A 57,059-nucleotide genomic window follows, 5' to 3' on the forward strand; every position below is an offset into this window, starting at 1 on the left:
GGTGGCGCCCGCCCTCCGGGACGGGCGAGGATCGCAACCCGCGCGGCGTGCTGCACGCGTCCGCGCGTCAGTAGTGGCGCCCGCCCCCCGGGGCAGGCGAGGATCGCAACTGGAAGATCTACGACGGGCTCACCCTCGTCGTCTTGGACGGGTCACCCCGGCTGGTCCTCAGCGACTACGACTACCCCCGCGACGACGCCACCGCCCGCGCCTTCGAACTCCGCGCCGCCGCCAAGGCCAAACAAACCGGCGCCACCCGCTGGGCCCTGGCCGTTCCCATGGTTTGGCTCATCGCTGAACACTCCATCGCCACCCGCCAGGTCTCCAACCACGCGCTGCGCGAAGGCGAACAGGAAGTCATCGCCTGGACTACCGGCGACCTGTCCGAAGGCGTCGACTACGGCCGAGTTCCCTACACTCGCCGCCCCGACGGCACCCCCGTCTTCGGCGACCCAGAGATCGCCACCGTTGCTCTCCGCCCCGCCGAGTTCGCCATCGGGTTCACGATGCTCAGGATGCTCACTGATGAGCAGCCTGAATGACGTCTTGGGCGGGTTTGCGCGATCTTGGACTCCTGCTCTGACAACGGAATCTGCCACACCCCGCCGTCCTGAGCACAAGAGCGACTCACTCCAGGCAAAACGATCCAAGGGTGTGCGGGGGGCACGGAACGATCCTCGCTGACACCCCGCCCGTTCATCGTCATCCCCCGGGGTTTCGGGCAGGGCTGAAAGGGCGTGGAACCCCGGACGGTCCGCCACCGACCATCGTGGGACACGGCTTCGACCGGAGTCGTGACGTCACCCCGCAGAGAAGGGAGCTCCCATGTCGAGCACACTGCGCATGATGGCGGTCACCGGTGCGATGGCGGCCGGGACGATCACGCCGCTGCTGGCGGTCGCCTCCGCCCACGCGGAGAGCGCGCCCGTTCCGCAGCCGCGCGTGAGCGCCGCGTCCGTCGCCGACGGCACGGCCCTGGCCGGGGCCGACGCCCGCACCGTCGGTGCGAAGGCGCTCCGGTGCGTCTCCACGACCGGATCCATCGCCTGCTTCGAGCCGAGCGGCGACAAGGTCTACGTCAAGGACACCAAGAAGGACCACTACTCCGCCGTCGCCATCTGGAAGACCAGTTACGGCCGTAAGGGCGGGTGCCGCAACGCGCTCGGCTACGGCAAGTGGGCGGTCTGCGACTACAACATGAAGGAGGGCAGGAGGATCCACTGGCAGGCGCTGCGCTACGACGGGAACACGCACCGGTACATCCGGCCGGTGTCCCGGATGGGGACCGCCAACATCTGATCCGGGCACGTTCGTGAGCGGGCACCTCGCCGCGCCGGCGAGGTGCCCTTCCGTTGGGATCCGGTGGCGCGGCGTCCTGTCTCAGGACGTGCGCAGTACGGCGTGGCCCGGATGGCGGAGGGTGTGGATGACGCTGCCGCCGCGACGGATCGAGGCGATCAGGCCGGCCTCCCGAAGGACTGTGGCGTGCTGGCTGGCCGAGGCCAGGGACACGCCGGCGTGCTGGGCCAGGCGGCTGGTGGTGCAGCCGCCCTCGGCCGCGATGGCGGCCAGCACCTTCGCGCGCGTCCGGCCGAGCAGGGCGTGCAGTGACTGTTCCGAGGGCCGGTGTTCGCCGAGCCAGCCCAGTTCGTGCTCGATGGGATAGGCCAGCGCGGGGAACGGATCGAGATCGCACAGCGCGAACGGGGTTCCCCAGCAGAAGAAGGACGGGATGAGCCGCAGGCCCCGGCCGTCCAGCCGGAGGTCCCGGTCGGCGGGGTAGGGCAGCTCGAGCACGGGAGCCGACCAGCGGGCCCGTGGATGCAGGGAGGCCAGGACCCGGGCCGTCCCGCCGCGGCGCAGTTCGTCCCGGCGGACGGCGAGGTCGGTCAGCACATGGCTGCGGACGTGGTCCCAGTACGGGGCCAGGGCGACGGCGTGGTAGTCGCGCAACGCCTGTCCCAGCCACCTGAGCCCGCCGAGCTGCCCGCCCGCGAGTTCGGCGGCCGGACCGCCCGGACGGCGCCCCGGCGCGAGCCGTGCGAGGTCGCGCCGGAGGTGTTCGCGCGGGGTGGACAGCACCTGGTCCAGGCCCGCGTCCAGGCAACCCGCCTCGGCGCCCGGTGTGAGGAAGTCGGGGGAGTAACCCGAAGGCGGTGCGAGTAGCGGTAGGTCACGTGACCAGGCGGACGGCCGGGAGCGGACGCGGCGTCGCCACCCGTCGAAGACCGGCCGCCCTTGACCGTCGGTGAGCTTGTGCAGGCTGAGCAGGATCTCCCACAGTGGTTCCGGCCCCTCGGCCAGCCTCGTCCGGCGCAGGTCCTCCGGCGTGAAGTGGATGCGCAGCATGAATCGCGGCCCCCGTCCCCGTTGTCGAACGCGCGTGTCCGCGACTCCGCCCCGGTCGTGTCCCCGTACGTCCGACCGGGGGCCGTGCGCCTGCGGGCCCTCGTTCCCGCCAAGCGCATCGGACGCCGCCGACACTGCAGTCTCAGCGGACGAACATGCCGGGCACGAGTGCCGATTGCGCCATCCACAGCCGGTTTTCGGACAACCTGCAGGTCAGCTCTCTGGGCAACGCCGTCCGAACATCTGACGGTAGGCGTTCGGCGCGACCCCGACCACGCGACGGAAATGCGGCCGCAGCGCCGCCGCCGAGGAGAAGCCGCAGCGGCGGGCGATCTCGTCCACCGGCAGGTCCCCCGACTCCAGCAGCTGCTGGGCGCGGATGACCCGCTGGTGGGTCAGCCAGGCGGCGGGCGCCGACCCGGTGATCTCCCGGAACCTGCGGTCGTAGTTGCGCCTGCTCATGTGGGCTCGCCGCGCCAGGACGCCCACCGGCAGCGCGGTGTCCAGCCGCGCGCACGCCCACTCGATGGATTCGGCCACCGGGTCGGCGGCGTCCACCTCGGGCATCGGCGACTCGATGAACTGCGCCTGCCCACCTGGCCGGTGCGGCGGCAGGACCATGGCCTTGGCCAGCAGGTTCGCGGTCGCGGCGCCGACCGTCGCGCGCAGGATGTGCAGGCCGAGGTCCATCCCGGCAGCGGCGCCGCCCGCGGTGAGGACGTCCCCGTCGTCGATGTACAGCACGCTGGCGTCGACCTCCACCCGCGGGTACAGCTCGCGGAGCCGCGCCGCCACCGCCCAGTGCGTCGTCGCGGGACGACCGTCCAGCAGCCCGGTGGCCGCCAGCACGAACGCCCCGTTGCACAACCCCGCCAGCCGGGCGCCGCGCGCGTGCGCGTCGCGCAGCGCCGCCAGCACCGGCTCCGGCGGCGCCTCGGCCGTCGTCTGCGGCAGCGTCGGGACGATGACCAGGTCGCCGCCGCGGATCGCGTCCAGGTCATAGGGCACGTCCAGGGTCAGCCCGCCGCCGCCGATCGAGGTGCCCGGCGCACCGGCGACGAGCGTCGGCGCCAGTCCGGGCAGCCACCCGTAGGCCGCCGCGACGTCGAACACCCCGAACGCGAACGACATGCTCCCCAGGGAGACACCGTCGAACACGACCACGACCACCCGCAGCGAGATGCCGGTGTCGGTCCGGTCGGCGCCGGCGGCCCTGGTGAAGATCTCGAACCCGGTGCCGGTCATTCCCCTCCGAACCTCGCGCCGCCCAAGAACACGACCGTAAACCGGTAATCGGATGATTAACGCCCGGTTAACATGACCGGCTCCGGCCAGACGCCTGGACGTGAGCCCGCCCGTGCTGCGGACCGAGCAACACCAGGGGGCCAGGGCGGCGCGGCGGTCCGAGCCGCGCGAGCGCGGCGAGTCCACGCCGAACCGGGCCCCGGCCGAGCGCCTGGCCCGGGAGTCCTCAAGGTAGGCAGGCCGCTGGGTGACCGCTATCCGAAGGGAAGCCGATGACAGCACCTCCCGAGGCGGGCAGGCGGTCGGCGACGCCGGACTCGTCGCAACGTTCGTGCGGGAAGCCGAGGGGTTCGCGCTTGTGCAGGACTCGGCGAGCCTGGAGTGCTGTGATAGCCGCTACCTGGCCTCACGCGCTGGGCGACGGCTCCGGCGTATTGGCGCTCGTAGTAGGAGTTGCCAGCCCAGCGGGTGACTTCGACGGTGCGGATCAGATCCGCTGGGGTGTCACACCCGGTGGCATAGTCCAGTTCAGCGGGTCTCAGCGCTCGGCGCTTTCCAGATCTTCTCGGGCGCTTGAGGCGCTGGCCAGATCTGAATCAGGTGCCGTTCGGCATGGCGAGGGGTGTTGGGGGGCCGGTCCGCGAGTTCGTGAGGGGTGTGGCGGCCCTTCACTGAGACTCGGACACGGTAGGTCCGCGACTGCCCGTCCTCTGCCGGGAGGTATTCGTATCCCGGGGGAGCGGACTCGTTCAGGAAGTTGCAGCCGAAGTCGGGGCCGGTGAAGACCATGCTCACCTCGGCGACCTCCTCCCAGTCGTCGAGTTCGAGGTCGGGTGCTGCGGCGAGGATGTCCTTCTGGACCTCGACGATGCTGGCGGGTTCTCCGGTGAAGATCGCTGCCATGTGGCCGTCTGGTTCGGGGAGGATGACGCCGTTCCCGCGGCCGGTGACGTTGGCGGCTTGCCGGCCGGTGGTGTGGTCGCTGATCCAGTACTGGCTGTTGGAGGTCTCGACGTAGAAGTCGGTTCTGGGTTGGTCGGGGTCTGGTTCCCAGGTCGGCCGGGGGTGTTCTTTGAGCCATTGCAGCGGGGCTGAGGGCGCGGGCCAGATCTGGAGCATGTGTTTCTCGACGGGGTCGTCCCCGTGGTCGATCGAGATGTGCTGTCGCTCTTCTCCCTGCTGGCGGCCCACGGCGTGCAGGCGGATCCGGTAGCTGCCCGGGGCGGGCAGGTCGAAGTCCAGGCCGTCCTCGTTGAGGATGGATTCGACGTGAGCGCCCGGCTTGAGCAGCAGACTGAACTCGATCGCTTCGTCCCAGTCGTCCAGGACCGGTTCGGGGCGGCTCTTGCGGACTTGGATGGTCAGGGGCAGGTCGAAGCCGTACATCCCGGTGTAGATGCTCGCCATGCGGCGGCTCTCGTCGATCGCCACGAGTGGGGACGGGCCGGGGTCGCTGTTTTCGCCGAGCGTGTCGACGTTGGGCTCGACCTCGTCACGCAGCCAGTACTGATGATGTCCGATCTTCACTACCCCGCTGTAGTCGGATGCGTCCTCGGGGTGGTCGCTGGATGAGCCCATGGGTGAACCTCCAAGAGAGACGATGGAACAAAGGGCGACGGCGATGCGGTGGCCCTGCCCGGCGGGCCACCGCTTCGCTGGAGCCCCGCCCTCAGACGGCGACTCTGAAGGCATATCCCTTGGTCTTGGCCGACGTGGCGTCCAGCACCCGGTACTGGTAATAGAAGTTCTTCAGTTTGGCACCTTGACTGTTGTTCTCGCCCCTCGGAACCCAGTCGTAGCCTTTTGCCGGGCTTCGCGCCGCCCTCAAAGGGTCAGTGGTCACAATATTGGGCTGTGAGTGCGTCACTGAAATGAGCCGCTGTCCGCTGTGATCGTTGAGGGCGGCAGCGCGGGGCGTTGGAGTTTGGGGTGGTCGTCCCGCTTCTTCTGGCTCCGCTGTCGCGGGCAGTGATTTGAGGCGGAGATGGGTTGGGCGTCGGGTTCTGTTTGATTATGTTGGCGATCAGGCAGGGAGAGTGCTCGTCGCTGCGTGGTGTGCCCGGGAGGATTGCCTTGGTGGGGGCGCCGGCGCGGCGGCGATATTGCTCGGATTCGTGTCGGGGCGCTTGGGGCGCGGGCGCGGCGGGCTGCTGAGCGTCTGGAGCTGCTGAGTTCGACCACGCTTTCAGGACCGGGGCCGAGAGCGTCGTCGTAGGTGCGGATCGTGATGACCGGGGCCTGTGAATAGGGCGGGTCCTGCTCGCGCAGGACCGGCATCCACCTGGCGCTGGGTGGGGGCCGCGGCGGAGCTGCCACCCACACCGCCGAGCCTTGGTGACCAGAGGTCTGTAGCTCTGTGTGACGGCAGTGGCGTTTCGTGCTGTTCCGGATGGCTGATCAGGGCGGGACGCATGTGGCGTGGCTGGCAAGGGCGCGCGGCCGATCAGTAAGAGGTCTGCCACCCGGGTGCCTACGCTGAGTGTCCATTAGTGCGTGCGAGGGAGGGAAGGGTGACTGGTGACAGATACCCACTGTCCGTCGCTTGACATGCAGAGGCAGAAGGAGAAGGAGGTTCGTGCGCGATGCGTACGATCAAGGTCGCCGCTAGGCGCATTACTCGTTGTGACCGCAACAGTGCACATTGGGCAGAGGTCTACAACTCCGGGCGACTCCAACCGAGGCGCTGACGGGTCCGGAAGGCCACTCGTGATCGGGCGAGAGCCGATGCGTCCTGCGTGCTCGGCTCCCGTCCGCACGTCTCTGCGTCACCGTCGTTCCGTGATGAGGGAGAGGGTGTTTCGTGCGTCTTCGCCGTCGCCGCTGCCTAGTCTGTTACTGGCATGAGGGAGAGTTCGTCGCCCACCCCTACCCCGACGGTGCTCCCGTTGCGCTGCATCCGGCGACCGCCGAGGTCCTGACCGCCTTCGAGGACTGGACCACGCTGAAGCAGGCGACCGCCGCGCTCGACCATCTCACCGAGGCCACCGTCGGGGAAGCAGCCTCCGTCCTGCGTGAACACCGGTTGCTGATCGCCGAGGACACTCACGAAGCCGATCTCGACGCCCAGATCGCCCACGCCTGGCGTTCCTGGGAACCGGAAGCGCCGTTCTTCCACTACGCCACCCAGGACACCGTGACCGCCGAAACACGCGCCCAGGCCGCGCGCGAACCCCACGGCTCGGACGAGGTCCCGGTGGTCCTGGACGGCCCCCTCCCAGCGATCTTCACCGCCTACCCCGACGTCGACCGGATCATGTTGCCCCGCCGCCCCGATCCCCGCCTGAACACCGGGCTCGGCAATGCGCTCTACGGACGGCGCACCCATCGCGACTTCACCACCGAACCGGTGGACCTGCCCACCCTTGCCACGCTGCTGGCCACCTGCTTCGCGCCCGTCGACTACATCGACGCCGGACCCTTGGGCGCCCTGATCCGCCGCACCAGCCCGGCCGGCGGCGCACGACAGGAACTCGACGCCTACCTCGCCATCACCAACGTCAAGGGCGTCCCCGCGGGGATCTACCACTACAACAGCCGCGAACACAGCCTGGAGTCGCTGGCCGAAGGCTTCACCGGTGAAGAGGCCGCCTACCTGTGCGCCGGGCAGGACTGGGCCGAAGGCGCCGCGTTCCTGGTCGTCCTGGTCGCGGTCGTCGAACGCATGCGCGTCAAGTACCGCATGCCGCGCTGCTACCGGGTCAGCCTCCTCAACGCCGGACACCTGGGCCAGACCTTCGCCCTGACCGCCACCGCCCTCGGCCTGGGCCCCGCACAGACCGGCGCGTTCGGCGACACCGCCATCGCGCGACGCCTCGGCATCGACAACACCGCCCGGATTCCCGTGTACGTGCTGGCCGCCGGTCACCCCCACCCCGAACCCGGCAACGCCCCACCACCTGCCGATCTCGACACCTTCCGCACCCACCGCGCCACCCTCACCACAACCAGCACTCGCAGCGTTCACGTTCCGGCCCCCTTCGCGAAGGCATGAACGACCGCGTGTCGCTGCGGCCGGTGCAGGAAGCGGATCTGGCGACGATCGTGCAGCTCACCCAGGACGCTGAGATGGCCGGGGAGTACGCCTGGTGCGGTTGGAGCGACCCGCGAGTGTTCCCCCGGCGCTGGGAAGACGACCGTCTCCTCGGCAAAGACGGCGGAGTGCTGATGGCCGTCGTCGGCGACCAGACGGTCGGAGCCCTGAACTGGGGGCGGCGCCCCATCACCCCGTTCTCCTCCTGCTGGCGACTGGGGCGAACCATGCTGCCGGAGGCACGCGGTCGGGGGTACGGCACCCAGGCCGCCCGCCTGATCGCGGCGTACCTGTTCGCCCACACACAGCTGAACCGCATCGAGGCGACCACCGAGATCGGCAACCTCGCCGCGCAAAAATCCCTGACCAACGCCGGATACACCCGGGAAGGCACACTCCGCGGCTTCATCTGGCGCGACGGCGCCTGGCACGACAGCGCCCAGTTCAGCATCCTGCGTACCGACCCGCCCACGCCCCAACGTGTGCGCGTTGAGAGCTCCTCGTAGGCGGTCCCCTCCCGAACCTGATCCCCAAGTATGGCGACCGCCCATGTCGGCCCGCGAAGAGGAACGCCACTGCCCGCCTGGAGTGGACGCTCATCGGCCGGGTCGCTGCCGTCAGCAACGTGGTCGGCACTGGGGAGCGAATTCTGACTCGCTCAGGGCGAAGTGCTGCCCAACCGTGGGTTCAGGCTGGCTCGGCTGCCGAGGCGTAGGAGGGTGAGCGAGGCGATCAGTGGGATGGTGAACAGCAAGGTGGTCAGGAGGACGAGCCAGCTGGCCTTGCTGTGTCGGTGGGAGGCGGCGGGCAGGGGGTGGGCCGTGCCGGTGGCGCGGAGTGGCTGGGCGGGTGTGGTGATCGGGGTCACAGCAGGGGTAGGGCTGGGTGTCCGCTCTTTCGGGAGGGCCCCGGAGTAGTCCGTGCACACGTAGGGCGGACTGCCGTTGGCGAGCCTTCCCAGGGGAATGTGAGGCCGCGGTCGGCGCTTGTCGCAACTGGCGCAGGCTGTTCCATTGTGTTGAGCGCGTGAAGGGCCCGCTCCGGAGAAGACGCGTTTGTGGCCCTGTAGTCATCGGAAGAAGTCCGACGGTGCCGTTGCGCAGCTCGCCCATGGCCTGAACGTAGGGCGCGTGACCGCCAGGCCGTCCGAGTTGGGGGCAGTCGCCGCTTGCTGGGGGGAGACACCCCGCCCGACCAGGTGATCCGTCAGGAGCGGCTGCGCGATGGCGGGGCGAGGACGCGGATGGCCCGCGTCGCGGGGCCGGTGTGGGCTACCGGTTCCGCGGCGCGGGCCGCTGGGGAGGGGTGTCAGGAGATGGTGATGCCGCTGTAGTAGTGGGTGAGGATGGACTGGTAGCTCCAGCCCGAGTTCGCGTAGTCACGCGAGCCGTACTGGGACATCCAGTCGCCGTCCACCCAGGCGCCGCAGGCGGTCGACGTCGAGCAGTAGTGGGCCGCGAAGATGCTGCCGCTGCGGCTCATCCGCGTCGACCACGTCCGCTGGACGGCGGAGGTCGTCGAGGACAGGGCCGAGCCCGGCCGGTAGACCTGGTCGCCGGTGTCGTCCCGGACGTCGTAGCACGCCCCGCTCGGGGTCTTCCGGGTCGAGTGCAGCGCCCAGTACCAGGCGTAGGTCTTGACAGCCATCGCCCCGGCGTCCAGCGAGGCGCTCGGCCAGCTCGAGATCCACTCGTTCGGGAGGACGTTCTCGACATAGGTCTGGAAACCGACCCGGTCGACCCGCCCCAGACCGACGCGGTACACCAGGATCGTGCTGGGCAGCGTGGTGTTGCTGCCGTCGGTCTGGCATCCCGTCGGCCCGCCCGACAGCAGCTGGTGCGAGGCGTTGTTGTTCTTCAGCGTGGGGTTCAGGTTGCCCTTCGCCCCGGACGCGAAGTCCTGGCTCGACCCGCCGTAGTTGCTGTTGTAGTAGACCCGGACGGTCGATCCCGTGCGGTTCCACACCGACGCCGCGTTGTTCTTCACGCAGACGCCCTGACCGGCGCCCGCGCTCTTGAAGTCGTAGCAGGTCGGCTGGGTCGTCCCGTAGTCGGCAAGCGATCCGCTGAAGTCGGAGAGCGAACCTGCCTCGTCGCTGTTGTAGTAGTAGCAGAATTCTCCGCTGTCGCAGACCCCGTCCCGGGCCGCCGCGGAAGCCGGGGCGGACACCGCGACGATTCCCGTGAGCGTCGATCCGGCGACGGCGAGAATGGCGAGGGCTTTCTTGAGGAAGGTCATCACAGGCCGCCTTAGAAGTGGATCATCCACTGGAACTCGTTGTCGGCGGAGCTCACGTGCATGTGTGAGCGCGTGCCGTACGCGAGGGGGTTGTTCCAGTTGTATTCCTCGACGTCGAACGATCCGTCGGAGTAGACCCGGTTCACGTAGGCGACGTGGCCGACCTTGTGGACGTCGTTGACGGCGATCGCGCCGACCGACGGCGTCGTGTTGACCGTCACGCCGACCCGGCGCGCCGCGTCGTCCCAGGTGCCGGCGTTACCCCAGGTCGTCCCGCCCCAGAAGTTGTTGAAGCTCGGGACGCCGAGGCGGCTCGCGATCCGGTAGGCGGCGAACGCCGTGCAGTTGTTCTGCGCGAAGCCGCGCGCGTTTCCGTCGTAGTCGTTGCGCGGGGTCTCTCCGCCCGATCCGCCGAGGAACTGGTGCGAGGCGTTGTTGTTCTTCAGCGTGGTGTTGAGATTGCCGCTCGTGCCGGGCCCGAAGTCCTGGCTCGCGCCGCCGTAGTTGCTGTTGTAGTAGACCCGGACGGTCGATCCCGTGCGGTTCCAGACCGATGCCGCGTTGTTCTTGATGCAGATTCCCTGACCGGCGCCGGCGCTCTTGAAGTCGTAGCAGGTCGGCTGGGTCGTCCCGTAGTCGCCGAGCGATCCGGTGAAGTCGGAGAGCGAACCGGCGAGGTTGCTGTTGTAGTAGTAGCAGAACTCACCGCTTTCGCAGACCCCGTTCCGGCCCGTCGCGGAGGCGTGCGAGGCGGTGGCCACAAGGGGGACGGTGAGTGAGAGCGCGGCGCCGGCGACGGCGAGCGTCCTGCGGACGAAGGACATTTTTCCCTCTTTCGCGGAGTGATCGATCTCTCGCGGGGGCGATCGACGATCGGGGGGTTGGTGTCGAAGGGACGGTCTCGAAGGGGGACGGTCTCGGAGGGGCGGTGGCGCTCTCGGCGCCTGGTCAGGGCGTGGGGATCGGACGCCCGGCCGGGGTCAGTGCGTGCGCAGGTACTCCTCCCAGGGTTGGATCGGGCTGATCCGGGGCCCGTCGTCCGGGCCGCGGTTCGCGAGGCCGTTCATGCCGAGGTAGTAGTCGCCGATCTGGTGCTGGGCCGCGCTGGACAGGTCGGTGTCGCTGATCGCCGCGGCGTGGATGTGCCAGGGCCAGTTCCCCTGGGTGGGGTTGCGGACCCAGGCGGCGAAGCCGACCTGGCGCAGGACGCGGGCGACGTTGGTGCGGGTGGTGGCGGTCATGCCGTCCACGTTGATGTCGACGACGCCGCCGCCGTCGTGGGTCCCGGCGGACGTCGGGTCGCCGCCGGGGTTGTAGGAGCCCTGGTCCAGCTTGAGGGTGAACCCGAGCAGGCGCTCGGCCTCGGTGAGCATCGCCTGGGTGCGCGAGTTGACGGTGTACCCGTCGCGCTGGACCTTCGCGCCCACGGTGAGCACGCGCGTGACGGTGAACTGGTTCTGCCCGAGCGTGGTCAGCGACGTCTTGCCGGGCAGCCCGTTGGCGTCCAGGCCGCTGTACCCGAGCGAGCGCTGGTAGGCCGCGTACGCCGAGGTGGTCGAGGTCCCGAAGTAGCCGTCGACCCACTGGGCGGCCAGCAGGCCCTTGGCCTGGAGCGCCTTCTCGACGGCGAGGACGGAGTCCTTCGCGCCCGGGGTGAGCGTGCTGTCGGCGCGCCGGGGGTCGATCTGGGCGGCCAGGACGGTGGCCTCCATGTCGACGACCGGCAGCACGGTGGCCTGGGGGGCCGTCGGCTTCGGGGACGCGGCCGACGCCTGCACGGCGCTCGTCGCGAGACCGCCCGAGACCGCGACGGTCGCGAGCAGCGCCGTGAGGGCGGTCCGGGTCCTGATCATCTTCATTGCGGGGTGATTCCTTCCGTTGGGGCGAGAATGTGCCGTGACCGGCACGTCAGCAGCGGACGTCGGTGGCGGCGTTGGCCCGGTCGGGGTACCAGCCGACGGCGACGGTGCACTGGCTGAGCGTGTCCGCGCCGGACGACCAGGCCTCGACGACCTTGCCCGGGCACCTGAGGTCGATGAGGTGACGGCCCGCCGAGTCGACGGTCGCGATGGAGACGCAGACGTCCCAGGTGCTGTGCGAGGAGCGGTAGCCCTCCCACACGTACATGTAGGCGTAGTTCTTTCCGCAGCCCTTGAACTGCTTGACCGACGCGAAGGTCTGGCCGTCCAGGTACACGTAGGCGGTCGAGCCGATCTGGACGGTGCTCGAGCATCCGGGCGCCTGCTCGGCGTGCGCCGCCGGGCTGAAGAAGCCGAGCGCCAGAGGTGCCGTCGCGGCGCCCAGTGCCGCGCGGGTGAGCAGTTTCATGACGGGGTTCCCTTCGGGTGAGGGGCAGTCGCGCAGCGGCCGGTTCGGCCATCGGGCAGCGCGCTCTCCCTTTCGGAGGCCGGGCTCTCCAAGAGTCCTGGAGAGGGGTTCCGAAAACCTTCCATCGCGCTTCCCCTCGGCTACCGCTGCGCGCGAAAAGGAGAAGGCCCCGGAAGGGTGGCGACGTGGACGTACCGGACGCCGTCGTGGAAGACCAGCCCCAGCGTCTTCCAATGGCCGAGGATCCGCCGGACCTGGTCGTGCGTCACGTTGACCCCGAGTTCGGCCGTGAGGCGCCTCACCAGCGAGGGCAGTCCTCGCGGGGCGCTGAGCAGGTGGAACATCGCCACGCCGAAGGGGTCGTCGATGGTGAACTCGCGCCAGGCGTAGCGCTTCCTGCTGTTGGAAAGGCGCACGACGTCGTCCGTGTCCCAGTGGACGAACCGGCAGTTCCGGTGCTCGGAACGCCACCTGCCGACGGCCGATTCGATTCGGGCGGCGACGTCCTGACCGATTCCCCTTCCGCCTTCCGCGGCCGAGTGGAGATGGGCGGAGGTGCCCATCGGCGGGGTCAGATGGTGCAGTGCGGGGAACTGCTCGAGGATCGCCAGGCAGTCGGTGTCGTTCTCACCGGGAAAGCCGTAAAGGTAGTTCCAGTTGGGCCGGATCCCCGCCGACACGGCGTCCCGAAGCGTCCGGATATCCAAAGGCGCCATGGACGGCGGGTTCGCGTGCGGGATTCCGTCCCGGTCGCGCCAGCACAGGCCGGGAATCGAAGCGAGGTCGCCGCCGTCGTCGAGCGCCGTCAGTAAACGCGCGAACACCGTCTCGTCCACGTCGCGGACGACGAAGTCGAGGGCGGGGTGGTCGCGGTGCATCCGGGCCCCCTCGACGCCGTCGCAACCGGTCCCGCCGAGGACCGTGCGGATCGCGGGGTTCAGCTCCTTCACCCGCCGCGCGGTGGCCAGCGACGCGGTGTTCTGCCGGTACGTCGAGGCGAACCCGACCAGGTCGGGGGCGGCGGCCACGATGCGGCGGGCCAGCCGGTGGACGAACGCGGGGGTCAGGGCGTGAAGGGCGGTGAGGGACCGCTGCCCGGCGACCCAGTGACGGAAGTCGACGTTGGCGTGGAGCACCTCCACGTCGTCCGGCGGGTACCGGCCACCCGCCGCGGACGTGAGGACGCCGAGGGCCGGGGACGGGGCGTCCACCGGGGCCCGGGAGAGGTTCGCCAGCACGATTCGCATGGCGCGCGGGCCTCAGCAGGTCACCGCCTCGGCGGCCACGATGCGCGTGCCCCGCCCGGCGGACCGGACGTCATCGGAGATCACGGTCTTCTTCATCGCCGCACCCTTCCCCACTCTCGGACCGGAGGTGCCCGGGAGGTTACGGAGGGATACTTCCGGCTTCCTACCGTTCGGCTACCGGTTCCAGCGCGGCCATCAGCCGGTCCAGGTCGTCGGCGGCCGGACCGTTCCCAAGTTCGCGGTAGATGGCGCTGGCCGCGAGGTAGGAGGCGTGGGCCTCCCGTTCCCGTCCGCACATCCGGAACGCCTCCGCGAGCCACGAGTGCACCTGGGCGAGGAAGTGCGGTGAGGTCGACGACCGCCCGAGCTCCCTGGCGCTGTCCAGGTGGCCGATCGCCTGCGCCACCCGGCCCTCGGCCAGGTCCGTCCGGGCCATGACGTAGTAGGTCTGGGCTCCTCCGATCTCCATGGTGAGCTGGGTCAGCAGCCCCAGGCCGGACCGGACGAGCGCGGCGGCCCCGGGCGTCCCCCGCGACAGCGCCGACAGGCCGAGTGTGAGGAGGGTGAACGCCTGGCCGTCCAGGGTCCGCCACACCGCCGCGACGGACTCGGCGTCCCGGCCCTGGCCGGACGCGTGCTCGTGGTCGTGCCTGGTGAGGGCTAACCCCCGCTCGGTCCGGACGGCGGCGATGTCGTTTCCGGCCTGACGGGCGACGTCGCGCGCGCGGCTCAGGGCGGCGTTCGCCTCCCGGTGCCGTCCGAGGGCCCGGAGGGCGGAGGCCCGCGTGGTGAGGGCCTCGGCCTCCGCCGCCTGACATCCGAGTTCCCGGAAGGCCGTCAGGGCGAGTTCGGCCTCGATCAGCGCGCTGTCGAAGTCCCGGTACAGCAGGCAGCGGGCCAGGCCGAGACGTGTCGTGGCCTCGCCCATCGCGTCACCGGTCTCCAGGCAGAGCCGCAACGCCTTGCCGTGCGTCCGTTCCCAGTCGCCGTACTGGCCCCTGACCTCGAAGAACTCCACCAGGTGGTGGCAGATGCCCCAGGCCGCCGCCGACAGGCCCGCCTCGCACGCCTGCGAGACGGCGGTGCTCAGCGCCAGGCGCTCCTCGTCGTACCAGTGCAGCGGATCCGAGATGATCTCGTCCAACTCGACGTCCGACAGGCCCGCGTAGTCCGACGCGGACGCCCCCGGGGCGGGACTAGCGACCGTGCCCAGAGCGGAGGCCGATGCCGCGCCCGGAGCCGGGGCCGACGTCCCGCCCGGGGCCGACGTCCCGCCCGGGGCGGAGGTCACGCCTGGGGTGGAGGTCACGCCTGGGGCGGAGGGCGATGTCGCGTCCGCAGCGGGGGACACAGGGGCGGGGCCCCAGGCGCGGTGCGCTCCGGAGTGGGCGCGGGACTCGGCCACGCCCGCGAGCCGCAGCCAGGCGTCGCTGACCCGGGCCAACGCCGCGTGCCTGAGCCGGGGAGGCTCCTCCGACAGGCACTCCCTGGCGTACAGCAGCACCAGGTCGTGGAAGCGGAGGCGCAGCCGTCCGCCCTGCCCGCTCCGGACGACCTCCAGCAGCTGGGCGTCGACGAGCGCCTCGACGAGGTCCTCGGCCTCGCCGACCGGGACCGCCAGCAGCGGGCCGAGGACCCAGGCGGGGAACTCGGGGACCTGGACCAGGCCGAGCACGCGGAAGGCCCGGCGCTGCGAGGCGCTCAGCCCGTTGTAACCGAGGGCGACGCTCGCCCGCACCTCCAGGTCGCCGAACGCGAGCTCGTCCAGGCGGCGGCGCTCGTCCCGGAGCCGGTCCACCAGGCGGGCGAGGGACCAGTGCGGACGGCTGGCCAGGCGCGCCGAGGCGACGCGCACCGCCAGCGGCAGGTGACCGCACAGCCGGGCGATCTCGCGGGCCTTCTCCGGCTCGGCGGCCACCCGCTCCCGTCCGACGATGGCCTCGATGAGCCCCACCGCCTGCTCGGGCTCGAAGACCTCCAGGTTGAGCGGGTGCGCGCCGTCCAGCCCGGACAGGCGGGACCGGCTGGTGATCAGCACCGAGCAGGTCGGGGAGCCGGGCAGCAGCGGACGCACCTGGGCCTCGTTCGCCGCGTTGTCGAGCAGGAACAGCATCCGGCGGCCGGCCGTCCGCGACCGGAAGAGCTCACCGGCCTCGTCGTGGTCCTGGGGCATCGCGCCGTCGTCGACGCCGACCGCCCGCAGGAACCGGCGCAGGACGTCGTGCGGGTCGGTCGGACGCGGGTCGTGGCCGCGGAGGTTCACGTAGAGGCGGCCGTCCGGGAAGTCCGGGCCCATGTCGTGGGCGACCTGGAGGGCGAGGGCGGTCTTCCCGACCCCGCCCTTCCCGGAGATGACGAGCACCGGCACGGCCAGGCGTTCCACCGCGTCGGCGGCGAACCACACGCGGACCCAGCCCATCTGCGTCTCCCGGCCGGCGAAGTCACCGACCGCCGCCGGGAGGTTGACCGGCCGCAGCGCCGCCGATCCCGATCCCGATCCCGATCCCGGTTCCGGGCTCGGCTTCGGAACAGGCTCCGGGATCGGTTCCGGCTTCGGCCCGGGGTCCGGTCCCGCTTCCGGTCCGGGCGGCGGCGCGACCTCGAGACCCGGGTCGCCCGTGAGCACGGCCTGGTGGAGTCTGCGCAGCTCAGTCCCCGGGTCCAGGCCGAGGCCGTCCGCGAGGACGCTACGGCACTGCTCGTAGGAGCTCAGCGCGTCCGCGACCCGTCCGGCGCGGTGGAGGGCGAGGATCAGCTGAGCCCAGAGCCGTTCCTGGTAGGGGTGCTCGGCCACCAGGATCCGGAGTCCGGCCACCAGCTCGGGGCTTCCACCGAACCTCAGCTCGGCGTCGGCCCACTCGAGCGCCGCGGCCAGCCTCCGTTCCTCCAGGAAATGCCCGTCGGTGCTCAGCCCGGGAGCCGCGTCGGAGATCGACCGTCCCCGCCAGGTCCACAACGCCGCGCGGAACCGTTCGGCCGCCTCCTGGAACCGGCCCTCGGCCAGGTGGGTCCGGGCGGCCTCGGCCGCGGCCTCCATCCCGGTCAGGTCGATCTGGTCCCGTTCGACGCGCAGCGCGTAGCCCTGCGCGTGCCGCTCGACCGTGCCCGGACCCAGCAGCGCGCGCAGCTGCGAGATCTGCTTGTGGAGCTGCTGGACGGCGGTCGTCGGGGGCTCCTCGCCCCAGAGCCAGGCGATGATCCGGTCGGCCGAGACCGGCTTGCCCGCGCGCAGCGCCAGTCCGGCGAGGAGCGTCCGCTGCTTGACCCCGCCGACCTGCAGCCGGTCCCCGCCTCGCCACGCTTCGATCGGTCCAAGCAGGAGAATCCGCATCTGGTCCTCCTCGCCCATCCGCCCACTCCCGTCTCCGACGTGGCGTCCACCCGCTCTCGTCAAGATCGCTCCGGCCATCCGCCCCGTCAAGGCAACGGCGGGTGAAGGTCGCTGAAGATCATGTTCATTGGAGATCACGCACAAATTCGGCGCGGATTTTGGGCAACCGCTGAGGTGTGACGACGTGCGGTGCCCGTCCGGGGGACCGTGGAGCCGCCGGGCCGCCGCACGTGACGGCCGCGGGGTCGGTTGCGTACCATCCCGATCAATCGATCGATGGGAGTTGTTCGGGTGCGTATCGATACGGTTCTGACGGATCTGGTCGGGCTGAGCGTGGATCCGGGGCGTCCCGTGGTGCGCCGGATCGGGGTGCACCACGGGCGGATCGTCGGGGTGGACGAGGAACTGGACGGCGTCCGGGCCCGGCGGGTGGTCTCGCTGGACGGCGCGTGCGTGGTGCCCGGGTTCAACGACGCGCACAACCACATGGTGCTCTTCGGGATGTCCCGGACGGAGATCGATCTCGCGAGCCCGCCCGTGCGGACGGTCGAGGACGTGTACGCGGCGGTCGCCGAGCGGGCCCGGACACAGCCCGCCGGGACGTGGATCATCGGGTCCGGATACGACCAGAACAAGATCGGCGGGCATCCGCACCGGGACGGGCTGGACGCCGTCGCGCCCGATCACCCGGTGTGGCTGCGGCACACGTCGGCGCACATGTCGGTCGCCAACTCGCGGGCGCTGTCGGCGGCGCTGGACGGGGCCGCCGTCCCGGAGGGCGGCAGGGTCGCGACCGACCCGGACGGGCGGCCGAACGGCCTGCTCGAGGAGCAGGCGCAGATGCTGCTGCGCCGCCTGCGGTACCCGTTCCCGGAGGAGCAGATCGTCCGGGCGATCGGGGCGGCGAGCGAGCAGTACCTGAGCGAGGGCATCACGACCTGCACCGAAGCCGGGATCGGGCGCGGCTGGATCGGGCACTCACCGGTCGAGGGCGCCGCGTACCAGGTCGCGCGGGAACGCGGGCTCCTCGGCGTGCGCGTGCGGCTGATGGTCGCGTCCGACTCGGCGCGAGAACTCGAACGCGAGCCGGGACTGGCCCCGGCGAACGGCCTCGACCTCGGGCTCCGCACCGGGTTCGGGGACGCGTGGCTGCGCCTCGGGGCCATGAAGATCTTCGCGGACGGGTCGCTGATCGGGAGGACGGCGGCGATGTGCTGCGACTTCGAGGGCGAGGCGGGCAACAGCGGCTACCTGCAGATGGACGCCGAGGCGCTGCGCGAGCGGATCATGAGGGCGCACGCGGGCGGATGGCAGGTCGCGACCCACGCGATCGGCGATCGAGCGATCGATCTCGTCCTGGACGCGTACGCCGAGGCGCAGGCCGTCCAGCCGCGCCCCGACCCGCGGCACCGGATCGAACACTGCGCCGTCACCCGTCCCGACCAGGTCGGACGGCTGGCCGAACTCGGTGTCGTCCCGGTGCCGCAGGCGACGTTCGTCGGGCAGATCGGCGACGGCATGCGGGCCGCGCTGGGCGAGTCGCGCGAGCCGTGGTGCTACCGGCAGCGCTCGTTCCTGGACGCGGGCCTGGTCGTCCCGGGCAGTTCGGACCGTCCGGTCGTCCGGGGGAATCCGCTGCTCGGCATCCACGACATGGTCAACCGCCGGACGCAGAGCGGCGAACCACTCACCCCGGGCGAGGCGGTCAGCCCGCTCGAGGCCCTCGCGTCCTACACGGCGGGCTCCGCCCACGCCGGATTCGACGAGCACGACATGGGCGCGATCACCCCCGGCCGCCTCGCCGACCTGACCGTCCTCGACAACGACCTCACCGCCATCGACCCCACCCGGATCAGGGACATCCGCGTGCTGGCCACCATGATCGACGGCGATTTCGCCCACCAAGCCCCCGGCACGACCTTCGCCTGACCCCCAAGTCCCCGGCACAACCTTCGCCTGACCCCCCAAGCCCGGGTCAGCGGGGGGACGGGGTGGTCTCCGGCCAGGCGGCGGCCACGACGGGTTGGAGGTCGAGGTCGTCCAGGAGCCGTTCGATCGTTCGATGGTCGCGGCTGCAGGACAGCAGGCTCAGCGCCATCTGCGCGTAGGTGGTGGTGAGGTCGCGCAGGGACGTCTCGCCGGACGTCGAGTACCAGCCGGCGACGCCCGAGCACATCTGGAGGAGGGCGATCCGGGCGATGCGCCGGTCCTGGACGGCGAAGGTTCCGGACGTGCAGCCGTCCGCGATCGCGTCCGCCCAGAAGTCCTCGTAGCGGTCGCGGAGCTCGACGGCCCGGGCGAGCCGCTCGCCGTCCAGGCTGCGCAGCTCGTTGTCGACGACCGCGGTCTCCTCGGGATGCGTCGCGTGCGACCAGACGTGCAGGTAGACCAGGCCGCACAGGCGGGCCTGCGGGTTCAGGTCGGGGGAGAGCCGGCTGGCGGCGTCGATGAGCCGGCGCGAGCTGTCCTGCGTGATCTCGAAGAGCAGGTCCTCCTTGGTGCCCATGTAGTGGTACAGCGTGGAGGAGTTGATGCCGACGGCCTCGGCGAGCTGGCGGATTCCGGTCGCGTGGAACCCGCGGGTGGCGAACAGGTGGACCGCCGCGCGCCGGATCTGCTCCTCGGTGCCGCCGGTCGCGACCCCGCCCCCGCGCGTCCTCGGGCCGCTCGCTCGTGCCATGGAATGCCGTCGCTTTCTGTTCCGCCGGGTCGGGCCCCGGCCCGGGCTCGGCGGGGCGGGGGACGGGGCGGATTCCGGCCGCCCCGGGGCGTTCCGGACGGGTCCGGGCCGCGGGTCCCCAGCGTATAGGCGGGTCGCGCGGTGTCGTCCGGACTCTTGACGGAGCGGCCGTGCCCGGTTTAGCGTCCAGCCCAATCGATCGATCGATCGGGGATCGGGCATCGCGACCATGGAGGCAGGATGGCCCAGGTGAACGACCCTCTCGCCGCGTCCGGGACGCGGCCGGTGGAGGTGACCTTCGACGGCGCGGTGGCCGTCGTCCGCCTCAACCGTCCGCACCGGCTGAACGCCGTCGACCCCGCGCTGGTGGACGGCCTGCTCGGCGCGCTCGCCCGCTGCGCGGACGCCGCCGGGCGGGAGATCGGCGCGGTGGTGCTCACCGGGAACGGCCGCGCCTTCTGCGCCGGACACGACCTGAAGGAGCCGCGTGAGCAGCCGACCCCGCTGGTCGAACGCCTCGACCGGCTGCAGGAGGTCACCCGGCGGATCCGCGCGCTGGCCGTCCCGGTGATCGCGGCCGTCCACGGGCACGCGGTCGGCGCCGGTGCGGAGTTCGCACTCGGCTGCGACCTGGTCGTCGCCGCCGAGGACGCGGTGTTCCGCTTCCCCGAGGTCGGGATCGGGCTGAGCGTCACGGGCGGGGTCAGCCACCTGCTGCCCGCGCTGGTCGGCCCGGCGAAGGCCAAGGAACTGGTGCTGCTCGGCGAGCCCGTCCCGGCGCGCGAGGCCGAGCGGATCGGCCTGGTCAACCGGGTCGTCCCGGCGGGCGCGCAGCTCGACGCCGCCCTCGAGTGGGCCCGCCGCCTCGCGTCCCAGCCGCCCCTCGCGACGTCCCTGGCCAAGACCGCGCTGGACGAGGGCACGGACGGGACGCTCCAGGGCGCGCTCGCCCTGGAGATCGCGCACGCCCTGGTCACGGACGCCGCGATCGCCGACGAGTACTCCGCGCACGCCGCCCTGAACGGCAGCCGGGCGAGGAACACCTGATGTCCACGTCCCCAGGCCCCCTCGCCCCACCACCGACCTCGCCGTCCCTCCAAAGCGGAACAAAGCCACCCACAACCACCCAACCCCGCACCGAGGTGCAGGGAGGGGCGTTGGGGCGGGGGGAGACGTTGGACGGGCTGGTTCGGCGGGCTGCGGCGCTGTGGCCGGAGCGGGTCGCCTGGACGTTCGACGAGACGGGGGAGCGGCTGACGTTCGCCGAGGTCGACCGGCGGACGGACACCCTCGCCGCCCTCCTGGCAGCGCACGGCGTGAGGCCGGGGGACCGGATCGCCGTGATGGTCCGCAACCGGCCCGCGTTCCCGCTGAGCTGGCTCGCGGCGGCGAAGATCGGCGCGGCGATGGTGCCGGTCAACACCGGCTACCGGCAGTACGACGCGACGCACGTGATCGCGCACGCGGGTTGCCGCGTGATCCTCACGACCGGCGAGTTCGTCCCGCTGATCGAAGAGATCCGGCCCGCGACCGACCTCACCCACGTCATCGACCTCGACCACGTCGCGCCCCTGACCGAAGCGTCTCCCCAGGGAAACCTTCCGGTCAGCGCGTCCTCGCACGAGGCGTCACCCAGTGGAGCGTTTTCCGCTGGGAACCGTCCGGTCAGCACGCTCTCGCACGACGCGCCACCCGGCAGTGCGCTTTCCGAGGGGAACGTTCTCAACAGCCCGCCGTCGTCCACGGAACCGGTTTCGGTTGCGGAGAGTGTGGCGAACGTCCAGTACACGTCCGGCACGACGGGTGCGCCTAAGGGATGTGTGCTGCCGCACCGATACTGGACGACCCTGGCCGCCGGGCTCGTCGACGGGTGGCCGAACCTGGGCGAGGACGACGTCATCCTCACCGCGCAGCCGTTCCACTACATGGACCCGCAGTGGAACGTCGCGGTCGGGCTGATGGCCGGGGCGTCGCTGGTCGTGCTCGACCGGTTCCATCCCACGACGTTCTGGGACAAGGTCCGCGAACACGACGTGACCTGGTTCTACTGCCTCGGCCTCATGCCGAAGCTGCTGCTCGACATGCCGCCCACGCAGGACGACCGGAACCACCGGGTTCGGGCGGTCTGCGCGTCCGCGATCCCGCCCGCGCTGCACGCAGCGCTGGAGGAGCGCTGGGGCGTCCCGTGGTTCGAGGCTTTCGGAATGACCGAAACCGGCAGTGACATCCGGCTCGGCCCGGACGACCACGACGCGGCCGTCGGCACCGGATGCCTAGGCCGTCCCGTCCCCGGACGCGAGGCGATGATCGTCGGACCGGACGGCACGACGCCCGTGCCGCGCGGCGAGACCGGCGAGCTGGTCTTGCGCGGGACCGGCATGATGCACGGCTACTTCCGCGACCCCGAAGCCACCGCGCGGGCGTTCGCGGGCGGCTGGTTCCACACCGGTGACCTGGCCAGAATGGACGCCGAGGGCCGCGTCCACTACATCGGCCGCACCAAGGACATGATCCGCCGCAGCGGCGAGAACGTCTCCGCGCAGGAGGTCGAGACCGTCCTGCAGTTGCACCCGCGGGTCGCGCTGGCCGCCGTCCTGCCCGAGCCGGACGAGCTGCGCGGCGAGGAGGTGCACGCCGTCGTCGTGGTCGAGGGCGGCGCTGACGCCGTCCCGCCCGAGGAGCTGATCGCCCACGGACGGGCCCAGCTGGCCTATTTCAAGGTCCCGCGCTACTGGACATACGTGGATGAACTCCCGCGCACGGCGTCCGAGCGGGTCTCCAAAGCGGCCGTCCGAAACCTGCTCTCCACGACCCCCACCTACGACGGAACGTCCGGCACATGGACGTGACGTCCGCGCCCACGTGGGAGATCCCCACGACCGTCCACTTCGACGAGTTCGACGTGAACGGCCACCTGCACAACGCGCGCTTCGCGCTGCACGTGGAACGTGCCACGACCGCGCTGTTCGCCCGATCCGGATTCGACACCACCGCCACCCACGACCGCGACGACGACCTGCGTTACGCCGTCGCCGCGTTCACGATCGAGTTCGCCGCGCCCGTGTCCCGCCCGGGACCGCTGCTCGTCGAGCTCACCCTGCGACGCCTCGGCCGCACCAGCGCCGAGTGGGCGTTCGCCTGCCGCACCGAGCCTGGTGCGGCGCCCAGCGCGACCGGCACCCGGACGATCGTCAAGATCGACCAGGCCGGCCGTCCCACCCCCTGGACCCCGCGAATGCGCGACCTCGCCCCCCTGGAGGCGCCATGACCATCCGAACCCAGACCGCGGCCCCGCAGGACGACACGGCGCTGAAGCCGGCCCTCGCGGACCGCCAGATGAGCATGATCGCGATCGGCGGCGTCATCGGCGCCGGGCTGTTCGTCGGCAGCGGCAGCGTGATCAGGTCCGCCGGACCGGCCGCGCTGGTCTCCTACGCCGCGTCCGGCCTGCTGGTCGTGCTGGTGATGCGGATGCTCGCCGAGCTGTCGGTGACCACCCCCGCGACCGGCTCGTTCGCCGCCTACGCCTCCCGCGAGCTCGGCAGCTGGGCCGGGCTCGCGATCGGCTGGATGTACGCCTACTCCTGGTCGGTGACCGTCGGCGTCGAGGCCGTCGTCGGCGGCGGCCTGGTCCACAAACTGCTGCCGGACGTGCCCGGATGGTCCGCGGCGCTGCTGTTCATGGTCGTCCTGACCGGCGCGAACCTGGTCGCGGTGCGCGCCTACGGCGAGTCCGAGTTCTGGTTCGCGCTGGTCAAGGTCGTCGCGATCGTCCTGTTCATCGTGCTCGGCGTGCTCGCGATCGCGGGCCTGATGCCGGGCGTGGACGCGCCGGGCACGGCCAACCTGCTCGACCACGGCGGCTTCGCGCCGCACGGCTGGTACGCGGTCGTGCCCGCCGCGCTCGTGGTGATGTTCGCGCTGAACGGCGCCGAGGTCGTCACGATCGCGGCCGGGGAGGCGGTCCGCCCGGCCGAGGCGGTGCGCAAGGCCGTCCGGTCCACGGTGACCCGGATCCTGATCTTCTACATCGGCTCGGTCGCGGTGATCGTGACGCTGCTGCCGCACGACTCGGCGAGCGTCACCTCCAGCCCGTACGCGGCGGTTCTCGACACCCTCGGCATCCCGCACGCCGGGACGGCCATGGACGTGATCGTCCTCGTCGCCGTCCTGTCCTGCCTGAACTCGGGGATCTACACCTCGTCCCGGATGATGTTCGCCCTGGCCGCGAACGGCGAGGCGCCCCGGTTCCTCGGCCGCACCAACCGGCAGGGCGTGCCGGTGGCGGGCGTCCTGCTGGCTTCCATCGCCGGATTCGTCACGGTCTGCGCGAACTACTTCGTCAGCACCACGGCGGTGTTCGACTTCCTGGTGAACTCCAGCGGCTCGGTGATCGTCCTGCTGTACCTGACGATCGCCGTAACGCAACTCCGCGCCCGGGCCCGAGCCGACCGCGAGGGCTTCGTCCCGACCGTCCGGATGTGGGGTCACCCGTACCTGTCCTGGCTGGTCGTCGTCCTGCTGGGCGCGATGCTGATCTTCCTGGCCACCCACTCCGACACCCGCCGCTCGCTGACCCTCACCCTCGCGGTCGCCGTCATCGCGGTCCTCGCAGGCGTCCTCCGCCAATCCCGCCGCTGACCTGCCTTGCCCCGGGCTCACCCCAGCGTCCGGGGCAAGCGGCCGGACACCCCGGCCCGTCCGAGAAGCCAGCATTCCCCCTGAGACCGGCCATCCGACACGGGCCAAACCCAGCGCGCCGTCCAGCACATTCGCCACCACGACGAAGGAACCGGCGCGACGCCCCATCAGCAGCGACCCTCCCCACACCTGCGACGGCGACGATGCGACGGCGACGATGCGACGGCGACGATGCGACGGTACTGACAACGACCAGTGACGACACTCAAGACCGCGAAGGCACCTCGGTGGTGGTGATGACGATGGCTGCCGAGGAGGCGCTGGACTAAGCCGTATGCAGGCTCTCCCCGCCCTGCGCCACCGCAAGGGGTCCCACCAGTCCACCGACCGCTGCCCCCGGTGCAGCAGCGGAGCGGCAACCTGATCTCAGTTACCGAGGCTCGCTCGCGCTTGTACCAGACCCTCGTCCAGATCGCCGAGTATCTGGACGAGGGACGAGACTTCCGGAGGTGGCGGAGGTGGCGGAGGTGGGGGACGTGGCGGACGAGGCTTTCGGGACTCGTCCGCCGGGTCCGTTCGTCAGTGATTCGTCCGGATGGTCTGCGACCGGGACGTGGCCGACGTGGCCAGGTGGGCGGCGGCGACGGCGCTGTTGATGGCGATCTCGCCACGCATCCCCGGCGCGGCCACCATGTCCCCGACCAGGTAGACCCCGTCACCGCGGTCGATGGCCGGACGGTCCCGCCAGGTCTGGCCGGGCAGGTCGAGCGCCCCGGTGCGTCCCTTGGCGGTCGCGGTCCGCTCGAAGGTCACCCGGTCGGCCCACCCCGGCAGGACCTGATCCGCGAACGCGCGCAGCCGCCCGTGCGTCTCCTGGTTCCGCTCGCCGGGCCGGACGGGCATCTGCAGCTGGAACAGGGACTCGCCCGGCGGCGCGATCGAGTCGTCCTGCATGGTGTAGCTCTCGTGAAACGCGCCCTCGTCCAGGTCGAAGACGATCGTCCGATCCTTCCGATCAGTCCGGACGGCTATATCGAGCAGGGCACAGTGCCCACTCGTCCAGGACAGGCTCTCCTCACCCAACAGCCGTCCCGCCGACGCCAGCTGCGTCGCGATGATCAGCGGACCGTCCTCGGGCAGCGTGTCCACACGCGAACCGGTCTCGATCCGCACGCCGAGATCGGCGGCGCGCCGCTCCATCCGATCGAGGACGGTCTGCCAACCTCCCTTCACCCACCGGACGGCCGGGACACGCGGCCCGTAAACCCGCTGGATCAGGTTCCAGACGAACGCGGCGGACAGGCGTCCCGTGTCGGCGTCGTACGTGGTCACGGCGATCATGCTGGCCAGCCGCCGCGCCGTCTCCTCACCCCACCGCTTGGACGCCCAGCTGTGGAAGTCCTCGTCCACCGGCGCCTTCAACCACCCTCGCGACTGTGCGCGCAGCACCCCCGACGGGGGAGCGGTACGCAACTGTCCGTCCACGCGAAAGCGCACGTGAGAGAAGGCCAGCGGTGAGGGCCACCCCAACCCCTTCACGAGGCCGCGCTTCTTCAACCACTGGTAGTGAGGCCCGTCGGCGTAGAAGACGTGCGCGCCGTCATGCGCCAGGTGAAGCGCCGAGGCCGTCGCACGCCCACGCCCACCGACCCTCTTGTGCGCCTCATGAAGGACAACGGACGCGCCCCCCTCAGCACACGCGATGGCCGCCGTCAGCCCCCCAAGTCCGCCGCCGACAATGGTGATGGTCCTGCCCTTGGTCGTCATGCCATCAAGGACGACCCGCCCCACCAACCTGTGACATCCCCCAGCAACCCCACCCCCACCCCGATCAAACTCACGCCCGAAGCGCTCACCGAACGCCGCCAAACGCCGCCAAACGCCGCCGTGCGCCGCCGTGCGACGTGCGCCGCCGTGCGCCGCCGTGCGACGTGCGCCGACGTGCGCCGACGCGCGACGGACGCCGACGTGCGCCGACGCGCGACGGACGCCGACGTGCGCCGACGTGCGCGGACGTGCGCGGACGTGCGCCGTGCGCGGATGTGCGCCGTGCGCGGATGTGCGCCGTGCGCGGATGTGCGCCGTGCGACGTGCGATCGACGCCGACGTGCGATCGACGCCGACGTGCGACGGACGCCGATGTGCGACGCCGTCGGACGCGGATGTGCGACGAACATGGAGGTGAGTTGGCGTCGAAAGGAAACCGCTGTCAACGGCCGCCCGAGCCTGGTTCAGGCGGGCTGGACCTCTGACGTGCAGAACTTGCAGCGGGTCGCATCGAGTGGGATCTCGCTGCGGCAGCGCGGGCAGGGGTGCTCCGACGCCTCCTCCTTGCGCATGGCCCTCTCCAGCAGCTTCGCCATCGGCAGGACGACGAAGAAGTAGACCACAGCGGCGATGATCAGGAAGGAGATCGCCGCTGTGAGGAACTTCCCATAGGGGAACACCGTCCCGCTGATCGTGAAGCTGAGATTGTCGAAATTCGGCTGGCCACCGAGCAGCGCCAGCAGTGGGCCGATGAACGCGCTCACGAAGGCTGTGACCAAGGTGCTGAACGCCGCGCCGATGACGACGGCGACAGCGAGATCGACCAGGTTGCCCCGAAGCAAGAACTTCTTGAACCCCGACACGAGCGCCCTTTCGTCGCTGACTGTTACTAAGCCGTAACATATTGAAGCGATCAATCCTTCACAAGCACCACCACCAGCGGCCCTCCGGCTCCCGCCAATGCAGTGGCCTGCGAACGACTGGTCGCCAGCACGACCAGAGCCCCCTGCCCCCCACCACCGAGGCTGCCCTCCTCTCGAGGCACTGCCAGAACGAGGACCGACGCCACCAGGACCCGTGACCAGCCGACCAATCCGGCCCTTCGGTCACCAACGCTCATGGGCTGGAGGCCGATGTGCCGTACAGCAGCCATTCGCTTGGCGCTCCACAGTCCACGTTCACCAGCCGGTTCGGCTCGCACCACCACCTCGCAGGCGGGCCCCGGTGCTATCAACTCCCGCGCAGCGTTAGCCGCAACCACCTCCCGTGCGGGAGCAGGAGCAGGAGCAGGAGCGGGAACGAGGGCGGGAGCGGGAACGGGAACGGGGGCAGGAACGGGAACGGGGGCAGGAACGGGAATGGGGGCGGGGAATGGCGCGGGTGGCAGCGCTCTCCAAGCTGGAGTCACGCCTGTCGCTCCTGGCCTCAGTGCCCGGTCATTGCTCCCTCCCTGTCCTGCTGCTGCCCGCCCGGGTGAGCCCAGCCCTCCGCCGACCCTCGTAGGTGTGGTCGGCTGGCAGTGGGAGAGATCCGCGACGGGGGCGAAACTCCTTGGCGGGGCTGACGTGCCGGACTCCGTAGTGACTGCCGCGCAGCCGTAACCGCTGATCGCTGAATCCCCACGGCCGCCAAGCGCAGTCAGAGCCATGCGGGGAACGACCGAGACGGCTTCCAGACGTTGGCAGGCCCTTGGTCTCCGCGTCCTTGCTGCATCCGGGGCGTCGGGGGCCTCGCGGCACCCCCTGGATCCGAGGGCAGGGCCACCTGCCGCCGGTTCATCGGCCGTTCGGGTGGCCCTGCGGGCGGGTGGCTTCAGTAGAGCGACACTCGTGTCGGCGAAGGGGGTGGCGGTCGCGCTGACTGACGGCTTACCGACCGCCGGTGTCTTGGTCGCATCTGGGCTGGGGGGCGGAGCCGACATGTCAGGTATCGGCGGAGGATCTGACGCAGCCCCAGGAGGCGTGGCCGCGAGGACGTCAATCCGGTCACCCGGGCGAAGGAGCCGCGCGGCTGCCGAGTCCGCCACTCGGATGGGTGTGGCCACCGTTCCCGGTGGCTGCTCATCCAGCAGTCCTGGCCCGAGGAAGCGGGCGTCGGTGAGAGCCTCGCCTCTCCGGACGGCCCCGGCGAGGACGCGGCCGACCGGCGGATTCCGGACTGCTCCGTCCGGGCGTACCGCAGGGGGAAGTGCGGTGATCCGAAGGTCACCCGGCCGGAGAGTGGCCCCGGCGGCGAGATCCCGCGCGGCGACCACGATCCGGACGGCTTGGGGCGAGGGCGGCTGGATCGCCAATATGGCGAGCCCGCTTCCGAGCGCTGCGAACAGTGCGGCTAAGAGTCGTCGACGAAGCCCGAACCGGTCACTCATCCCACCCTCCTGGGTGCTCTAAGGCCTGCGCGGCGTTCTCAAACCGGTGTGGGCTCCGCCCAGGCCGGAGTTCTGGGGCTCTTGATGCTTGTGGCATGTCATCTGCACTTTCTGTGCTCTGGACGTTGGGCTGAGGCGGGCTGCTGTCGATCGCCGCGGAGGCAGGCCCTCGCCAGGCTCGGGGGTGGCATCAGCAGCGACCGATGGGCTCTGGTGATCGGAAGCGTCCCTGGAAAGCCGCGCGTTCCGTAGTCGATTTGTTGCGGAATGGATGGGCTTGCGGATGTGGGGCATCGAGCCGCAACAACGATGTCGTTAGCGGCTGGACGCTGACTTCGGACTGCCGGGGAGGGGACGCCGGGCCGGGAAGGGGGGCGATCGCCAGATGAGGATCTGTCCGGCGCTCTCGGTTACGGGAGGCTGATGGGGAGCTTCATGCCGTCCAGGACGGCCGGGCAGGGGCAGGTGCGGTCGGTGGGGAGGCTGGCGACGATGTCGGCGACCAGGGGGCGGAGGCGGTCGATGTTCTCGGTGAACACGCGGAGAACCTCGGCCATCGTGACGCCCTCGCCCTCCTCGATGCCGGCGTCGAGGTCGGTGACCAGGCAGAGCGGGGTGTAGCAGAGGGCGAGCTCGCGGGCGAGGACGGCCTCGGGGTGGCCGGTCATGCCGACCAGCGTCCACCCCTGTGCCGCGAACCACTGGGACTCGGCGCGCGTGGAGAAGCGCGGGCCCTCGATGACCACGAGGGTGCCGCCGTCCACCGGGGGCCAGTCGGCCGTGCGGGCGGTGGACAGGGCGGTGTGGCGGCCCGTGGGGCAGTACGGGTCGGAGAAGGAGAGGTGGACCGCCGCCGCGTCGTCGTAGAAGGTCTGCGGACGGCCCGACGTCCGATCGACGAGCTGGTCGGGGACGACGAGGGTTCCCGGGCCGTGGTCGGAGGTGAGCGAGCCGACCGCGCTCGGGGCCAGGACCTGCCGGACGCCGAGGGAACGCAGGGCCCACAGGTTCGCCCGGTAGGGGATGCGGTGCGGCGGGAATCGGTGGTCGCGGCCGTGCCGGGGGACGAAGGCGACGCGGCGTCCGCCCAGGTCGCCGACGGCGATCGGGTCGCTCGGCGGGCCGTAGGGGGTCTCGACCTCGATCTCGGTGACGTCGTCGAGGAACGAGTAGAAGCCGGAGCCGCCGATGACGCCGATCTCGGCGGACGGGGAAGTCGAAGTGGACATGCCGCCGACCCTAGCCAGCCCGCCGGAGATCACAGAAGTTCGGCGGCCAACTGTGGATAACTCGCTGACAACCGAGGTCCAGCCCACGCGGGTGCAGGTGCCGGCCCTGATCGGTGGGGAGGCTCTGCCACCCGGTTCACGGACATGCCCGCGGGCCTACGCAGACGCCAACAGCCGGGGGCTCCATGTGTGGGAGCCCCCGGCTGTAGGGAAGTCGAACGAACCGCTGAGCGGTCAGGCGACCTTCTCGGACGATGCCGAGCCGGTGCTCGTCGAGGAAGAGGACGACGAGTCCGAAGAGGACGACGCCGAAGAAGAGCTGTCCGACGAGCCGTTCCCTGAGGACGACTTGGCGGAGGCCGGAGTGCTGACGGTCGAGGACGAACCGCCCCGGCTGTCGGTGCGGTAGAAGCCCGAGCCCTTGAAAATGATGCCGGCGGCCGAGAAGACCTTGCGAAGCTTGCCACCGCACGCCGGGCACTCGGTCAGCGCGTCGTCGCTGAACTTCTGCACGACCTCCAGAGGCTCGCCACACTCGGTGCAAACGTACTGATACGTCGGCACGGTCCCTCCTTGTCGCCTCAGGCCGGGGGTTCCGGACTGGCACTCACCGTAGATGACTGCTAATGGTACCGATGTAGTGAACAGGATTCGCAACCGATCTGTTCCCGGCTCGGCCTCCTGCCCGCACGCGGGGAGTGATCAGGCCAGGTCAGGGTGCCCCTGGCGTCCTGCCTAAGCGCCCGTCTCACCGAACCAGCCCGCGAGTTTGCCGCGGCGGCTCACCGCGCGCAGGCGGCGTTCCGCGGTTTCGCGCGCCTCCGCCGTGCTCACGACCAGGAGGGTGTCTCCTGCGCGCAGGGTCGTGGTGGGCTCCGGGACGAAGCTCTCGCCGTCCCTGACGACGAGTGTGATCTGCGCCCCACGCGGGAGGCGCAGCTCGAAGATCTCGACACCGTTCAGGTTGGAGTCCTCCGGGATGCGGACTTCCAGGAGGTCGGCATGAAGTTCCTCGAGCGGAGCAGCTTCGACGCCCAGTTCGCGTGCGCGTGAGTCCTCCTTGAGGCCGCACCAGCGAGCCACCAGGGGCAGGGTCGGCCCCTGGAGAAGGGTGAACAGGACCACGACGGTGAACACGATCGCGAACAGGCGGCTGGCGCCAGGTACGTCCTTCACCATGGGGATGGTGGCGAGGACGATCGGGACCGCTCCGCGTAGGCCCGCCCAGGAGGCGAACAGCTTCTCCCCTAGGGAGAACTTGAATCCGGCCGTGGAGATCAGGATCGACAAGGGCCGCGCCACAAGAAGCAGAACGAAACCGATCACCAGTGCGGGGACGATCTGCGCGGGCAGGTCGCTGGGGGATGCCAGTAGGCCGAGCATGACGAACAGGCCGATCTGGGCCAGCCAGGCGATTCCCTCAGCGAAACCACGCGTGGCCGGGCGGTGCGGAAGGCGCGCGTTGCCCAGCACCAGCGCGCTGACGTAGACCGCCAGGAATCCGCTGGAGTGGAGCAGGTTCGCCGCGCCGTAAGAGCCGACTGACAGGGACAGCACCGCGATGGGGTAAAGGCCGGACGCGGGTAGCGCCAGCCGGCGCAGGGCGTACACCCCGCCCCAGCCCACGGCGAAGCCGATGAGGCCGCCGACGGCCAGCTCGTAGAGCATGACCCCGGCCAGCTCGACGAGGTTCGGCGCCTCGCTCGCGGCCTTCGCCGCGCTCAGCGTCACGACGACGATCACGACGGGGGCGTCGTTGAAGCCGGACTCGGCCTCGAGGAGGCCCGTCAGGCGCGAGGGGAGCGGCAATCGCCGCAGAACGGAGAACACCGCTGCGGCGTCGGTCGGGGCCAATACCGCGGCCAGCAGGAACGCGAGCCGCCAGTCCATGCCCAGCAGCCATGCGGCGGCCACGGCGACGACGCCGATGCTGACGAGCGTGCCGATCGTCGACACCGACAGCGCGGCGGGCACCGACGCGCGCACTTTCTGCCAGTCGGTGGTGATGCCACCCTCGGCGAGGATGAGCACCAGGGCCGCGAGGCCGAGGACCTCGGCGAGTTCGGCGTTGTCGAAGCGGAGTCCGAAGCCGGACTCGCCGATCAGCAGGCCGAGGCCCAGGTAGGCGAGAAGGGTCGGGAGTCCCGCGCTCGTGGACAGTCGCACGGCGACGATCGCACAGAGTATGAGCGAGGCTCCAAGGAGTAGCCAGAGGTCGAGCTGCACATCCCACCTTTCGCCTAGGTGATCGTTAAGAGATCCTATGTAGTCCGCCCATCAATCGCATAACGGGCGTTCAGTAATCCCTGTGACCTGGGCTTCTGCGGTGAGCTGCGTGGCCGGTCCGCGCCTCTACGGCGAGGGTCAGCGGCGATCGATCTTGGGTGACAGGCCGTTGATGACGTTGCGCACGGGGCGTCCCTCGATGGCCGCCTTCACGTTGTCCTGGATCACTACCGCGCTGTTGATCTGTGCCTGTGTGGTCGCCCACGCCGCATGAGGCGACAGGAGGACGTTCTCGTGTGTGCGCAGGGGATGGTCGGCCGGGAGCGGCTCGACTTCGAAGACATCCAATGCCGCGCCCGCGAGATCGCCCGAATCGAGCACCGCCAGAAGACCGTCCTCCGGGACGATGCCCGCGCGCGCGACATTGATCAGCAGCGCGTTGGACGGGAGGAGGGCCAGCTTGGCCTCGTCCAGCAGGCCGTGGGTGTCGTCAGTCAGCGGCAGGGCGACCACCAGGATGTCGGAGTGCGCCAGCAGATCGTCCAGCTCACGGTAGGTGGCGGGCGCTTCGGGACGGCGGCGACGTGTCCAGTAGGAAACCGGGCAACCGAGCGCTGAGAACAGGCGGGCCGTTTCCGAGCCGATCGCGCCGTAGCCGACGATCCCGACACGCTGCGTGTGGAGCTCGCGTCCCCCGCGCACGAGCGTTTCCATCTGGGGCCAGGCACCGGCTCGGACGGCACGGTCGGCCCAGGCCAGGCCACGGCAAAGCGAGAATGCGGCCCCAACGGCCCACTCGGCTACCGCGCGCGCGTTGACGCCCGCGGTGTTGGCGACCGGAACGCCCGCCGCGGTGAGGGCCTCCAAGTCGACGTTGTCCGAACCGACTTGAGGCAACTGCACGAACGCGAGCTGAGGGGCGGCGGCCACGGCATCGGCGTCCAGGGTCAGGTCACCGGAGAAGTCGGAGACGACGATGTCCGCCTCGGCGATCGCGGCGTGCACCCCCGCGCGATCGCGCGAGGGTGGGAACGACACCTCGACTGCGTCCCCCAGCGGCGCGAACAGCCCCCGGACGATGTCCTCGCCTAGAGGCGCCAGCGCCAGCACATTCCACGGTGTCGTCGTCATACCGTCCTCGCCGTCCCTTCTCCCGCCGATGACCGGTCGCGTGCGCACGAGGATCCGCCGCCGGGACGGCCCTGCGAGAGTCCCCCGGCTCAGCGGCCAAATCCGCATGTGGACGGCCGGTACCGGTCAGGCGGCCGTCCGTTCTGCCGCAGAGGATCTGACGCCCGCCTCGTGCGTGCGCACGTCGGCCGCACCGGATGGCGGCTGCGTGGGCGGGACCACTTCAAATGAGCGTCACGCCAGGATGGAAAGCGCGACGGCCCGAAGCGGCCGACAGATCTCTGTGTGCGGGGCCACCCTAATCGGCGCCTCCCAGCAGGTGAAGCCCCGACTCCGGCGTCACGACCGCGCGGACCCGCTGGTCGTGGGGTTCTCTGGGGAGGGAGTCCACCAGCTCACCCTCGTAGAGCAGCGCCACCGTCAGGACGGCCGGGCTCACGCGCGCGAGGGCCCGGTCATAAGATCCGCCGCCGCGCCCGAGCCGAACACCGGTCCGGTCCACGGCCAGGGCCGGTACGACGACGACGTCCGCGCTCGCGATCGCTCCCACGCCACGCGCGGGCTCGCTCGGCTCCATAAGACCGAACCTGCCGGGGACGAGGGAGTCGGGCCCTTCATAAGAAGCCCAGTCGAGTTCGCCGTCTGGGAGCAGCCGGGGGAGGATCACGTACGTGCCGCGCTTCCACAAGGCGAAGAGCAGCCCGTGCGTCTCAGGCTCTGTGCCGAGGGAGACGTAGGCGGCGACCGCTCCGGCCATCTCCAGTTGGGGGACGCCCAGCAGGGTGTCCCGGAGGGAGCGTCCCGCCGCCGAACGGGCGTCAGCAGACAGTTCCGCACGGTTGGCCAGAAGTTCAGCCCGCAGCGCGGGTTTGGAACCGATGTCGTGCACGCTCTGGTCCTTCACGATGACTAGGGTCTCTACATGGCCGACTTCGCACCTGTACGCAAGGCCGTCGTTCCGGCGGCAGGGCTTGGGACCCGATTCTTGCCCGCCACCAAGGCGACTCCCAAGGAAATGCTGCCCATCGTCGACAAACCTGCGATCCAGTACGTCGTCGAGGAAGCGGTGGACGCGGGCCTCACCGACGTGTTGATGGTGACAGGACGCAACAAGCGTTCCATCGAGGACCACTTCGATCGCGCGTACGAGCTCGAGGAGGCGCTGAACGCCAAGGGCGACGACGAGCGCCTGGCGGCCGTCCGCGAGTCGGCCGACCTGGCGATCATGCACTACGTCCGGCAGGGCGAGCCGCGCGGCCTCGGGCACGCGGTGTTCTGCGCCCGCCAGCACGTCGGGACCGAGCCGTTCGCGATCCTGCTCGGCGACGACATGATCGACGCCCGGGATCCCCTGCTCAAGCGCATGATCGAGGTCCGCAACCAGTACGGCGGCAGCGTCGTGGCGCTGATGGAGGTCGAGCCCGACCAGGTGTCCGCCTACGGTTGCGCCGCGATCGAGGCGACCGACGAGGACGACGTCGTCCGCATCACCGACCTGGTCGAGAAGCCCGCGCGCGAAGAGGCGCCGAGCAACTGGATCATCATCGGACGCTACGTCTGCGACCCCGCGGTGTTCGACGTCCTGGAGAAGACCCCGCCCGGGCGCGGGGGAGAGATCCAGCTCACCGACGCGCTGCGCACCCTCGCCGACATGCCCGCGCACGAGGGCGGAGGCGTGTACGGCGTGAAGTTCCGGGGCCGCCGCTACGACTCCGGCAACAAGCTCGAGTACCTGAAGACCGTTGTTCAGTTCGCCTCCGAGCGCGAGGACCTGTCCGCCGAGTTCATGGCCTGGCTGCGTGACTTCGTGCGCGCGCAGGACACCGTGAAGGACGCGTGACGACCCGCTGCGGTCGCACCGACGACCTGTGACGACCCGCCGGAAGGACGGACGATGAGGACGGTCGAAGAGCATCTGGCGCGGATCCTGGCCTCCGTGCCGGTACTGCCGCCGCTTGACCTGGCATTGCTGGAGGCCGCCGGCGGCGTGCTCGCCGAGGAGGTCGCCGCGCCCATGCCGCTGCCGCCGTTCGACAACTCGGCGATGGACGGCTACGCGGTCGTGGCGTCCGACATCGCGGGCGCGACCGAGGAGACCCCGGTCACGCTGCCCGTCGTCGGCGACATCGTGGCAGGTGACGACGGTGTGGCGGCGATCCGCGCCGGGCTCACCGCGCGCATCATGACGGGCGCGCCTGTGCCCGCCGGAGCCGACGCGGTCATCCCGGTCGAATGGACCGACGGCGGTGGCACGTCCGTCCGGATCAGCCGTTCGGCGCCGTCAGGGAACTACATCCGGCGCGCTGGGGAGGACGTCCTCGAAGGGCAGGTCGTGGCCCCCGTCGGGACCCGCCTCGGCGCCACCCAGCTCGGCATGATGGCCGCCGTCGGACGGCCGCGTGCAGTGGTCCGGCCTCGTCCGCGCGTGGTCGTCCTGTCCACCGGGAACGAGTTGCGCGAGCCCGGTTCGACACTCGCGCCCGGCCAGATCTGGGACTCCAACAGCTTCATGCTCACCGCTGCGGTCATCGAGGCGGGTGGAGTCGGCTACCGGCAGAGCACGGTCGGGGACGAGCCCGACAAGGTCCTGGAGACACTTGAGGACCAGCTCATGCGCGCGGATGCGATCGTCACGTCCGGCGGGGTGTCCATGGGCACCAGGGACGTGGTCAAGGAAGTCCTGACCGGCACCGGAACCGTGGAATTCCACAAAGTCGCGATGCGTCCCGGCAAGCCGCAGGGGTTCGGCCTTCTGCAGGGCACCCCGATTTTCACTCTGCCCGGCAACCCGGTCAGCGCGTATGTGTCGTTCCAGGTGTTCGTCCGCCCGGCCCTTCGCGCGATGCAGGGCCTGCCGCCCGAGCCGCTGCCGACGGTCTCGGCCGTCCTGGACGGTGACCTGAAGTCGCCCGCGGGCATCCGGCACTACCTGCGCGCGAACCTGCGTTACGGGCCCGACGGCTACACGGTGACACCGGCCGAAGGCCAGGGTTCGCACCAGCTGGGCTCACTGTCGTCGGCCAACGCGCTGATCGTCCTGCCCGAGGCCGTCGATCTGGCGTCCGCGGGTTCCCACGTCGAGGTGATGAGGCTGCCGTCATGACCATGGGTTCGGAGTTCGCCGGGTTCTCCCACCTGAACGACAAGGGCGCGGCCCGGATGGTGGACGTCTCGGCCAAGGCCGTTTCGACGCGTACGGCGACCGCGACCGGATTCGTCCGGCTCTCGCCCGCGTGCGTGTCGGCCTTGCGCGCGGGCGAGGTGCCCAAGGGGGACGCCCTGTCCGTCGCGCGGATCGCGGGCATCATGGCCGCGAAGCGCACCCCTGACCTCGTGCCCCTCTGCCACCCCATCGCCATCCACGGCGTCGAGGTCGACCTCTCCGTCGAGGACGATGGCGTGGCGATCGAGGCGCTCGTCCGTACGGCCGACCGCACGGGCGTCGAAATGGAGGCGCTCACCTCGGTCACGGTCACCGCGCTGGCGCTCATCGACATGGTGAAGGCCATCGACCCTGCTGCCGTCATCACTGATGTGCGCGTGGAGGAGAAGACCGGCGGCAAGACCGGCCTCTGGCAGCGCAACCCCGGTAGGGCGCGTTAACACGCGCGCACGAGGGCGTCTGTGTGCGGACGTCGATCGCTTGGGATAGTGGTCGTTGCTCGCCCTGCGATCTTCGCGGAGGCGGGCACGTCCGCAGAGGAGGGCATCGATGATCCGCGCATTGGCGGTGACCGTTTCGAACCGCGCTTCGGCCGGTGTGTACGCGGACAAATCCGGGCCGGTGCTGGTCACACTGCTCGCGGAAGCGGGCTGCGAGGTGGACGGGCCGCGCGTCGTCCCGGACGGCGAACCGGTCGAGGAGGCCCTGCGCGCCGCCGTGTCCGAGGGGTACGACGTCGTCGTGACCACGGGCGGAACGGGGCTCACCCCGACCGACCTCACTCCCGAGATGACCAGGCGCGTCCTGGACCGGGAGATCCCCGGCATCGCCGAGGCCATCCGCGCCGTGAGCAGGGACTCCGTGCCCACGTCGATCCTCTCGCGGGGCCTGGCCGGGACGGCCGGACGTACCCTGGTCGTCAACCTGCCAGGCTCCACCGGCGGCGTCCGCGACGGGATGGCGGTTCTAGTGCCCGTCCTCGCCCATGCTGTCGACCAGATCGCTGGTGGCGACCATCCACGGGCTGTCTGACCTGCGGTGATGTGAGTTATCCACAGTTCGGCCGTGGACTTTCGGAAGGTGGGACCTGCTTTCTAGGCTCGTGAACATGGATGTGAGAGAGGGTTCACGAGTCGGCCGGAACGGCGGAACATGCCGGTGTGAGCCGGATGAGCGACGCGTACTTCGACGCGGTGACCGAGCTGCTGCGCACCGTCCGGGACGCCGAGCGGGAACGGATCGACACGGCGGCCGAGACGACCGCGGCGGCGCTGGCCGCGGGGCACCGGCTGTTCGCGTTCGGCAGTTCGCACTCAGCCCTGCCGGTGCAGGACATCGTCTATCGCGCGGGCGGCCTGATGCTGGTCAACCCGCTGCTCGCCCCGGGCCTCACCGGGGTCGAGACCCGACCCGCCACGCTGGGCACGGCGCTCGAACGCCTTCCGGGGCTCGCGTCGGCGCTCCTGGACAACGGGCCCGTCCGGGAAGGCGACGTCCTGATTGTCGTGTCGGTCTCCGGCCGCAACGCGCTCCCGGTCGAAATCGCCGAGCTCGCGGTTGCGCGCGGGCTGACCGTCCTCGCGGTGACGTCCCGCGCGTACGAGACCCGCCTTGCCGATGTCGCACACGTCGTCCTGGACAACCATGTCCCCGTCGGTGATGCGATCCTCAGCGACCCGTCCGTCCCCGAGCCGTTCTGCGCGACGTCCGGCGTGATCGTCAGCGCCCTGCTCCAGGCCCTGACCGCCGCGATCATCGAGCGCCTCCTCGCCCGCGGCCTCACCCCGCCCGTCTTCCGTTCCGTCAACCTCCCAGGAGGCGCCGACCACAACACACAACTCCTCGAGACCAACGCCGACCGCATCTTCTACCTCTAGTCCCTCCCAGACCACTCCCCCCTCATCCACCACCCCAACGCGAGCTCTAACCGACCCATCGACCCGCCGACCCGCCGACCCGCCGACCCGCCGACCCATCGACCCGCCGACCGTGAAGGCTCGGGGGCGACGGCTCAAGCGGTGATGGCTCGAGGAGGCACGGTGCGAGGAGTGGCGGCCCGGGGTGATGAATCGAGGGGTGGCGAATCGGGGGTGAATTGAGGGATGGGGCGATGGGGCCCTGAGGCAATGTGAGCGGGTGCCTTCCAGGCCGTGGAGAAGGCATGCCGACGGGGCGGTGCCGTCGGGCGGAAGGAGTGTTGCGCCGAGGATCGGCGGGGTTCCGGCGGACTTGCTGCTCGGCGGCCAGGTGCCCGCTGGCGGGCCGGATGGTGGCGACGTTGGCCGACCGATTCCCAGTTCCCGGTGGCGGTAGCGGTGGCGGTGGTGGGCCGGGGGAAGGGCATACGGCTCACCCACCGCCCCGCGTCGCCGATGGCCGGGAGGGCGGTCGGAGGTCAGGCGCGGATGACTTCCACGCCGGCTTCGATGAAGGGGGCGGCGGCCTCGTCGGTGAGGGTTTCGTCGGTGACGAGGGTGTTGATGGTGGTGGTGTCGCAGATGCGGGCGAAGTCGCGGCGGCCGATCTTTGAACCGTCGGCGACGACCACGACGTGGTCGGCGCGGTCGGCGAGGAGGCGGTTGACGGCGGCCTCGTCCTCGTTGGGGCAGGTCGCGCCGTGCTCGGCGGTGATGCCGGTCACGCCGAGGACGGCGATGTCGAGGGTGACGTGGTCGAAGATGCCGGCGGCCAGCGGTCCGGTCAGCTCGTAGGACTGGGGTCGGGGCACGCCGCCGGTCAGGACGATCTTCACGTGCGGGCGGACGGCCAGTTCGCTCGCGATGTTGAGGGCGTTCGTCACGATCGTGAGCGCGGGGCGGCCGCCGCCCGGGTCCGGGCGGGTGGCGAGGACGCGGGCGACCTCGGTCGTGGTCGTCCCGCCGTTCAGGCCGATGATCGCGCCGGGCAGGACGATCCCGGCCGTCGCGGCGGCGATGCGCTGCTTCTCGGACGCGTGCCGGGCGGTCTTGTAGCGCAGCGGCAGGTCGTAGCTGACGCTGTTGGCGACCGCGCCGCCGCGGGTCCGGGTGAGCATCTGCTGCTGGGCGAGCTCGTCGAAGTCGCGACGGATCGTCGCGGCTGACACCGCCATGCGTGCGGCGGCCTCCTCGACGCTCAGTTGCCCGGCGTCGGCGAGCAGTTCCAGCAGCGCGTTCAAGCGTTCGTGACGGGTCACGCAGGGGAGTCTAGCCGTGCACGGCCTTGTTTCTTTGTGTCTGTTTGAGGTAAGAAACGAGCATTAATGAGCATCATTGGAGGGTTGTCGTGACGGGGAAGCACACCGAGAGCGAGATCGACTCACAGCCGGACCTGTGGCGGCGCGCCGCGCGGGACGGGGCGGGCGCCGTCGCCGCCGCGCTGCCGCGTCCCGGCGAACGGGTGGCCGTGGTGGGCTGCGGCACGTCCTGGTTCATCGCCCAGTCGTACGCCGCGCTCCGCGAGGGTGCCGGACTCGGCGAGACGGACGCCTTCGCCGCCTCGGAGTTTCCGTCCGAGCGGCGCTACGACCGGGTGCTCGCGCTCACCCGCTCGGGGACGACGACCGAGGTCCTGGACCTGCTCGACCGCACCGACCTGCCGACGGTCGCGATCACCGCCGACCCGTCCACCCCGGTGATGACGGCGGCGGACGAGGTGATCGTGCTCGACTACGCGGATGAGCGGTCGGTCGTCCAGACCCGGTTCGCGACGAGCCAACTCGCGCTCCTTCGCGCGCATCTGGGGGAGGACCTCGGCGCGGCCATCGCGGATGCGGAACAGGCGCTGGCAGACCCCCTTCCCGAGGCGGCGCTGACAGCCGACCAGTTCACGTTCCTCGGACGCGGCTGGACGGTCGGCCTCGCGCACGAGGCCGCACTGAAGATGCGCGAGGCCGCTACGGCGTGGACCGAGTCCTACCCGGCCATGGAGCACCGCCACGGCCCCATCGCGATCACGGGCCCCGGCCGCGTGACCTGGATGTTCGGCGAACCACCGTCCGGCCTCGCCGCCCAGGTCGCCGGCGTGGGCGGCACCATGATCGCCAGCTCCCTCGACCCCCTCGCCGACCTCGTCCGAGTCCAACGCCTCGCCCTGCATCTCTCCCGCCAGGCCGGCCACGACCCCGACACCCCCCGCAACCTCACCCGCTCCGTGATCCTCAGCTGATGCCCCCCACACCCCCGCCAAGCCCCACCCCAGCCCTCGCGATCACACCACCCCCGCTCCCCACGCTCACGCTCGCGTCCGCGCGTGCGTCTGCACTCACGCCCATGTCCACGTCTGCGCTCGCGTCCACGTCCGCGTCCGCGTCTGCGTCTGCGTCTGCGTCTGCGTCCGCGTCTGCGTCCACGTCCACGTCCGCGTCCGCGTCCGCGTCTGCGTCTGCGTCCGCGTCCGCGTCTGCGTCCGCGTCTGCGTCCGCGTCTGCGTCCGCGTCTGCGTCCGCGTCTGCGTTCGCGTCTGCGTCTGCGTTCGTGTCTGCGTCCGTGTCCGCGTCTGCGCTCGCGCTTGCGTCTGCGCTCGCGCTCGCGCTTGCGTTCGCGTTCGCGTTGTGCTCGCTTCCGCGCGTATGTCGGGTTGCATTCGGGCGCTTGCAGTCGGTGGTTGGACGTGGTTTCGGGGGGGTCTTGCGGTGGTGTCCAGGGGGCGGGGCGGGGGCGTCTGGGGGTGTTTGGGGTGAGGGCGGTGGTGGTTGGCGGGCTGGTGTTGGTGTTCGGGCGGGTTGGGCTTGAGGGGGTTGCGTTGTGTTGACGTTGGTCAACGCTCGTCTCGTGCTCCGGGACGGGGTGGTGGACGGGTGGGTTCGGGTTCAGGACGGGCGCATTGTCGGGGTTGGGGGTGGCATCCCGACGGGAGGGGCCGGGGAGCCTGGCGGCGCCTCACGGGGAGTGGGACGGGAGGTCGTTGAGGATCTTCGGGGGCGGTTTGTCGTGCCCGGGTTCGTTGACGTGCATGTTCATGGTGGCGCGGGGGCTTCGTATCAGTCGGGGCGGCTGGACGAGGCGCGGCGGGTTGCCGAGTTCCACCTGGGGAGTGGGACGACCACGACGGTCGCGAGCCTGGTGACGGGGACGCCGGGGGAGTTGGCCGACGGGGTCGCCGGGCTTGCCGATGCGGCTGACGAGGGGTGGGTCGCCGGGATTCACCTGGAGGGGCCCTACCTGGCGGAGAGCCGGTGTGGTGCGCATGATCCGGCGTTGTTGCGGGCACCCGATCGGGACGAGTTCGCGCGGCTGGTCGAGGCGGGACGTGGCCATGTCCGCATGGTCACGCTGGCGCCCGAGTTGCCGGGAGCGGCCGACCTCGTCCGGGACGCCGTTCGGGCCGGGGTCGTCGCGGCCGTGGGACACACGGACGCGACCGGGGCGTGTGTGCGGGAGGCGTTCGACGCGGGCGCGCGTGTCGCCACGCATCTGTTCAACGGGATGCGGCCCTTGCATCACCGGGAGGGCGGGCCGGTCGGCGCCGCGCTCAATGACGCACGGGTCATCGTGGAGCTGATCAACGACGGTGTGCACGTGGAGCCCGAGGTCGTCCGGCTAGTGTTCGCCGCGGCGGCCGGACGGGTCGCGTTGATCACGGATGCGATGTCCGCCGCCGGGATGGGCGACGGTTCGTACCGGCTCGGCGTGATGACGGTCACCGTCGCCGATGGACGGGCGACGCTCGAGGACGGGACGTCCATCGCGGGCAGCACGATCACCATGGCGGACGCGTTCCGGCGCGCGGTCGAGGTCGTCGGGATCCCGCCGGCGGACGCCTCGCGCGCCGCGTCGCTGGTCCCGGCCCAGGCGCTCGGGCTCGATGACGAGATCGGGTCGCTGGACGTCGGGAAGCGCGCCGACCTGGTGGTTCTCGGAGAGGGATACTCCGTCGCCCGGGTGATGAAGGACGGGCGGTGGCGATGATCCTGGCCGTCACGCTGAATGCGGCGCTGGACGTCACGTACGAGATCGGTGAATTGGAGCGTGGCGGCTCGCACCGGGTCCAGACCGTTCGGGAACGGGCCGGAGGCAAGGGGATCAACGTGGCGCGCGTGGCCCACGCCCTTGGCTGTGAGGTCACGGCGACCGGCCTGGCGGGTGGGGCGGTCGGCGAGCTCATCCGGGACGATTTGCACAGGTCAGAGGTCAATCATGACCTTGTGAGCGTCTCCGGGACGTCCCGCCGGACGCTCACCGTCGTGGAGACGGGGAGCGGCGAGGCGACGGTCCTGAACGAGGCCGGGCCGCACGTGCGGCCAGAGGAGTGGCAGGCGTTTCTTCGGCATTTCGATGCGCTCGCCGCGTCCGCCTCGATCGTGGTGCTTTCGGGGAGTCTGCCGCCTGGGGTTCCGTCGGACGCCTATGCCGAGCTGGTGCGGCGGACGCCCGGTCAGGTCGTCCTGGACGCCGACGGGACGGCGCTGGCGGAGGGCGTTCGCGGCCGCCCCGACGTGGTCAAACCCAACGCGGACGAGCTGGCGCGCGCCACCGCAGGGACAGGCGGCGAGCGGCATCCAGCCGAGCGGGCCAGAGAACACCGGGGCGGCGGGGTTGGGCGGGCTGAGGAGTTGTGGGGGGACGAGGTTCGGGGGGTTGTGGGGCGGGCTCAGGAGTTGCGGGCTGCGGGGGGTGGGGCGGTGCTGGTCTCGCTTGGGGCGGGCGGGATGGTCGCGGTCACCTCGGAAGGGGTGTGGCGGGCCGTGCCGCCTGGCGCCGTGGTCGGGAATCCGACCGGGGCGGGGGACGCGGCCGTCGCCGCCACGGCTCGTGCGCTGATGCTCGGACGGCCCTGGGACGAGCTGTTGCGGGACGCGGTCGCGCTGTCCGCGGCGGCGGTCGCCGCGCCCGTCGCGGGGGATTTCGACCCCGATCTGTATGCCCGTCTTCTCCCCGAAATCGCGATCGAAGGATTCTCATGCCCCTCGTAGGAACCGGTGAGATCGTCGCCACGGCCGTGTCCGGGCGGCGCGGCGTCGGTGCGTTCAACCTCGTTCATCTGGAGCACGCCACCGCGATCGCGCGCGGCGCGGAGAGCGCGGGCGCGCCGGTGATCCTCCAGATCAGCGAGAACTGTGTGCGCTATCACGGCGCGCTGGAGCCGATCCTGGCCGGGACGCTGGCGGTCGCGCGCGGCGCTGACGTGCCCGTCGCCGTCCATCTTGATCACGCGACGTCCGTCGATCTTGTGCGCGAGGCGGTGCTGCTCGGCGTCGGATCGGTGATGTACGACGCGTCCACGCTGCCTTACGAGGAGAACGTGGCGGAGACCGCGAGGGTCGTCGGCTGGTGCCACGAGCGCGGCGTGTGGGTGGAGGCGGAGCTCGGCGAGGTCGGGGGCAAGGACGGCGTGCACGCGCCGGGGGCCCGGACCAAGCCGTCCGAGGCCGTTGCCTACACCTCCGCGACCGGCGTGGACGCCCTGGCGGTCGCGGTGGGGAGCTCGCACGCCATGCTCACCCGGGACGCCGTCCTCGACCTCGACCTGATCGGCGAGCTGCGCGAGGCGGTGCCGGTCCCGCTCGTTCTGCACGGATCGTCCGGGGTGCCGGACGCCACCCTCACCGCCGCCGTCGAAAGGGGCATGACCAAGATCAATATCGCGACGCAGCTCAACAAGGTCTACACCGGCGAATTGCGCCGCGTCCTGGACGCGAGCCCCGCCATGGTCGACCCCCGCAAGTACGCGGGCCCGGCCCGGGACGCCGTCGCGACCGAGATCACCCGCCTCCTCGCCGTCCTCCACGCGTAGGCCGGCCACGGCCCGTCCGATTTGGGCACGGGTTTTGTCGTCGTGACCGGGGCCGAGTTCCGCGCCGAGGGCGTGCCCTGGACTGACCCCCCGTCCGGTGGTGCGGACCGGTATGTGGGCGGGATCGGCCTCCGGAACCGCCCGCACAACGTTTCTGGGCGGCCGGGCCGTGGCCATGCCGGACCGGGCCGCCGGGCGGATCGGATCGTCGGGGACAATTGATGGCGTCCGAACCGTCGTCCGGGGAATCATGGGAGCCGTGGAACGGATGCGTGGATGGCCGGTCACCTTGAGCGAGGGCCCGGTCGGGCTGCGTCCGCTGAGGCATCGCGACGCGGCCGTCTGGCGTGACCTGCGGGTTCGTAATGCCGACTGGCTGCGGCCGTGGGAGCCGACCAATCCGGAGACGCCGCTTTTCCGCACCGGGCTCGGGCCCTACGTCAGCATGGTCCACACCATGCGGCGCGAGGCGCGGCAGGGGCTCGCGCTGCCCTGGGTGGTCACCTATGAGGGCAACTTCGCCGGGCAGCTCACGATCGGCGCGATCGTGTGGGGTTCGGCCCGTTCCGCGCAGATCGGCTACTGGGTGGACAAGCAGGTCGCCGGACGCGGCGTCATTCCGACCGCCGTCGCGCTCGCCGTCGACCACTGTTTCTTCACCGTCGGGCTGCACCGGGTGGAGGCCAATATTCGGCCGGAGAACACCGCGAGCCGGCGCGTCGTCGAAAAGCTCGGATTCCGGGAAGAGGGAATTCGCCGCCGCCAACTTCACATCGACGGCGCCTGGCGTGATCACATCTGCTACGCGCTGACCGTCGAGGACGTGCCCGGCGGCCTGCGATCACGCTGGCTGGCCAGTGCCAAGCAGGCATTTCCCCGCTCTCCCTCCTGACCCTGTCCCGGGCGGAGGGATTCGGGCGGAGGCGTCTCGTAAGAATCCTCCGGAAGAGAAGGTCTGGCAAACAGAGAGTAACCGCGAGATCGATCTCGCGACACACCGCCCCTAATACTCGTCAACCTCTGACACCGACTCGTACCGTGCGTGGCGTGACCCTGTTCCCAATGCACGTGCGCGCGCCGAAAGTCGGCTCGTCGTCCCGCCGTGCCCGGGAACGGCGCCGCCGGGCGGTGATCGGATGAGCAGCGCCTTCCTTTACCTCGCCATCGTCGCGGTCTGGGCCGTGGTGCTGGTGCCCATGTGGCTCCGCCGCGACACCGAGGCGACGACGGGCATCTCCCGCCGCCTCCTCCACAAGCGCGAGGACGGGGCGGACCTCGGCGGCGTCGACCACGACCTCGACTTCGACACCGCCGAGATCGACCTCGACGCCGTCGCCCACGAGGCCGCCGGGACGGCCGGTTCCGGCCGTCCCGAGGCCGAGCAGGAGCCCGAGATCACGGCCGAGGACGAAGGGCACGCCGAAGCGGGGGCGACCGGCGAGCCGGGCGGCCCCCGTCGTCCCGGACGCGCCGCGGTGATCGCCCGCCGCCGCCGCCGGACGGTCGGGCTCACCCTGCTCGTCCTGACGGCCGTCTCTGTCGCGGCCCTGGGCCTCGCGCCCTGGTGGATCATCGCGCCGCCCGTCCTGCTCCTGGCGGGCCACCTCACGCTGCTCCGCGTCGCCGTCCAGATGGACCAGGCGCGCGCCCACGAGGAGGCCGAGGTCGCCCGCGCCGAGGCCGACCGCGTCCTCGCCGAGGCCGAGCAGGCCGCCGAGCCGGTGACCCCGGAACCGGCGACCCACGAGCCGTCCGCCGAGGTCCTGGAGTTCGTCGGCCGCACCGAGGACGAGGTCTTCGACCAGTACGCCGAGGACGGCCGCACCGTCGAAGACCGCCGCGCCGTCGGCGAGTGACCCCGCACTCCTGAGGCCCCGCGCAGGCGAGTGACCTCCCACACCCTTGGAGTCCTCGAAGGCGAGAAGCCGCATGTGCCGTCGAAGGGTGCCGCAGTTGAAGGCCGCGCACCCAGAGGGCGGGAGGGGCGGCGGTTTTCCGGCGCGCGAACCACTGCCAGAGTGCGCTAACCTAGTCACGTCCGCGGGGCTGTAGCGCAGTCCGGTAGCGCACCTCGTTCGCATCGAGGGGGTCAGGGGTTCAAATCCCCTCAGCTCCACCGCAGACCAGAGGCCCTGCCTCCCGAAAGGGAGGCAGGGCCTCTGTCGTTTTCCGGAGGGCCTCCTGTCCTTCAGGGCCAGGTGGCGATCGGGGATGGGGCTCGATGGCGCAGTCCGGGCGCGCGGGGGCGCGTTGGGCTGGGTTGACGCGATGCAGGTCACAGTCTGGGGCGGCGGATGGTCAGGCGTGGGGGACGCGCCTGAGGGCGGTGAGGAACCAGGTGAGTTCCTGGCGGGGGTGGTCGGGTGGGGACCAGCCGTTCACGGTGGCCAGGAGGGTCAGGTAGCGCTCGCGGCGGGGGTCGTTGGCGGCGGTGAGGTAGGCGGCCAGGCGGGTGCGCAGGGACGGGTCGTCCGGGACGTCCAGGGACGCGGCGTAGGCGGTCGCGACGTGGGTGACGGCGGCGGTGGCCTGCGGGGAGCCGGGGGGAACGTCCGCGGCGAGGAGGGGGCGGACGGTCTCGGTGACCAGGCCGACGGCGTGCTTGCGGGGCGGGCTGGTCGGATGGTCGGCCATGTGGTCGTTGAAGAGGGACCGCATGAGGGCGCGGAACGCGTCGTCCTGGGTGAGCTCGGCGAGTTCGACCCAGGCGGCGAGCTGCTCGGAGGTGGGGTCGTCCGGGAGTTCGGGGGTGAGGGAGCGGCGCAGGACGCGCGGGAGGGGGCTGTCGGGGGCGCCGAAGGCGTGGTCGAGGAAGTCGGTGACGAGCTCGTCGCGTTCGGCGGTGGAGAGGCGGGCGAGGCGGTGCATGAGTTCGAGTTCCTCCGGGGTGCTGTCGCGGCGGGCGGCCGTGGTGAGGACGGCGTGGCGCAGGCGCAGCACGCGCATCTGGACGGCCACGGCGTCGGCGTGGGCGGCGGCGGCCTCGGCGGGGGTGGTCTCGCGGTCGACGATCCGCCGGACGGTGGCGAGGTCCAGGCCGAGGTCGCGGAGCGTGCGGACGAGGGCGAGGCGGGCGACCGCGGACGGGCCGTACCGGCGGTGGCCCGAGGCCGTCCGGTGGGACTCGGGGAGGATCCCGTGGTTGGTGTAGAAGCGGACGGCCTTCACCGTCACGCCGGCCGTGTCGGCCAGTTCGCCGATCGAGTAGGTCGCTTCGCCCTGCATGCGGACCACCCTGGCACCTCCCCCATGGGGAGGTTCAACACCCCGGAGGGGCGGGCCTCGCGAGGAAGCCCGCCCGGACGGGTGGGTCAGGGGGTGAGGCGGACGGGGAGGGCGGCGACGCTGTTGGTGAACAGGCTGGGGACGGGCGGGAGGTCGTCCGCGGGGACGGCGAGGGTCATCTTCGGGTGGCGGTCGAAGAGGACGGCGAGGGCGATGCGGGCCTCGACCTCGGCCAGGTGCGAGCCGGGGCAGCTGTGGCGGCCCGCGCCGAAGGCCAGGTCGCCCCTCTGCTCGCGGGCGTGGTCGAACCGGTCGGCGTCCGCGCCGTGGTGGGCGGGGTCGCGGTTGACGGCCGTGTAGGGGGCGATGACCGCGTCCCCGGCGGGGATGGTGACGCCGCCGATCGTGAGGTCCTCGAGGGGGTAGCGGGCCGGGAAGTTGCCGATGGGGGCGTCCCAGCGGAGGGTCTCGGCGACGACGGCGGGCCACGGGTCCTCGGCGGCCAGGGCGGCGTCGAGCTGCTCGGGGTGGGTGAGCATCGCGCGGACGGCGTTGGAGATGAGGCTGATGGTCGTCTCGTGCCCGGCGGTGAGCAGCACCCAGAGCGTCCCCGCGAGCTCCTCGGCGGACAGGGCGGCCGGGTCGGCGGCGTGGACGCCGATGAGGGCGCTGGTCAGGTCGTCGCCGGGGGCGTCCGCGCGGGCCCGGATCAGGTCGCCGAGCAGGCGCGGGATCTCGGCCTGCACCTGGACGACCTCCTCGGCGGTCGTGTCGGTGCGGAAGATGGCGTCCACGAGGTGGCGCAGGCGGGCCTTCTGGTCGTCCGGGACGCCGAGGAGTTCGCAGATGACCTGGAGCGGCAACTGCGCGGCGAAGTGGGCGCGCAGGTCGACGACCTCGGTGGTCGGGAGGGCGTCGACCAGGGTCGTCGCGGCGGCGGTGATCGCGGGGACCATGTCCTGCACCCGTTTGCGGGTGAACTGCCCGATGATCGGGCGGCGTAGCCGGGTGTGCTCGGCTCCGTCCGCGGTGACCAGGTTGTCCACCTTGATCATCCCGATGATGGGGTTGTCGTCGGCGAGCTCGCCGGTCTTCACCGCCGTCCAGTTCCGGTAGTCCTTGCTGACGTCCGGGTGGCGGACGAGCTCCTCGACCAGGGCGTGCGTGGTGACGGCCCAGGCGCGGACGCCGCCCGGCAGGACGACGCGGACGACCGGCCCGGCGGCGCGCAGCCGGGCGGCCTCGCCGTGGTGGTCGGCCGCGGTCGGGTCGAGTTCGATGACGGGGATCTCGGCGGAGGGGGACGGGACTGCGGTCATGGGGTCTCCAAGGCGGTCGTCCGCCGCACGGACTCCGGGATCCGGAGCCGCGCGGTCTACGAGGTCGGGAGCGGGGTGGTCTCCGAAGTGGTCGCGAGCGGGGTGGTCGGGAGCGGGGCGCTGGCGGGGGTTCGCGGGGTGAAGGTCACCGGGAGGCTGACGGCGGTGCGGATCCAGGGGCTCGGCTGGTAGTCGATCTCGCCGGGGTCGCAGGCCAGCCGCAGGTCGCCGAGCAGGTGCTGGGCGGTGGCGACGGCGGTCCGGGCGATCGTGCGCGCCGGGTCGCGGCCGGGGCAGGCGTGCGGGCCGACCGACCAGGCCAGGTGCGCGCGGCTGCCGCGCGTCCACCAGTCGGACGCGTGGACGCGGGTGTCGCGGGCGCTGGCGGCGAGGCCGAGGATCAGCGCGTCCCCCCTGCGCACCGGACGGTCCGCGAGGACGGTGTCGGCCAGCGGGTAGCGCGCCGGGAAGTTGATCATCGGTGGCTGGCGGGCGAGGACCTCGTCCAGCGCGTCGTCGATGGACAGCCGACCGCCGTTGATCCGCCCGGCGAACCGCGGGTCGACCAGCATGAGCCGCAGCGTCTCGGCGATCCACGAGATGGACGTGTGGTTGGACGCGGAGACGACCACGACCAGCGTCTGCAGGATCTCGCTCATCGTCCCGAGGTCCTCGTGCGCGGCGAGGAAGCCGGTGAGGTCGGGAGAGCCGCCGTCCATACGGGACGTGACGAGTTCGTTCAGCAGCGCCTCGAACTTGGCGTTGCCCTCCTGCGCGCGCGGGCCGCTGGAGAACAGCAGGTTCATCGCCTCGAGCAGCTCACGCGCGCGCCCGGGGTCGAGGCCGATGAGCTCCCCGATCGCCAGCACCGGGATGGACGCGGCGTAGTCGGCGATGAGGTCGCCGCGTCCGGCCGGGGCGATCCGGTCGATCAGCTCGGTCGACAGGCGCTCGACCGTGCGGCGCAGCGCGCGGTGGTCCAGCCCGGCCATGGCCTGCTCGATCGGACGGCGCAGCCGCCGGTGCTCGTCGCCGTCCGCGCCGATCACGTTGTCGCGGTGGAACATCATCGGGCCGAGCGGCGAGTCCGGGCCGACCGTGCCGTCCTGGACGAGGCTCCAGCTGTTGGCGTTCCGGCTGAACAGGTGGTCCTGCGTGGTGATCTGGCGGATCTCGGCGTAGCCCATCACCAGCCAGGCGCGGACGCCGGGCATCAGCTCGACCGGCGCGACCGGGCCGTGCTCGCGCCACAGCCGCTCGAGCGCCGCGTCCGGGTCGGCGGTGGTCGCGGCGAGGGGCATGACCTCGGGGAAGGCGTACAGATCGGTGGCGGTCACCGGGTCTCATTCCTGTCGATGACGTGCTCGACCAGCCGGACCAGGGACGCCACGGCCGACTCGCGGTCGCGGGCGTCGCAGGTCAGCACGGGCGTCCGGGGGAGCAGGTCGAGCGCCTCGCGCAGCGCGGCGGGGTCGTGGTCGGGGCTGTCGGGAAAGCGGTTCACGGCGACCGCGAACGCGTCCAGGCCGGCGTCCTCCAGCTGGTCGATGACCTCGAAGCTGTCGGCGAGCCGCCGCACGTCCACGAGCACGAGGATGCCGGTGGCGCCCTCGGCGAGCCCGGCCCACATGTCCCAGAACCGGCGCTGTCCGGGCGTCCCGAACAGGTACAGGACGAGCCGCTCGGACAGCGACACGCGGCCGAAGTCGAGCGCGACGGTCGTGGTGGTCTTGGCGGGCAGGCCGCGCAGGTCGTCCACGCCGACCGAGGCCGCGGTGATCGGCTCCTCGGTGCGCAGCGGCTCGATCTCGCTGACCGAGCCGACGAAGGTCGTCTTGCCCACCCCGAACGACCCGACGACCAGGATCTTCGCGGTGCGCTCGACCGTGCCCGGCACGAACCGGACCTCGTCGTCCGGGGCTGCCGAGTCCGGCGCTGCCGCGTCCAGGGATGCCGAGTCCTGGGCGGCGGGTTCAGAGCTGACGGAGGCCATCGAGGACTTCCTGCAGTAGGGACGGGGTGGGAGCGGTGGACGTGCTGCCGGCGCGCGCGGTCAGGTGGTGCGAGGTGATGAGGTCGTCGGCGAGGACGAGCACCACGCTCACCGGGAGCCGCAGGTGCGCGGCGGCCTCGGCGACCGACAGCACGCCGCGGCGGCAGAGCGTGAGCAGGTCGCGGGCCTGCGGCGGCGCGTCCACGCGGAGCGGCGCGTCGGCCGGGGCGGTGCTGAGCAGCGTGTCGACCGTGAGCCCGCGGCGGGTCGCGGCGCGCCCGCGGGTGAGGACGAACGGGCGCAGCGGCGTGTCGCGTGCCTCGTCCGGTTCGGTCATCTCACGCGCCCGCGCCCGGCCCGGCGGACGCGGCGCCCGGGCCGCCGACCGGGGCGAAGCCGCCCGCCGGGCCGTCGCGGAGCGGCGTCCGCAGCGCGGTCTCGCCGTAGCGCAGGACGAGCCGTTGCATCTCCTGGCCGATCAGCGCCGGGTCGATCACGCCCTGGGTGAGGACGCCGAGGCAGGTGCCCTCGGCGGCGCCGCGCAGGAACAGCACGCCGCCCTCGTACTGGGCCATCACCTGGTACAGCGCGCGTCCGCCGGTGCCGTACGTCCCGGCCACCGACCGGGACACCGACAGCAGGCTCGTGCAGGTCGCGGCCAGGCGCTCCGACTCGTCCCGGGCCAGGGACGCCGAGCGCGCGATGACGAGGCCGTCCCGGGAGCACAGCACGACATGGCGGACGCCGGCGACCCGGGCCAGTGAGTCGATCATCCAGTCCTGGTCAGCGGTCAAGGTCGTCTCCTGGGGACGGCTCGGTGGTCTCGGCCGACGTGTCGGCCTCGGTCGGGTGCGGTGTCGAGTCGGACAGGTCGGATGATTCGGATGGATCGGGCGCAGTGTCGGCGGGCGCGGAGTCCTCGGACTCGGAGTCCTCGGGAACGGTCTCGCCTCCCGGCTCCGGTTCGGTGAAGAGCGAGGCGATGAAGGCGCCCGCCTCATCCGGGCTGGACGGCGGGGGCGCGAGCTCGGCCAGCGGCTCGGACGCCGGGCGCGGCGCCTCGCCCGAGCGGCGGCGCGACGTCCGCTTGGGCAGCCCGCGGATCTCGTCGGGCCTCTCGTCGTCCCGCGCCGCAGCCGCCTCGACGACGGTCGGCGCGGCCGGAGCGGCGGCGGAAGCGGGTTCAGGCGCGGGCGGAACGGAAGCGGGCGCGGGTTCAGGCGTGGCGGCGGGGCGCGGTTCCAGTCCTGGGGCACGGACGGTCGTGGTGAGGTCGTCCGGGACGCGGATGACGACGCGCAGCCCGCCGTACGGGGACGGCTCCAGCGCCAGGTGCAGGCCGTGGCGGCTCGCGTAACGTCCGACGACGACCAGGCCGAGCCGCGGCACCTCGCCCAGCTCGGCGAGGTCGATCGTCTGCTCTCCGACGACCATGCGCTGCGCCTCGGACAGGCGCGGTTCCTCCAGTCCGGTGCCCTGGTCGTCGATCCGGACGACCGCGCCCGACGCCCCCGCCGACAGCCCGACGATGACGTCGGTGGCGCTCGGGGAGAGCGTGGTCGCGTTGTCGAGCAGCTCGGCCAGCAGGTGGATCACCGGCTCCAGGACGGCGGCGCGGACGGCCACCGGCGGGTCGCCCTCGATCCGGACGCGCCGGAAGTCCTCGATGCGGGCCGTCGCGGCCTGGACGGTCTCGGCGAGGCGCATCGGCTCGGGCCAGTGCTGGCCCTCCCAGGTCCCGCAGGCGACGACGAGGCTCTGCGCGAGGCGGGCGGCCTGCGCGGCGAGGTGGTCGACGACCTGCCCTGCGGCGTAGACCTCGGGGTCGTCGCGGCGGGACTCGGCGAGCCGTTCGGCGGCGGCCTGGACGCGGTGCATCAGCGTCTGCTGCCGTCGTCCGAGCGCGACGAGGACCATGCGCTGGGAGTCGAGGCGTCCGTCGGCGTCCTCGGCGGCCTCCGCGAGCGCGGCGCGCGTCGCGTCGGCGGCCTCGTCCAGTGCCTTCTGCGCTGCCGCGGCGGCTTCGTCGAGGGCTTGCTGCGCGGCCTGGGCGGCCTCCTCGGCGGCGGCTTCGGCTGCCTGGGCAGCCTCCGCCGCGTCCTCTCGCGCGTACCGCGCCTCGCGTTCGGCGACGCGGCGGGACAGGTCGTTGTCGCGCGCGGTGGCCCGCAGGTCCTCGAGGGCGCGGTCGCGCAGCTCGGTGAGGTCGGCGCCGAACGCCTCGTCCTGCTCGGGCGGCGGCAGCGGCGCGTCGCGGTCGGCGAGCACGGCGGGCAGGGCGTCGCTGAGCAGCTGCTCGACGCCCTTGCGGAGCAGGCCGTTGGCGTCGGTGAGCGTCGCCGAGTACTGCCGCCACTGCTCGTGCAGGCGCGCCCGGTCGGTGGTGAGCGCGTCGCGCTCGGAGAGCAGGGCGGCCCGCTCGGCGGTCAGCTCGTCCACCCGGCGTGCCGTCCGCGCCTGCCGGGCGTTCGCGCGCACCGCGGTCAGGACGGCGAGGACGGTGGTGCCGAGCGCGGCGGCGAGGGCGACGCCCCAGGCGGGCCAGCGGGCGCCGCCGGTGAACAGCCAGGGACCTGCCGAGGTGAGCGCGAGGGTGGCGCCGGCCGAGGTCCAGAGCGCGTACGAGAGCGGCCTGGAGGAGAGGGACGGGTCCGGCGCGGGCGCGGAAGGACTCATGTTCCCTTTCGGGGTAGAGCGGGCGGGGGCGTCGCCGGCCGGGCCCGGGGGGCGGGTGAGGGCGGCTCCTCGGCGTCTTATGCTGGCGGCGGGCGCGGGCGGGGCGCGAGAGCATCCGCTGCCCGGCTCGGGCGCACTCGGTGATCTTTTGCCTACAAAGTGGGCACTTACCGGGCATTCCACCATACTTGTGCGTGAGAATGCGGTTCCTATGAGCGACCAGCGACGGGAACTCGTGCGGGCACGGGAGCTCCAGGGGCTGACCCAGGCGGACGCGGCCGACCTGGTGCACGTCGCCACCTCGACCTGGGCCCGGTGGGAGCGGGGCGAGCGCGCACCCCGCACGCAGCACATCGCGGAGATCGCGCGGATCCTGGACGTCCCGGCCTCGCGGGCGCGGGCCTGGTTCGCCGGTCCCGCCGAGTCCGCCGAGGACGATCCGGGCGGCGCGTCCGAGGACGACCGGACGCTGCCCGACCTGGGCGACCCGACCATGATCCTCGCCGACGCCCGCGCGCTCGGCGTGTCCAACGCCGACCCGGACGTGCTGCGCATCGCCCGGCTCTCCCTCGGACGCATCGTGGACCGCTACGAGGAGTTCGGCCCCTGGACGCTCGCCCCCGAGGCGCGCGAGCTGCGCCGGTCGCTGCACGCGCTGCTGCGCGGACAGCAACCGCCCAAGCAGCGCCGCGAACTGTTCGCCGCCGCCGCGCGCGCGGGAGGACTGCTCGGCTACATGGCCGTCCACCTGGGACGTCCGGTCGTCGCGGAGGCATACCTCGCCGAGGCCGAGCTGCTCGCTGGATACGCCGACGACGTCGACATGCGCATGTGGGCCGCGGGGACGCGCTCGCTCGCGCTCTACGACCAGGGACGTTTCGGCGAAGCGGACGCCGCCGCCGAGGCCGCCGTCCGGCTGGACCCGACCGGGCCGCAGGCGATCCGCCTTCTCTCCACCGGACGCGCCCGGCCCCTCGCGCGCCTGGGCGACGCCACCGCGCGCGCACACGCGGAACGCCTACTCGACGAAGCGATCGAACTGTCGGAGCGTGGCCGCGACCGGCTTCCTACAGGATTCCCGCCGTGCGTCTCGTTCGGCCCGTACAGCACGGCCCGGACGCTGGCCAGTGCGGTCACCGTCCACGTCGCGACGGGCGACACGGGCCGGGCGCTCGAATACGCCTCGGCCATCGAACCCATGGTCCGCAGCTCCGGATCCCGCTGGACGGAGGCGCTCGTCGGCCTCGACGTCGCGACGGCGCTGCTGGAGGAGGACGTCCGGCGGGCCATGGGCCTCGGATGCCGGGCGCTCGACCTGACCCGTCAGGTTCCGATCCGTCCGGTGTGGCAGCGCGCCCGCGACCTGGAGGCCGCCGCCGCGCCCTGGGCGGAGGAGGCGCACGCGGCCCGCTTCAGCGCCCAGCTCCGCGAGTGGGGCCGCACGTCCCTGGCCCGTCCCGTCGTGGCGGGCTGAACAGCCGCTCCGGACCCGCCGTCCGCGATCGGGGATCCCGCCGCCCGGGACGAAGCCGGGCGGCGGGAGCGGGATCACCGGCGACGCGGGTCTAGAAAACCGTGTCGGGGCTGGTGATCTCGACGTAGCTCTGGCCGGAGACCCTGCAGTTGTTGATCGTGCCGGTCACCGTCGAGGCGCCCTCCCAGTAGCCGCCGCCGGGAGCCTGGTCCCAGGCGACCTCCTGGTCCTTGCGCTGCGGCGTGACGGTGAACGTGCCGCCCGGGACCTTGACCTTCCAGCCGCTGCTGTAGGTCAGCTTGGTGACGGGGCTGGTCCAGCTGCTGACGGGGGTCATCGACAGCTTGGACGGGTCGAGGTCGGTGGTCGAGCCGTCCGGCCGGACCAGGGTCCCGGCCCGCCGGACCAGGCCGGACTTGTCGCTGATCAGGTACACCATGTACTGGCTGCCGTTGGTCAGCTGGATGCTGAACCAGTCCCAGCGGCCGTAGCCGGGCTTGAAGTCCCCGTACTGGTGGTCGAACCACGACTGGCCGGTGACCTTGATGGCCTCACCGTGGTCGTAGACCGTGCCCGAGGTCTTCAGGTTCGTGTAGGAGTAGTAGTACGACTGGCCCCACTGGGCGTAGTCGATGAGGCCGCGCACGCCCTGGTAGTTCCCGTGCAGAGCGGGCGGGGTGCTCTGGCTGAGCGCCAGGTCCAGCTTGTACGAGCCGTCCTGGAAGCCGCCGCCCAGCTTGTAGGAGCCGTTCTTCCCGGACATGTTCCAGTCGTCGACGGCGATGTCGTACCCGCCGTCCGCCGGGATCGTGTCGGGCATCCCGGCGGCCTTGGACTCCCACTTGAAATTGTCGCCCGTGAGGTCGGTGACCGCGAGGTTCCCCGCGTACCCCGACAGGCTCGGGTACTGGATCTGGTTGCGGAAGAACACCTGCTCGAAGCCGTAGTCGTGGCGCTTGCCCTTGCTGTCCACACCGCTCAGGTGGCCGGTGTAGTAGTACCACTCGCGCGTCGCGTTGTGCGGCGACTCGTCCTTCGGGATCGAGACTCCCACCGTGTCGGCGGAGGCTGAGGCGGGGGAGGCCAGGAGGAGGGACAGCGCCGCCGCGGACGCCGCCCCCAGCGCGGTCAGCCGCCGCGTCCGGCCTTTGTGATCTTGGATCATGGCCCGCACCCTAGCCCTGCGAAAACCCGTCGAGGAAGGCCCAGATCCGTCGCACAATCGACTCCATGCGCAAGATTCCGACCGTTTTCCTCCGTGACCGGGACACCGATCCGAAGCATGTGACCCGCGTTCCCCACCCCGACTGCGCCTGGGTTCTCGCCGGTGACGGCGTCCCGACCCGCAAGTTCGACGGCACCTGCGTCCGGTTCGACGGCGCGCGGTGGTGGGCGCGCCGCGAGGTCCGCTCCGGCCGGACGGCCCCGGACGGATTCCTCCCGCTCGGCACGGACGAGGCGACCGGCAAAACCGTCGGCTGGGAGCCCGCCGAGTCGTCCGCGTACTGGAAGTACCTGTGCGCCGCCGCGGGGGACGCCGTCTGGGAGGAGGGCACGTACGAGCTGATCGGCCCGAAGGTCAACGGCAACCCGGAGGGCGTGGACGAGCACACCCTCGTTCCGCACGGAGGCCAGCGCCTCGTCGGCGTTCCGCTCGACTTCGACGGGCTGCGCGAGTGGTTGCTCACCCACCCGTACGAGGGGATCGTGTGGCACGCGCCGGACGGGCGGATGGCGAAGCTGAAGCGCCGCGACATGCGGCGCTGATCGGCTGATCGGGATCCCGGGGGCGGGTCGGGACGGTTCGTGGTGCTCCGTCCCGACCCCGTCGGAAGGGGTGTGGGGAGTCACGGCGGCGGTGTGCCGCCGTGACCCCGTCCCCCCACACCGCAGGCGGACCCGGCGCGTCAGGCCCGGAACGGACGCGCCTTCCCGAGCGCTTCCGTTCCGCCCCCTTGGGCCTGGCGCGATCGCCATCCACTTCGGTGCGCATGAAGTTAGCGGGGTCGGACGCGCGGGTTCACTCGCTTCGGGAGCGCGTCGGTGAGCGGTCGGTCACCTGCGGTGAGCGGTCCGGTGCGGGGGACGGGCGGCGCGTGGACTTCTCGTGCGCGCGTGGACTTCTCACCTGGAGGACAGGCCACCGCCACCGGGCCTACAGGTAGAGGCCGTAGAGCTCCTCGGGGTGGTCCCAGATCGGCGGCATGTCGTCGGCGACGAGGGTGACCAGGGCGTCGCGGCTCGGGCGGTCGGGGAGGGACGCGATGCGCTGGGCCTGGTTGGCGACGGCCATGTCCAGAAGGTTCCGCATGAGGCGTCCGTTGCCGAAGGCCGCTCCGCGCGGGACGCGGCGCAGCATGGCCGACAGGACGCCGGGGAGCTCGTCGTCCAGGAGGAAGCCGTCGTCCTGGGCGAGCGCGGCGAACACCGCGACCAGTTCCTCGTCGGTGTAGTCGGGGAAGTGGATCTGCTTGGGGAAGCGCGAGTCGAGGCCGGGGTTGGCGGCGAGGAACTCGGCCATCTCGCGCTGGTATCCGGCGACGATCACGACGAGGTCGTCGCGGTGGTCCTCCATGAGCTTGACCAGCTCGGCGATCGCCTCGTGGCCGTAGTCGCCCTTCAGCGGCGACTGCGTGAGGGTGTAGGCCTCGTCGATGAACAGGACGCCGCCGACCGCGCGCTCGAC

The 57,059-nt window shown here is 71.3% G+C and carries 50 protein-coding genes, 1 tRNA gene and 1 pseudogene (1 of these 52 running past the window's edge); 24 read left to right on the plus strand and 28 right to left on the minus strand.

From position 1 onward, the window contains the following. The first annotated feature begins 143 nt into the window (after positions 1-143). Both P696_RS47600 and P696_RS52870 read left to right on the plus strand, forming a co-directional pair. A complete protein-coding gene (locus tag P696_RS47600) occupies positions 144-542 on the plus strand; it encodes a hypothetical protein (RefSeq protein WP_051468075.1) in 399 nt (132 codons plus the stop codon). Between the two features lie 283 nt (positions 543-825). Continuing rightward, positions 826-1,299, plus strand: coding sequence for a hypothetical protein (locus tag P696_RS52870; protein ID WP_051468076.1), 474 nt, complete (start codon positions 826-828; stop codon positions 1,297-1,299). An 81-nt stretch (positions 1,300-1,380) separates the two neighbouring features. Here the strand turns inward: P696_RS52870 and P696_RS0123890 are convergent, their stop codons facing one another. The 3 genes from P696_RS0123890 to P696_RS0123900 form a co-directional block, all read right to left on the minus strand. Continuing rightward, the gene (locus P696_RS0123890; RefSeq protein WP_026414321.1) at positions 1,381-2,349 is read right to left on the minus strand and encodes an ArsR/SmtB family transcription factor; all 969 of its coding nucleotides are present in this window, start codon (positions 2,347-2,349) and stop codon (positions 1,381-1,383) included. A 213-nt stretch (positions 2,350-2,562) separates the two neighbouring features. Further along, entirely contained in the window at positions 2,563-3,594 is a 1,032-nt protein-coding gene (locus P696_RS0123895; protein ID WP_084338033.1) for a GlxA family transcriptional regulator, read from the minus strand. A 528-nt stretch (positions 3,595-4,122) separates the two neighbouring features. Beyond that, on the minus strand, positions 4,123-5,172 hold the full coding sequence (locus P696_RS0123900) for a hypothetical protein (RefSeq protein WP_157429881.1): 1,050 nt from the start codon (positions 5,170-5,172) through the stop codon (positions 4,123-4,125). Between the two features lie 1,222 nt (positions 5,173-6,394). Between P696_RS0123900 and P696_RS47610 the strand changes: the two genes are divergently transcribed. After that, positions 6,395-7,585, plus strand: coding sequence for a SagB/ThcOx family dehydrogenase (locus tag P696_RS47610; RefSeq protein ID WP_051468077.1), 1,191 nt, complete (start codon positions 6,395-6,397; stop codon positions 7,583-7,585). Next, entirely contained in the window at positions 7,582-8,130 is a 549-nt protein-coding gene (locus P696_RS0123910; RefSeq protein WP_026414324.1) for a GNAT family N-acetyltransferase, read from the plus strand. The genes P696_RS47610 and P696_RS0123910 overlap by 4 nt, the downstream gene beginning before the upstream one ends. An 802-nt stretch (positions 8,131-8,932) precedes the next feature. Here the strand turns inward: P696_RS0123910 and P696_RS54770 are convergent. From P696_RS54770 to P696_RS47630, 6 genes are all read right to left on the minus strand, one after another. Then, a complete protein-coding gene (locus P696_RS54770; protein WP_084338035.1) occupies positions 8,933-9,862 on the minus strand; it encodes a peptidase inhibitor family I36 protein in 930 nt (309 codons plus the stop codon). An 11-nt stretch (positions 9,863-9,873) separates the two neighbouring features. Beyond that, the gene (locus P696_RS54775; protein WP_084338037.1) at positions 9,874-10,686 is read right to left on the minus strand and encodes a CHAP domain-containing protein; all 813 of its coding nucleotides are present in this window, start codon (positions 10,684-10,686) and stop codon (positions 9,874-9,876) included. A gap of 156 nt (positions 10,687-10,842) precedes the next feature. After that, a complete protein-coding gene (locus P696_RS0123930) occupies positions 10,843-11,721 on the minus strand; it encodes a peptidoglycan-binding domain-containing protein (protein ID WP_051468078.1) in 879 nt (292 codons plus the stop codon). 49 nt (positions 11,722-11,770) lie between these two features. Beyond that, the gene (locus P696_RS52875; RefSeq protein ID WP_051468079.1) at positions 11,771-12,190 is read right to left on the minus strand and encodes a hypothetical protein; all 420 of its coding nucleotides are present in this window, start codon (positions 12,188-12,190) and stop codon (positions 11,771-11,773) included. Positions 12,191-12,330: 140 nt separating this feature from the next. Beyond that, the gene (locus P696_RS0123940) at positions 12,331-13,437 is read right to left on the minus strand and encodes a RiPP maturation radical SAM C-methyltransferase (RefSeq protein ID WP_026414327.1); all 1,107 of its coding nucleotides are present in this window, start codon (positions 13,435-13,437) and stop codon (positions 12,331-12,333) included. 163 nt (positions 13,438-13,600) lie between these two features. After that, entirely contained in the window at positions 13,601-16,768 is a 3,168-nt protein-coding gene (locus P696_RS47630) for an AfsR/SARP family transcriptional regulator (protein WP_170026564.1), read from the minus strand. A gap of 291 nt (positions 16,769-17,059) precedes the next feature. Between P696_RS47630 and P696_RS0123955 the strand changes: the two genes are divergently transcribed. Then, the gene (locus tag P696_RS0123955) at positions 17,060-18,697 is read left to right on the plus strand and encodes an amidohydrolase (RefSeq protein WP_026414328.1); all 1,638 of its coding nucleotides are present in this window, start codon (positions 17,060-17,062) and stop codon (positions 18,695-18,697) included. 46 nt (positions 18,698-18,743) lie between these two features. Here the strand turns inward: P696_RS0123955 and P696_RS47635 are convergent, their stop codons facing one another. Then, positions 18,744-19,448, minus strand: a complete 705-nt coding sequence (locus P696_RS47635; protein ID WP_064744101.1) for a TetR/AcrR family transcriptional regulator — start codon at positions 19,446-19,448, stop codon at positions 18,744-18,746. 249 nt (positions 19,449-19,697) lie between these two features. On the opposite strand from P696_RS47635, the gene P696_RS0123965 reads away from it, so the two are divergent. The 4 genes from P696_RS0123965 (at position 19,698) to P696_RS47640 (ending at position 24,089) form a co-directional block, all read left to right on the plus strand. Beyond that, positions 19,698-20,495 (plus strand): enoyl-CoA hydratase/isomerase family protein, encoded by a 798-nt coding sequence (locus P696_RS0123965; RefSeq protein ID WP_245627787.1) that lies wholly within the window; start codon positions 19,698-19,700, stop codon positions 20,493-20,495. Between the two features lie 128 nt (positions 20,496-20,623). Then, positions 20,624-22,297, plus strand: a complete 1,674-nt coding sequence (locus P696_RS54780; protein WP_170026566.1) for an AMP-binding protein — start codon at positions 20,624-20,626, stop codon at positions 22,295-22,297. Beyond that, on the plus strand, positions 22,288-22,716 hold the full coding sequence (locus P696_RS0123975; RefSeq protein ID WP_026414331.1) for an acyl-CoA thioesterase: 429 nt from the start codon (positions 22,288-22,290) through the stop codon (positions 22,714-22,716). The genes P696_RS54780 and P696_RS0123975 overlap by 10 nt, the downstream gene beginning before the upstream one ends. After that, positions 22,713-24,089, plus strand: coding sequence for an amino acid permease (locus P696_RS47640; protein ID WP_051468082.1), 1,377 nt, complete (start codon positions 22,713-22,715; stop codon positions 24,087-24,089). The genes P696_RS0123975 and P696_RS47640 overlap by 4 nt, the downstream gene beginning before the upstream one ends. 579 nt (positions 24,090-24,668) lie before the next feature. On the opposite strand, the gene P696_RS0123985 is transcribed toward P696_RS47640, so the two are convergent. The 4 genes from P696_RS0123985 to P696_RS0123995 form a co-directional block, all read right to left on the minus strand. Next, complete coding sequence (locus tag P696_RS0123985) at positions 24,669-25,856, minus strand: FAD-dependent oxidoreductase (RefSeq protein WP_026414332.1); 1,188 nt, start codon at positions 25,854-25,856, stop codon at positions 24,669-24,671. A gap of 464 nt (positions 25,857-26,320) precedes the next feature. Next, a complete protein-coding gene (gene mscL, locus P696_RS0123990) occupies positions 26,321-26,719 on the minus strand; it encodes a large conductance mechanosensitive channel protein MscL (protein WP_026414333.1) in 399 nt (132 codons plus the stop codon). A gap of 50 nt (positions 26,720-26,769) precedes the next feature. Continuing rightward, complete coding sequence (locus P696_RS59395; protein ID WP_157429883.1) at positions 26,770-28,224, minus strand: SAF domain-containing protein; 1,455 nt, start codon at positions 28,222-28,224, stop codon at positions 26,770-26,772. 410 nt (positions 28,225-28,634) lie between these two features. After that, complete coding sequence (locus P696_RS0123995; RefSeq protein ID WP_026414334.1) at positions 28,635-29,453, minus strand: S-methyl-5'-thioadenosine phosphorylase; 819 nt, start codon at positions 29,451-29,453, stop codon at positions 28,635-28,637. A 265-nt stretch (positions 29,454-29,718) separates the two neighbouring features. On the opposite strand from P696_RS0123995, the gene P696_RS59110 reads away from it, so the two are divergent. Next, positions 29,719-29,862, plus strand: a complete 144-nt coding sequence (locus P696_RS59110; RefSeq protein WP_342669040.1) for a hypothetical protein — start codon at positions 29,719-29,721, stop codon at positions 29,860-29,862. A gap of 14 nt (positions 29,863-29,876) precedes the next feature. Here P696_RS59110 and P696_RS59115 read toward each other — a convergent pair. The 4 genes and pseudogenes from P696_RS59115 to P696_RS0124015 all read right to left on the minus strand — a co-directional run. Then, positions 29,877-30,017, minus strand: a pseudogene (locus P696_RS59115) (FmdB family zinc ribbon protein); the annotation flags it as partial. 171 nt (positions 30,018-30,188) lie between these two features. After that, positions 30,189-31,679: a potassium/proton antiporter gene (locus P696_RS0124005; protein ID WP_026414335.1), complete on the minus strand. Its 1,491-nt coding sequence runs from the start codon at positions 31,677-31,679 to the stop codon at positions 30,189-30,191. 138 nt (positions 31,680-31,817) lie between these two features. Next, positions 31,818-32,810: an NAD(P)-dependent oxidoreductase gene (locus P696_RS0124010; protein WP_026414336.1), complete on the minus strand. Its 993-nt coding sequence runs from the start codon at positions 32,808-32,810 to the stop codon at positions 31,818-31,820. 298 nt (positions 32,811-33,108) lie between these two features. After that, positions 33,109-33,714, minus strand: coding sequence for a 5-formyltetrahydrofolate cyclo-ligase (locus P696_RS0124015; protein WP_245627788.1), 606 nt, complete (start codon positions 33,712-33,714; stop codon positions 33,109-33,111). 18 nt (positions 33,715-33,732) lie between these two features. Here P696_RS0124015 and galU point away from each other — a divergent pair, with 18 nt between their 5' ends. From galU to P696_RS0124040, 5 genes are all read left to right on the plus strand, one after another. After that, on the plus strand, positions 33,733-34,650 hold the full coding sequence (galU, locus tag P696_RS0124020; protein WP_026414338.1) for a UTP--glucose-1-phosphate uridylyltransferase GalU: 918 nt from the start codon (positions 33,733-33,735) through the stop codon (positions 34,648-34,650). Between the two features lie 54 nt (positions 34,651-34,704). Beyond that, positions 34,705-35,913 (plus strand): molybdotransferase-like divisome protein Glp, encoded by a 1,209-nt coding sequence (gene glp / locus P696_RS0124025; protein WP_026414339.1) that lies wholly within the window; start codon positions 34,705-34,707, stop codon positions 35,911-35,913. Then, complete coding sequence (moaC, locus tag P696_RS0124030; RefSeq protein WP_026414340.1) at positions 35,910-36,413, plus strand: cyclic pyranopterin monophosphate synthase MoaC; 504 nt, start codon at positions 35,910-35,912, stop codon at positions 36,411-36,413. The genes glp and moaC overlap by 4 nt, the downstream gene beginning before the upstream one ends. A gap of 109 nt (positions 36,414-36,522) precedes the next feature. Further along, a complete protein-coding gene (locus P696_RS0124035) occupies positions 36,523-37,005 on the plus strand; it encodes a MogA/MoaB family molybdenum cofactor biosynthesis protein (protein ID WP_034486584.1) in 483 nt (160 codons plus the stop codon). Positions 37,006-37,142: 137 nt separating this feature from the next. Beyond that, entirely contained in the window at positions 37,143-37,850 is a 708-nt protein-coding gene (locus P696_RS0124040; RefSeq protein WP_026414342.1) for an SIS domain-containing protein, read from the plus strand. A gap of 518 nt (positions 37,851-38,368) precedes the next feature. On the opposite strand, the gene P696_RS0124045 is transcribed toward P696_RS0124040, so the two are convergent. Then, positions 38,369-39,148 (minus strand): DeoR/GlpR family DNA-binding transcription regulator, encoded by a 780-nt coding sequence (locus P696_RS0124045; protein ID WP_026414343.1) that lies wholly within the window; start codon positions 39,146-39,148, stop codon positions 38,369-38,371. 89 nt (positions 39,149-39,237) lie between these two features. Here P696_RS0124045 and P696_RS0124050 point away from each other — a divergent pair, with 89 nt between their 5' ends. The 7 genes from P696_RS0124050 (at position 39,238) to P696_RS0124085 (ending at position 45,802) form a co-directional block, all read left to right on the plus strand. Beyond that, on the plus strand, positions 39,238-40,119 hold the full coding sequence (locus tag P696_RS0124050; RefSeq protein ID WP_026414344.1) for an SIS domain-containing protein: 882 nt from the start codon (positions 39,238-39,240) through the stop codon (positions 40,117-40,119). Positions 40,120-40,742: 623 nt separating this feature from the next. After that, the gene (gene nagA, locus P696_RS0124060) at positions 40,743-41,861 is read left to right on the plus strand and encodes an N-acetylglucosamine-6-phosphate deacetylase (RefSeq protein ID WP_342669038.1); all 1,119 of its coding nucleotides are present in this window, start codon (positions 40,743-40,745) and stop codon (positions 41,859-41,861) included. Then, a complete protein-coding gene (locus tag P696_RS0124065) occupies positions 41,858-42,865 on the plus strand; it encodes a 1-phosphofructokinase family hexose kinase (protein ID WP_026414346.1) in 1,008 nt (335 codons plus the stop codon). Before nagA ends, P696_RS0124065 begins: the two co-directional genes overlap by 4 nt. After that, entirely contained in the window at positions 42,853-43,686 is an 834-nt protein-coding gene (locus P696_RS0124070) for a class II fructose-bisphosphate aldolase (RefSeq protein ID WP_026414347.1), read from the plus strand. Before P696_RS0124065 ends, P696_RS0124070 begins: the two co-directional genes overlap by 13 nt. Before the next feature lie 268 nt (positions 43,687-43,954). Then, positions 43,955-44,578, plus strand: a complete 624-nt coding sequence (locus P696_RS0124075) for a GNAT family N-acetyltransferase (protein WP_034486649.1) — start codon at positions 43,955-43,957, stop codon at positions 44,576-44,578. Positions 44,579-44,822: 244 nt separating this feature from the next. Next, positions 44,823-45,542, plus strand: coding sequence for a divisome protein SepX/GlpR (gene sepX, locus P696_RS0124080; RefSeq protein ID WP_026414349.1), 720 nt, complete (start codon positions 44,823-44,825; stop codon positions 45,540-45,542). A 186-nt stretch (positions 45,543-45,728) separates the two neighbouring features. Then, a tRNA-Ala gene (locus tag P696_RS0124085) sits at positions 45,729-45,802 on the plus strand. Between the two features lie 182 nt (positions 45,803-45,984). On the opposite strand, the gene P696_RS0124090 is transcribed toward P696_RS0124085, so the two are convergent. The 7 genes from P696_RS0124090 to P696_RS57000 form a co-directional block, all read right to left on the minus strand. Next, complete coding sequence (locus P696_RS0124090; RefSeq protein WP_026414350.1) at positions 45,985-46,911, minus strand: MerR family transcriptional regulator; 927 nt, start codon at positions 46,909-46,911, stop codon at positions 45,985-45,987. Between the two features lie 86 nt (positions 46,912-46,997). Next, on the minus strand, positions 46,998-48,230 hold the full coding sequence (locus P696_RS0124095) for a cytochrome P450 family protein (RefSeq protein WP_026414351.1): 1,233 nt from the start codon (positions 48,228-48,230) through the stop codon (positions 46,998-47,000). Positions 48,231-48,286: 56 nt separating this feature from the next. Further along, positions 48,287-49,567 (minus strand): cytochrome P450 family protein, encoded by a 1,281-nt coding sequence (locus P696_RS47645; RefSeq protein ID WP_064744103.1) that lies wholly within the window; start codon positions 49,565-49,567, stop codon positions 48,287-48,289. After that, positions 49,564-50,223, minus strand: coding sequence for a GTP-binding protein (locus tag P696_RS0124105; RefSeq protein WP_084338047.1), 660 nt, complete (start codon positions 50,221-50,223; stop codon positions 49,564-49,566). The genes P696_RS47645 and P696_RS0124105 overlap by 4 nt, the downstream gene beginning before the upstream one ends. After that, positions 50,204-50,560 carry a DUF742 domain-containing protein gene (locus tag P696_RS0124110; RefSeq protein ID WP_026414353.1) on the minus strand — a complete coding sequence of 119 codons (357 nt, stop codon included), beginning with the start codon at positions 50,558-50,560 and terminating at the stop codon, positions 50,204-50,206. The genes P696_RS0124105 and P696_RS0124110 overlap by 20 nt, the downstream gene beginning before the upstream one ends. Before the next feature lies 1 nt (position 50,561). After that, entirely contained in the window at positions 50,562-51,017 is a 456-nt protein-coding gene (locus P696_RS47650; RefSeq protein WP_051468083.1) for a roadblock/LC7 domain-containing protein, read from the minus strand. Further along, positions 51,007-52,899: an ATP-binding protein gene (locus tag P696_RS57000; protein ID WP_051468084.1), complete on the minus strand. Its 1,893-nt coding sequence runs from the start codon at positions 52,897-52,899 to the stop codon at positions 51,007-51,009. The genes P696_RS47650 and P696_RS57000 overlap by 11 nt, the downstream gene beginning before the upstream one ends. A gap of 211 nt (positions 52,900-53,110) precedes the next feature. On the opposite strand from P696_RS57000, the gene P696_RS47660 reads away from it, so the two are divergent. Then, complete coding sequence (locus P696_RS47660; protein ID WP_051468085.1) at positions 53,111-54,373, plus strand: helix-turn-helix transcriptional regulator; 1,263 nt, start codon at positions 53,111-53,113, stop codon at positions 54,371-54,373. Positions 54,374-54,464: 91 nt separating this feature from the next. Here the strand turns inward: P696_RS47660 and P696_RS47665 are convergent, their stop codons facing one another. Beyond that, positions 54,465-55,538 (minus strand): lipocalin family protein, encoded by a 1,074-nt coding sequence (locus P696_RS47665; protein ID WP_051468086.1) that lies wholly within the window; start codon positions 55,536-55,538, stop codon positions 54,465-54,467. A 65-nt stretch (positions 55,539-55,603) separates the two neighbouring features. On the opposite strand from P696_RS47665, the gene P696_RS0124135 reads away from it, so the two are divergent. After that, complete coding sequence (locus tag P696_RS0124135; protein WP_026414354.1) at positions 55,604-56,140, plus strand: RNA ligase 1 family protein; 537 nt, start codon at positions 55,604-55,606, stop codon at positions 56,138-56,140. A 388-nt stretch (positions 56,141-56,528) separates the two neighbouring features. Here the strand turns inward: P696_RS0124135 and P696_RS52885 are convergent, their stop codons facing one another. Further along, positions 56,529-57,059, minus strand: the 3' end of a protein-coding gene (locus P696_RS52885; protein ID WP_051468087.1) for an AAA family ATPase. The gene runs 2,133 nt beyond the window's last position; the window shows 531 of its 2,664 coding nt (coding positions 2,134-2,664); its start codon lies beyond the right edge, outside the window; its stop codon occupies positions 56,529-56,531.

It is taken from the genome of Actinomadura oligospora ATCC 43269 (assembly GCF_000518265.1).
Lineage (GTDB): Bacteria > Actinomycetota > Actinomycetes > Streptosporangiales > Streptosporangiaceae > Spirillospora > Spirillospora oligospora.

Bases quoted from the DNA above. Each gene is read 5' to 3' on its own strand.
- P696_RS0123985 (WP_026414332.1), bottom strand. From the start codon at position 25,856: ATGACGACCAAGGGCAGGACCATCACCATTGTCGGCGGCGGACTTGGG.
- P696_RS0123940 (WP_026414327.1), bottom strand. From the start codon at position 13,437: ATGCGAATCGTGCTGGCGAACCTCTCCCGGGCCCCGGTGGACGCCCCG.
- P696_RS0124105 (WP_084338047.1), bottom strand. From the start codon at position 50,223: ATGGCCTCCGTCAGCTCTGAACCCGCCGCCCAGGACTCGGCATCCCTG.
- P696_RS0123995 (WP_026414334.1), bottom strand. From the start codon at position 29,453: ATGTCCACTTCGACTTCCCCGTCCGCCGAGATCGGCGTCATCGGCGGC.
- P696_RS47630 (WP_170026564.1), bottom strand. From the start codon at position 16,768: ATGCGGATTCTCCTGCTTGGACCGATCGAAGCGTGGCGAGGCGGGGAC.
- galU (WP_026414338.1), top strand. From the start codon at position 33,733: ATGGCCGACTTCGCACCTGTACGCAAGGCCGTCGTTCCGGCGGCAGGG.
- P696_RS0123900 (WP_157429881.1), bottom strand. From the start codon at position 5,172: ATGGGCTCATCCAGCGACCACCCCGAGGACGCATCCGACTACAGCGGG.
- P696_RS0124010 (WP_026414336.1), bottom strand. From the start codon at position 32,810: ATGACGACGACACCGTGGAATGTGCTGGCGCTGGCGCCTCTAGGCGAG.
- P696_RS47635 (WP_064744101.1), bottom strand. From the start codon at position 19,448: ATGGCACGAGCGAGCGGCCCGAGGACGCGCGGGGGCGGGGTCGCGACC.
- P696_RS57000 (WP_051468084.1), bottom strand. From the start codon at position 52,899: ATGAGTCCTTCCGCGCCCGCGCCGGACCCGTCCCTCTCCTCCAGGCCG.
- P696_RS52875 (WP_051468079.1), bottom strand. From the start codon at position 12,190: ATGAAACTGCTCACCCGCGCGGCACTGGGCGCCGCGACGGCACCTCTG.
- P696_RS0124095 (WP_026414351.1), bottom strand. From the start codon at position 48,230: ATGACCGCAGTCCCGTCCCCCTCCGCCGAGATCCCCGTCATCGAACTC.
- P696_RS0124135 (WP_026414354.1), top strand. From the start codon at position 55,604: ATGCGCAAGATTCCGACCGTTTTCCTCCGTGACCGGGACACCGATCCG.
- P696_RS0124035 (WP_034486584.1), top strand. From the start codon at position 36,523: ATGATCCGCGCATTGGCGGTGACCGTTTCGAACCGCGCTTCGGCCGGT.
- P696_RS0124090 (WP_026414350.1), bottom strand. From the start codon at position 46,911: ATGCAGGGCGAAGCGACCTACTCGATCGGCGAACTGGCCGACACGGCC.
- moaC (WP_026414340.1), top strand. From the start codon at position 35,910: ATGACCATGGGTTCGGAGTTCGCCGGGTTCTCCCACCTGAACGACAAG.
- P696_RS54775 (WP_084338037.1), bottom strand. From the start codon at position 10,686: ATGTCCTTCGTCCGCAGGACGCTCGCCGTCGCCGGCGCCGCGCTCTCA.
- P696_RS59395 (WP_157429883.1), bottom strand. From the start codon at position 28,224: ATGAGTGACCGGTTCGGGCTTCGTCGACGACTCTTAGCCGCACTGTTC.
- P696_RS47640 (WP_051468082.1), top strand. From the start codon at position 22,713: ATGACCATCCGAACCCAGACCGCGGCCCCGCAGGACGACACGGCGCTG.
- P696_RS0124065 (WP_026414346.1), top strand. From the start codon at position 41,858: ATGATCCTGGCCGTCACGCTGAATGCGGCGCTGGACGTCACGTACGAG.
- P696_RS47665 (WP_051468086.1), bottom strand. From the start codon at position 55,538: ATGATCCAAGATCACAAAGGCCGGACGCGGCGGCTGACCGCGCTGGGG.
- P696_RS0123975 (WP_026414331.1), top strand. From the start codon at position 22,288: ATGGACGTGACGTCCGCGCCCACGTGGGAGATCCCCACGACCGTCCAC.
- P696_RS0124110 (WP_026414353.1), bottom strand. From the start codon at position 50,560: ATGACCGAACCGGACGAGGCACGCGACACGCCGCTGCGCCCGTTCGTC.
- sepX (WP_026414349.1), top strand. From the start codon at position 44,823: ATGAGCAGCGCCTTCCTTTACCTCGCCATCGTCGCGGTCTGGGCCGTG.
- P696_RS54770 (WP_084338035.1), bottom strand. From the start codon at position 9,862: ATGACCTTCCTCAAGAAAGCCCTCGCCATTCTCGCCGTCGCCGGATCG.
- P696_RS0124075 (WP_034486649.1), top strand. From the start codon at position 43,955: ATGCGTGGATGGCCGGTCACCTTGAGCGAGGGCCCGGTCGGGCTGCGT.
- P696_RS0124070 (WP_026414347.1), top strand. From the start codon at position 42,853: ATGCCCCTCGTAGGAACCGGTGAGATCGTCGCCACGGCCGTGTCCGGG.
- P696_RS52870 (WP_051468076.1), top strand. From the start codon at position 826: ATGTCGAGCACACTGCGCATGATGGCGGTCACCGGTGCGATGGCGGCC.
- glp (WP_026414339.1), top strand. From the start codon at position 34,705: ATGAGGACGGTCGAAGAGCATCTGGCGCGGATCCTGGCCTCCGTGCCG.
- P696_RS0123895 (WP_084338033.1), bottom strand. From the start codon at position 3,594: ATGACCGGCACCGGGTTCGAGATCTTCACCAGGGCCGCCGGCGCCGAC.
- P696_RS0123910 (WP_026414324.1), top strand. From the start codon at position 7,582: ATGAACGACCGCGTGTCGCTGCGGCCGGTGCAGGAAGCGGATCTGGCG.
- P696_RS0123890 (WP_026414321.1), bottom strand. From the start codon at position 2,349: ATGCTGCGCATCCACTTCACGCCGGAGGACCTGCGCCGGACGAGGCTG.
- P696_RS47660 (WP_051468085.1), top strand. From the start codon at position 53,111: ATGAGCGACCAGCGACGGGAACTCGTGCGGGCACGGGAGCTCCAGGGG.
- P696_RS0124040 (WP_026414342.1), top strand. From the start codon at position 37,143: ATGAGCGACGCGTACTTCGACGCGGTGACCGAGCTGCTGCGCACCGTC.
- P696_RS0123930 (WP_051468078.1), bottom strand. From the start codon at position 11,721: ATGAAGATGATCAGGACCCGGACCGCCCTCACGGCGCTGCTCGCGACC.